Source organism: Paraburkholderia sp. BL21I4N1, from assembly GCF_002973525.1.
GTDB lineage: Bacteria > Pseudomonadota > Gammaproteobacteria > Burkholderiales > Burkholderiaceae > Paraburkholderia.
In genome coordinates, this window is the sequence record NZ_PVEN01000005.1 from 173,015 (window position 1) to 230,685 (window position 57,671).

The 57,671-nt window shown below is 64.2% G+C and carries 48 protein-coding genes and 3 tRNA genes (2 of these 51 running past the window's edge); 17 read left to right on the top strand and 34 right to left on the bottom strand.

The annotated features are described in order from the left end of the window. From B0G83_RS15360 to mltG, 12 genes are all read right to left on the bottom strand, one after another. Window positions 1-545, bottom strand: the 5' portion of a protein-coding gene (locus B0G83_RS15360) for a glycosyltransferase family 4 protein (RefSeq protein WP_105508253.1). 523 nt of this gene lie to the left of the window's left edge; only the first 545 of its 1,068 coding nucleotides appear in the window; the start codon lies at window positions 543-545; its stop codon lies off the left edge, out of view. Window positions 546-848: 303 nt separating this feature from the next. After that, window positions 849-2,015 carry an AAA family ATPase gene (locus B0G83_RS15365; protein WP_105508254.1) on the bottom strand — a complete coding sequence of 389 codons (1,167 nt, stop codon included), beginning with the start codon at window positions 2,013-2,015 and terminating at the stop codon, window positions 849-851. 79 nt (window positions 2,016-2,094) lie between these two features. After that, window positions 2,095-3,507 (bottom strand): alpha,alpha-trehalose-phosphate synthase (UDP-forming), encoded by a 1,413-nt coding sequence (gene otsA / locus B0G83_RS15370; protein WP_105508255.1) that lies wholly within the window; start codon window positions 3,505-3,507, stop codon window positions 2,095-2,097. 251 nt (window positions 3,508-3,758) lie between these two features. Beyond that, window positions 3,759-5,003 (bottom strand): mechanosensitive ion channel family protein, encoded by a 1,245-nt coding sequence (locus B0G83_RS15375; RefSeq protein WP_105508256.1) that lies wholly within the window; start codon window positions 5,001-5,003, stop codon window positions 3,759-3,761. Between the two features lie 179 nt (window positions 5,004-5,182). Beyond that, entirely contained in the window at window positions 5,183-5,539 is a 357-nt protein-coding gene (locus B0G83_RS15380; RefSeq protein ID WP_035550226.1) for a Rap1a/Tai family immunity protein, read from the bottom strand. A 24-nt stretch (window positions 5,540-5,563) separates the two neighbouring features. Next, complete coding sequence (locus B0G83_RS38190) at window positions 5,564-5,749, bottom strand: hypothetical protein (protein WP_146120242.1); 186 nt, start codon at window positions 5,747-5,749, stop codon at window positions 5,564-5,566. Between the two features lie 56 nt (window positions 5,750-5,805). Next, the gene (locus tag B0G83_RS15385) at window positions 5,806-6,564 is read right to left on the bottom strand and encodes an ankyrin repeat domain-containing protein (RefSeq protein WP_105508257.1); all 759 of its coding nucleotides are present in this window, start codon (window positions 6,562-6,564) and stop codon (window positions 5,806-5,808) included. A gap of 52 nt (window positions 6,565-6,616) precedes the next feature. Then, on the bottom strand, window positions 6,617-7,408 hold the full coding sequence (locus tag B0G83_RS15390; RefSeq protein WP_105508258.1) for a TatD family hydrolase: 792 nt from the start codon (window positions 7,406-7,408) through the stop codon (window positions 6,617-6,619). Window positions 7,409-7,463: 55 nt separating this feature from the next. Continuing rightward, window positions 7,464-7,997, bottom strand: a complete 534-nt coding sequence (locus B0G83_RS15395; RefSeq protein ID WP_105508259.1) for a GNAT family N-acetyltransferase — start codon at window positions 7,995-7,997, stop codon at window positions 7,464-7,466. Between the two features lie 236 nt (window positions 7,998-8,233). Beyond that, entirely contained in the window at window positions 8,234-9,268 is a 1,035-nt protein-coding gene (locus B0G83_RS15400; RefSeq protein ID WP_105508260.1) for a DNA polymerase III subunit delta', read from the bottom strand. Between the two features lie 94 nt (window positions 9,269-9,362). Then, window positions 9,363-9,983: a dTMP kinase gene (tmk, locus tag B0G83_RS15405; RefSeq protein ID WP_035550239.1), complete on the bottom strand. Its 621-nt coding sequence runs from the start codon at window positions 9,981-9,983 to the stop codon at window positions 9,363-9,365. After that, entirely contained in the window at window positions 9,983-10,993 is a 1,011-nt protein-coding gene (gene mltG / locus B0G83_RS15410; protein WP_105508261.1) for an endolytic transglycosylase MltG, read from the bottom strand. The genes tmk and mltG overlap by 1 nt, the downstream gene beginning before the upstream one ends. 78 nt (window positions 10,994-11,071) lie before the next feature. Between mltG and B0G83_RS15415 the strand changes: the two genes are divergently transcribed. Both B0G83_RS15415 and B0G83_RS15420 read left to right on the top strand, forming a co-directional pair. Further along, a complete protein-coding gene (locus B0G83_RS15415) occupies window positions 11,072-12,151 on the top strand; it encodes a folate-binding protein YgfZ (protein ID WP_105508262.1) in 1,080 nt (359 codons plus the stop codon). Window positions 12,152-12,165: 14 nt separating this feature from the next. Further along, window positions 12,166-13,011 carry an NRDE family protein gene (locus tag B0G83_RS15420; protein WP_105508263.1) on the top strand — a complete coding sequence of 282 codons (846 nt, stop codon included), beginning with the start codon at window positions 12,166-12,168 and terminating at the stop codon, window positions 13,009-13,011. 40 nt (window positions 13,012-13,051) lie between these two features. On the opposite strand, the gene B0G83_RS15425 is transcribed toward B0G83_RS15420, so the two are convergent. From B0G83_RS15425 to B0G83_RS15445, 5 genes are all read right to left on the bottom strand, one after another. Further along, complete coding sequence (locus B0G83_RS15425) at window positions 13,052-14,011, bottom strand: alpha/beta hydrolase (protein WP_105508264.1); 960 nt, start codon at window positions 14,009-14,011, stop codon at window positions 13,052-13,054. Between the two features lie 107 nt (window positions 14,012-14,118). Next, window positions 14,119-15,042: an SDR family oxidoreductase gene (locus tag B0G83_RS15430; protein WP_105508265.1), complete on the bottom strand. Its 924-nt coding sequence runs from the start codon at window positions 15,040-15,042 to the stop codon at window positions 14,119-14,121. A gap of 19 nt (window positions 15,043-15,061) precedes the next feature. Continuing rightward, the gene (locus tag B0G83_RS15435; protein ID WP_105508527.1) at window positions 15,062-16,060 is read right to left on the bottom strand and encodes an NADP-dependent oxidoreductase; all 999 of its coding nucleotides are present in this window, start codon (window positions 16,058-16,060) and stop codon (window positions 15,062-15,064) included. 163 nt (window positions 16,061-16,223) lie between these two features. Then, window positions 16,224-16,709, bottom strand: coding sequence for a PaaI family thioesterase (locus B0G83_RS15440; RefSeq protein WP_105508266.1), 486 nt, complete (start codon window positions 16,707-16,709; stop codon window positions 16,224-16,226). 102 nt (window positions 16,710-16,811) lie between these two features. After that, window positions 16,812-18,326 carry a PLP-dependent aminotransferase family protein gene (locus B0G83_RS15445; RefSeq protein WP_105508528.1) on the bottom strand — a complete coding sequence of 505 codons (1,515 nt, stop codon included), beginning with the start codon at window positions 18,324-18,326 and terminating at the stop codon, window positions 16,812-16,814. A 178-nt stretch (window positions 18,327-18,504) separates the two neighbouring features. Here B0G83_RS15445 and B0G83_RS15450 point away from each other — a divergent pair, with 178 nt between their 5' ends. Further along, the gene (locus B0G83_RS15450) at window positions 18,505-18,882 is read left to right on the top strand and encodes a hypothetical protein (protein WP_105508267.1); all 378 of its coding nucleotides are present in this window, start codon (window positions 18,505-18,507) and stop codon (window positions 18,880-18,882) included. Window positions 18,883-18,996: 114 nt separating this feature from the next. Here the strand turns inward: B0G83_RS15450 and B0G83_RS15455 are convergent, their stop codons facing one another. From B0G83_RS15455 to B0G83_RS15465, 3 genes are all read right to left on the bottom strand, one after another. Further along, a complete protein-coding gene (locus B0G83_RS15455) occupies window positions 18,997-20,175 on the bottom strand; it encodes an acetyl-CoA C-acyltransferase (protein WP_105508268.1) in 1,179 nt (392 codons plus the stop codon). A gap of 199 nt (window positions 20,176-20,374) precedes the next feature. Further along, window positions 20,375-22,459, bottom strand: a complete 2,085-nt coding sequence (locus B0G83_RS15460) for a 3-hydroxyacyl-CoA dehydrogenase NAD-binding domain-containing protein (protein ID WP_105508269.1) — start codon at window positions 22,457-22,459, stop codon at window positions 20,375-20,377. Between the two features lie 194 nt (window positions 22,460-22,653). Beyond that, complete coding sequence (locus B0G83_RS15465) at window positions 22,654-24,330, bottom strand: 3-(methylthio)propionyl-CoA ligase (protein WP_105508270.1); 1,677 nt, start codon at window positions 24,328-24,330, stop codon at window positions 22,654-22,656. A 98-nt stretch (window positions 24,331-24,428) separates the two neighbouring features. On the opposite strand from B0G83_RS15465, the gene B0G83_RS15470 reads away from it, so the two are divergent. The 5 genes from B0G83_RS15470 (at window position 24,429) to B0G83_RS15490 (ending at window position 28,250) form a co-directional block, all read left to right on the top strand. Then, complete coding sequence (locus tag B0G83_RS15470) at window positions 24,429-25,985, top strand: YdiU family protein (RefSeq protein ID WP_105508271.1); 1,557 nt, start codon at window positions 24,429-24,431, stop codon at window positions 25,983-25,985. Window positions 25,986-26,071: 86 nt separating this feature from the next. Further along, window positions 26,072-26,494 carry a peptide-methionine (R)-S-oxide reductase MsrB gene (msrB, locus tag B0G83_RS15475; RefSeq protein ID WP_105508272.1) on the top strand — a complete coding sequence of 141 codons (423 nt, stop codon included), beginning with the start codon at window positions 26,072-26,074 and terminating at the stop codon, window positions 26,492-26,494. Between the two features lie 113 nt (window positions 26,495-26,607). Next, a complete protein-coding gene (locus B0G83_RS15480; RefSeq protein WP_105508273.1) occupies window positions 26,608-27,138 on the top strand; it encodes a septation protein A in 531 nt (176 codons plus the stop codon). 1 nt (window position 27,139) lies between these two features. Beyond that, a complete protein-coding gene (locus tag B0G83_RS15485) occupies window positions 27,140-27,460 on the top strand; it encodes a BolA family transcriptional regulator (protein WP_105508274.1) in 321 nt (106 codons plus the stop codon). A gap of 10 nt (window positions 27,461-27,470) precedes the next feature. Then, a complete protein-coding gene (locus tag B0G83_RS15490; protein ID WP_105508275.1) occupies window positions 27,471-28,250 on the top strand; it encodes a peptidylprolyl isomerase in 780 nt (259 codons plus the stop codon). 159 nt (window positions 28,251-28,409) lie between these two features. Here B0G83_RS15490 and purL read toward each other — a convergent pair whose 3' ends face one another. After that, window positions 28,410-32,504 carry a phosphoribosylformylglycinamidine synthase gene (purL, locus tag B0G83_RS15495; protein WP_105508276.1) on the bottom strand — a complete coding sequence of 1,365 codons (4,095 nt, stop codon included), beginning with the start codon at window positions 32,502-32,504 and terminating at the stop codon, window positions 28,410-28,412. Between the two features lie 319 nt (window positions 32,505-32,823). Between purL and B0G83_RS15500 the strand changes: the two genes are divergently transcribed. The 3 genes from B0G83_RS15500 (at window position 32,824) to pgi (ending at window position 37,801) form a co-directional block, all read left to right on the top strand. Continuing rightward, entirely contained in the window at window positions 32,824-34,119 is a 1,296-nt protein-coding gene (locus B0G83_RS15500; RefSeq protein ID WP_105508277.1) for an FAD-dependent oxidoreductase, read from the top strand. A 105-nt stretch (window positions 34,120-34,224) separates the two neighbouring features. Continuing rightward, entirely contained in the window at window positions 34,225-35,814 is a 1,590-nt protein-coding gene (locus tag B0G83_RS15505; RefSeq protein ID WP_105508278.1) for an NAD(P)H-hydrate dehydratase, read from the top strand. A 364-nt stretch (window positions 35,815-36,178) separates the two neighbouring features. Next, entirely contained in the window at window positions 36,179-37,801 is a 1,623-nt protein-coding gene (pgi, locus tag B0G83_RS15510; RefSeq protein ID WP_105508279.1) for a glucose-6-phosphate isomerase, read from the top strand. Between the two features lie 132 nt (window positions 37,802-37,933). Here the strand turns inward: pgi and B0G83_RS15515 are convergent, their stop codons facing one another. Further along, window positions 37,934-38,620, bottom strand: a complete 687-nt coding sequence (locus B0G83_RS15515) for an ABC transporter ATP-binding protein (protein ID WP_051980518.1) — start codon at window positions 38,618-38,620, stop codon at window positions 37,934-37,936. Here B0G83_RS15515 and B0G83_RS15520 point away from each other — a divergent pair. Then, the gene (locus tag B0G83_RS15520; protein ID WP_105508280.1) at window positions 38,619-39,323 is read left to right on the top strand and encodes an arylesterase; all 705 of its coding nucleotides are present in this window, start codon (window positions 38,619-38,621) and stop codon (window positions 39,321-39,323) included. The two genes, B0G83_RS15515 and B0G83_RS15520, sit on opposite strands and share 2 nt — an antisense overlap. Window positions 39,324-39,442: 119 nt before the next feature. Further along, window positions 39,443-39,784, top strand: a complete 342-nt coding sequence (locus B0G83_RS15525) for a hypothetical protein (protein ID WP_105508281.1) — start codon at window positions 39,443-39,445, stop codon at window positions 39,782-39,784. Window positions 39,785-39,927: 143 nt separating this feature from the next. Here B0G83_RS15525 and B0G83_RS15530 read toward each other — a convergent pair whose 3' ends face one another. From B0G83_RS15530 to tig, 8 genes are all read right to left on the bottom strand, one after another. Next, complete coding sequence (locus tag B0G83_RS15530) at window positions 39,928-41,865, bottom strand: SurA N-terminal domain-containing protein (RefSeq protein ID WP_105508282.1); 1,938 nt, start codon at window positions 41,863-41,865, stop codon at window positions 39,928-39,930. A gap of 86 nt (window positions 41,866-41,951) precedes the next feature. Beyond that, window positions 41,952-42,028, bottom strand: a tRNA-Asp gene (locus tag B0G83_RS15535). Between the two features lie 51 nt (window positions 42,029-42,079). Further along, window positions 42,080-42,155 (bottom strand) — tRNA-Val (locus B0G83_RS15540). A 76-nt stretch (window positions 42,156-42,231) separates the two neighbouring features. Beyond that, window positions 42,232-42,504: an HU family DNA-binding protein gene (locus B0G83_RS15545; RefSeq protein ID WP_007585907.1), complete on the bottom strand. Its 273-nt coding sequence runs from the start codon at window positions 42,502-42,504 to the stop codon at window positions 42,232-42,234. Window positions 42,505-42,907: 403 nt separating this feature from the next. Beyond that, a complete protein-coding gene (gene lon, locus B0G83_RS15550; RefSeq protein WP_105508283.1) occupies window positions 42,908-45,331 on the bottom strand; it encodes an endopeptidase La in 2,424 nt (807 codons plus the stop codon). A gap of 203 nt (window positions 45,332-45,534) precedes the next feature. After that, complete coding sequence (gene clpX / locus B0G83_RS15555; protein WP_105508284.1) at window positions 45,535-46,806, bottom strand: ATP-dependent Clp protease ATP-binding subunit ClpX; 1,272 nt, start codon at window positions 46,804-46,806, stop codon at window positions 45,535-45,537. Between the two features lie 184 nt (window positions 46,807-46,990). Continuing rightward, window positions 46,991-47,644 carry an ATP-dependent Clp endopeptidase proteolytic subunit ClpP gene (gene clpP / locus B0G83_RS15560; RefSeq protein WP_007182010.1) on the bottom strand — a complete coding sequence of 218 codons (654 nt, stop codon included), beginning with the start codon at window positions 47,642-47,644 and terminating at the stop codon, window positions 46,991-46,993. Window positions 47,645-47,869: 225 nt separating this feature from the next. Then, the gene (tig, locus tag B0G83_RS15565; protein ID WP_105508285.1) at window positions 47,870-49,216 is read right to left on the bottom strand and encodes a trigger factor; all 1,347 of its coding nucleotides are present in this window, start codon (window positions 49,214-49,216) and stop codon (window positions 47,870-47,872) included. A gap of 397 nt (window positions 49,217-49,613) precedes the next feature. On the opposite strand from tig, the gene B0G83_RS15570 reads away from it, so the two are divergent. Both B0G83_RS15570 and B0G83_RS15575 read left to right on the top strand, forming a co-directional pair. Then, window positions 49,614-50,759, top strand: coding sequence for a glycerate kinase (locus B0G83_RS15570; RefSeq protein ID WP_105508286.1), 1,146 nt, complete (start codon window positions 49,614-49,616; stop codon window positions 50,757-50,759). A gap of 63 nt (window positions 50,760-50,822) precedes the next feature. Next, on the top strand, window positions 50,823-51,275 hold the full coding sequence (locus tag B0G83_RS15575; protein ID WP_105508287.1) for a MarR family winged helix-turn-helix transcriptional regulator: 453 nt from the start codon (window positions 50,823-50,825) through the stop codon (window positions 51,273-51,275). Window positions 51,276-51,385: 110 nt separating this feature from the next. Here the strand turns inward: B0G83_RS15575 and B0G83_RS15580 are convergent, their stop codons facing one another. After that, window positions 51,386-52,891, bottom strand: a complete 1,506-nt coding sequence (locus B0G83_RS15580) for a DUF3999 domain-containing protein (protein ID WP_105508288.1) — start codon at window positions 52,889-52,891, stop codon at window positions 51,386-51,388. 275 nt (window positions 52,892-53,166) lie between these two features. Between B0G83_RS15580 and B0G83_RS15585 the strand changes: the two genes are divergently transcribed. Continuing rightward, complete coding sequence (locus tag B0G83_RS15585) at window positions 53,167-53,457, top strand: hypothetical protein (protein WP_105508289.1); 291 nt, start codon at window positions 53,167-53,169, stop codon at window positions 53,455-53,457. A 106-nt stretch (window positions 53,458-53,563) separates the two neighbouring features. Here B0G83_RS15585 and B0G83_RS15590 read toward each other — a convergent pair. After that, window positions 53,564-53,650: transfer RNA gene (locus B0G83_RS15590), tRNA-Leu, on the bottom strand. Between the two features lie 219 nt (window positions 53,651-53,869). Between B0G83_RS15590 and B0G83_RS15595 the strand changes: the two genes are divergently transcribed. Then, window positions 53,870-54,703: a squalene/phytoene synthase family protein gene (locus tag B0G83_RS15595; RefSeq protein WP_105508290.1), complete on the top strand. Its 834-nt coding sequence runs from the start codon at window positions 53,870-53,872 to the stop codon at window positions 54,701-54,703. Between the two features lie 118 nt (window positions 54,704-54,821). On the opposite strand, the gene B0G83_RS15600 is transcribed toward B0G83_RS15595, so the two are convergent. Both B0G83_RS15600 and B0G83_RS15605 read right to left on the bottom strand, forming a co-directional pair. Then, window positions 54,822-56,039 carry a DUF1501 domain-containing protein gene (locus tag B0G83_RS15600; protein WP_105508291.1) on the bottom strand — a complete coding sequence of 406 codons (1,218 nt, stop codon included), beginning with the start codon at window positions 56,037-56,039 and terminating at the stop codon, window positions 54,822-54,824. Window positions 56,040-56,096: 57 nt separating this feature from the next. Further along, window positions 56,097-57,671, bottom strand: the 3' portion of a protein-coding gene (locus B0G83_RS15605; protein WP_105508292.1) for a DUF1800 family protein. The gene runs 105 nt beyond the window's last position; 1,575 of the gene's 1,680 nt are visible here — the last part of the coding sequence; its start codon lies beyond the right edge, outside the window; it ends in the stop codon at window positions 56,097-56,099.

A 57,671-nucleotide genomic window follows, 5' to 3' on the forward strand; every position in this document is an offset into this window, starting at 1 on the left:
GGCGAAATCCGGCCGAGAAACGCCAGGTATTTCTGCTCGACCGGCTGCGGCGTATAGAGCTGCTCCGGCAAGCCGTGATAGACGGTGGTCAGCCATCTGGCCTGCGGCAACGGATGACGCTGCGCGTTCGAAATCGAAATCACCGGCGCGGTGTTGAAGGTGTCGAACACCGGCTGCTGCTCGGGCAGATCGAGACGGCCGTGCATGGTCGTGACGAACGGCGTGTCCTGCCGCTTGAAGACCGAGAACGAGTAATAGTCGAGGTGAAAATGCAGGACGTCGAACTGGTCGGCCTGACGGCGCACCAGCTCCATCAGCAGCATATGCGGCGCCACGCGGTCGCGAATGCCCGGATCGAGACGTAGCGCGCGCGGCCACACCGGCTCGAGCTTCGCGCTGGTCACCGAGTCGCCGCTCGCGAACAGCGTGACGTCATGGCCGAGCTCGACCAACGCCTCCGTGATGTACGACACGACGCGCTCCGTGCCGCCGTATAGCTTGGGTGGCACCGACTCGGTCAAAGGGGCGATCTGGGCAATCTTCATGGCAGATTTGTCTCCGTAAGCTGACGGCCCGCGCGTTGCGGCGGAGCGCGTCAGGGGCGCGGCCCGCGCAAAGGGGCGCCGATGGCGCCGGCCGATGCAATACGCATCTGCATGACCGGCATCGAATCATTATTCACTACAGAACAACAAAAAGCGCCACGTCTTGCATTTGCCTGGCGCTGTTACATTCAGCTTACATTGCGCGAGGCGTCGGGCACAGTCGGGCAAACACCGCACGGGCTTCGCGGTTCAATCTCGACCTTACTTCGAGCCCGCGCCGGGCCGTCAGACAAAAAGCCGCAATTATCGCGCCGGCCATTTCCACGCCGGCAGGTCGCGATCGTCCGCATCGGCGATACGGGTGGCGCCGAAATGCTTTTCCAGCACGATGGATCGACTCTCCTCCTCGCGTTCGAGCGCCGCGATCAGGCGCGCCGCATGCGACACCACCAGCACCTGCGACTGCCGCGCCGCCCGCGCGATCAGGCGGGCCAGCGCCGGCAGCAGATCGGGATGCAGGCTCGTCTCCGGTTCGTTCAGCACCAGCAGCGCGGGCGGACGCGGCGTCAACAACGCGGCGACCAGCAGCAGATAGCGCAAGGTGCCGTCCGACAACTCCGCGCCCTTCAGCGGCCGCAGCAAGCCGTGCTGCCGCATCAACACTTCGAAGCGGCCGTCCTGCGTCGAGATGTCGAGTTGCGAGCCGGGAAAAGCATCGTCGATGGCCGCCGCGAGCGCCGTGGGGTCGCCGATCTCGCGGATGGTCTGCAAGGCCGCGGCGAGATCGGCGCCGTCGTCGGACAGCACCGGCGTATGCGTGCCGATCTGCGGCAGACGCGCGGCGGCGTCGGCATCGGTGCGGAAGTGGTCGTAGAAGCGCCACGAGCGGATCTGCTCACGCACCGTGATCATTTCGGGTGCGGTGCGTGGGTCGGAGAACTCCGTCATCATGCTGTCGAAGCTCGCGACCGGTTGCGGGATGGTCTGCCAGTCGCCCTGCTCGTCGCGCGTGCGCAGCGCCGCACCCTGCCGGTCGACCAGCAACGCCGACGGCCGCAGCACCGGCCCGCTCCAAATACATTCGCGCTTGATCGTCGGGTCCAGTGGAAACAACGTGGCTTTGTCGAGCGGCGGCAGACCGAGGTCGATCGCATAGCCGAACTGGTCGCCCGCAAAGCCCAGCCGCAGGCTCACCGGGTCCTTGCGGCGCAGCGGCTCGATCGGCAATTCGCCCGCCAGCATGCCACGCGAGAAACGCTCGGGACCGGCCCATAACGTGGACGGCAAGCCGCCTTCGCGTGCCAGCGACGTGATCACACCGCCACGCGCTGTGTCAGCGAGCAGACGCAGCGAGCGGTACACGCTCGACTTGCCGCTGCCGTTCGCGCCGGTGATCACGTTCAGCCGGCCAAGCGGCACGACCAGCTCGCGCAGCGACCGGTAACCGGCGATGGCCAAGGCCGTCAGCATACCGACGACGCCCGGTTGAATGCGAAGCGCAAAACGGCCGACAGCCCACGCGATAAAACTCTCCGTTCGACACGCCACATCACCGATGCCCGCCGCCCTTGCCCGGCTTCTGCACCGGCACACTGCGCAAATCCGCCAGAAACGTATCGCGCCAGACGCCGAGATCGTTTTTGCGCAGCGCCGCCATGTTGATCTCGTGACGCCGCTGACGCGCGTCAAGCGGCATCTGCAACGCGCGCTGCAGCGCTTCGCACATGCCGATCGCGTCATGCGGATTGACCAGCAACGCGCCGCTCAGCTCGGCCGCCGCACCCGCGAAAATCGACAGCACCAGCACGCCGGGGTCGTCCGGATTCTGCGCGGCGACATATTCCTTCGCGACCAGATTCATCCCGTCGTGCAGCGGCGTCACGAAGCCGATCTGCGACTCGCGAAACAGCGACATCAGTTTCCATCGATCGTATTGCTGGTTCAGATAACGGATCGGCGTGTAGTCGAGCCCCGAATAGCGACCGTTGATGCGCCCTGCTTCGTACTCCAGATCCTGGCGAATCTTCTGATACGTGACGACGTCCGAGCGGGTGGGCGGCGCGATCTGCACCAGCGTGACGTTGCCGCGCCATTCGGGCGAGCGCTCCAGCAATTGCTCGAAGGCCCGGAAGCGTTCGACCAACCCCTTCGAATAGTCGAGCCGGTCGACGCTCATGATCAGCTTGCGTCCTTCGAGACTCTGCTTGAGGTCGAGCACGTGCTGGCGACTTTCGTAGCGCTGCGCCTGCTCCGCGATTTCATCCGGAAACACGCCGATCCGGTAGACGCCGGTGCGTAGCTTGCGACCGAACGCCTCGACGCGGCCGTCCGCGCTCACCGAGCCGCGCGCGTGCCGCGCCGCGTAGTCGTGGAAGGCGAGTTCGTCGGTGGCGGTCTGAAAGCCCAGCAGGTCGTAGCAGGACAACGACTTCACCAGCTCTTCGTGCGGCGGAATGTTGAGCAGAATCTGCGGCGCGGGAAACGGAATGTGCAGGAAGAAACCGATGCGGTTCGTGATGCCCTCGTTGCGCAACGCTTCGGCGAACGGGATCAGATGGTAGTCGTGTACCCAGATCACGTCGTCGGGTTCGAGCAGTTTGATCAGCTTGTGCGCGAGCCATGCGTTGACGCGCCGGTAGCCCGCGTACTCTTCGCGCTCGTAGCGCGCGAGGTCGTTGCGGTAGTGGAATACCGGCCACAGCGTCGCGTTCGAAAAACCGCGGTAGTACTGGTCGTAATCCTTGCGCGTGAGGCCGACGGTCGCGAAGGTCACCGCGCCGTCCTGCTCCAGTGTCGGACCGGCATTGGCGACGGTCTCGCTGACCACGTCGCCACTCCAGCCGAACCACACGCCGCCCGCGTCTTTGAGCGCGCCGAATACGCCGACCGCGAGACCGCCGGCCGAGCCCCGGGTTTCCGTCGGCGTGGCGACGCGATTCGACACGACGATAAGTCGGCCCATGGTGTGTCCTCCTTGGTTCGTGCGACGCGGGTGGGCTAGGTGTGTGTGGCGATTGTGGTTTGTGTCGCGCTGCGTGGTCGTTGCGTATGCGCTGCGACCGATCGCCGACACACCATGAAGCGCGCCCGGCCGCGCCGGATTCGTGAGTCAGTGGACTATTCGACCGCTTTAGTGCCCGATCAGTTGCATCGATCTGCAAGCGGATCAATGCGGTTGGCGTTGTCAAGTCGCGGCCATGCCACGCCCTTCCGTCAGACTTTTTCCTGCGCTTTCGGCTGCGCAGCCTGCGCCGCACCGTCCGCATCCGCCACCGGCAACCGGCCGCCGCGGCTCGCCACCGGATCGGCCTCGGTATGCGCGACCGTGCTACCGGCCGGCGTATGCAAACCGCGCGGCACCCAGTCGAGCGGTTCGCCCTTGCCGTTCTCGAGTTCGGCCGACACATCGGCGCGCGCCCGCGGCAAGTACTGCGGATAGTGCTTCTGAATAAATTCGAGCAACCCCTCACGCACCCGGCAACGCAAATCCCAGTTGAGCCCCGAATCGAGCGAACTGACCAGCGCGCGCAATTGCATCGACCGTTCGGTGCCGTCGGTGACCTGCAGCACCTGCACGCGGCGATCCCACTCGGGCGCGGCCTCGACGATACGCGCCAGCTCCTCGCGCAGCGGCGCGAGCGGCATCCGGTAATCGACGTACAGAAACACCGTGCCGATGATTTGCGAACTGCTGCGCGTCCAGTTGGCGAACGGATTTTCGATAAACCACTGCAGCGGCACGATCAGCCGCCGCTGGTCCCACAGACGCACCGACACATACGTGCCGGTGATTTCCTCGATGCGCCCCCACTCGCCCTGAATCACGACGACGTCGTCGAGCCGGATCGGTTGCGACAGCGCGATCTGCAACCCTGCGATCAGATTGCCGAGCACCGGCCGTGCCGCGATACCGGCCACCAACCCCGCCACGCCCGCCGACGCCAGCAGGCTCGCGCCGATCTGCCGGACGTTCGGGAACGTCATCAGCGCGCCGCCCACCCCGACAATCACGATCACCAGCATCACCGAACGCGCCAGCACGCGTGCCTGCGTATGGATGCGGCGAGCTTGCAGGTTGTCGGCGGTATCGAGCGGATGGGCCTGGATGATCGCCTCGCCGATCGCGGCCGCCGAGCGCACCGACAGCCAGGTGATGGCGCCAATCATCGCGATCCCGGCGGCGTCGCGCAGGGGCGTGATGAAATTCAGCGTATCCGGCGCCTCCCACCACACGGCTTCCAGCGCAAGGATCACGAGGAACAAACGCGACGGCTTGTCGATGTAGCGCAGCACCACACTGGTCAGCGGATAAGGCCGCGCGATGCGCGTGACGATGCGCGCGCCGACGCGTTGAATGCCGAGCGCCAGCAGCGCCGCGACGACCGACACGATCAGCGCGCCGAGCCAGCTATGCAGCGGCGCTTCGGCGATACGGGCGAAGTCGTCGAGAGTGGGCATGGGGGGCATGGTCCTCCTGACTTGACGGGTGGGAATGGATGGGCCGTGCGACGGCAGGTCGAACACAAACCCGGGGCGGGTTCAGACCGGTTCAGCCCGGATCGCGCCAGGCCGAAGGAGAAAGCGCGATCGATGCCGAGTGCCCGGCGCGCACGCGCCGGGCACCGAACCGATTCAGATCAGTTACCGCTCTTGCAAGGAAACGCCTTGCCGAGGCCCAGCGAGATCGCCGTGCTGGCGTTATAGCCCGCGACGATCGGATTTTCCGCGATGTACTTGCGCACCGCGTCGGTCAACTGCGCCGAACGCGCGTCCTGCGGCAGGCAGAAATACTGGCCGACTCGCGGGCCGGTCGTGCCGCCGATTGCGTCGATGGTGTTGAAAATACCGTCGGCGGCGCCTTCGATATAAGCCGCGCATGCACTGCGCGAGGCCACGTCCGTCTTGGTGCACAGCTTGTTGAGGTCGCCCCCCGTAAACGCGGCTGCCGATAGCGGTACGGCAAGCGCGCTGGCGAAAATCAAAGCCCGCAGCATGGTGTTCCTTTCCAGGGTCGTTTATCAGGCGGTCTTTCGCCGCATCCGGACGGCGCGCTCACGCGGCGCGCCAAAGTCGTCATTCTGCACTGTTTTGCGAAGCGCAAGCGCGTCAACTGGCGCTATCTTCAGGCAAAACCGCAGGGAACGGGCGAACGGCGCGGTGCCGGTCTCGCGCTTCGGTGCCTCGGTATTTTGCCATTTCGGCATCTCGGCGCTTCTACCCGTCGGCACACTGTGTGCGCTCGCCCCCGTTCCCGCGTCGTTTACTTCTGCTGCATCTGCTGCAGCCGCGCGGTCAGCCCTTCCACCACGTCCGGCTCTTTATAAGTCTTCGCGAAATCGAGCGCCGTCAGGCCGATCTGGTTCTTCACCGTCAGATCCGCGCCGTTGTCGAGCAACAGCTTCACCGTCGACACATGGCCGCCGCGTGCCGCCATCATCAGCGGCGTGGTGCCGTTCGGCGAGCCCGCGTCGACGTAGGCCGAATGGTCGAGCAGCACCTTGACGATGTCGTCGTGGCCGTTCGCGGCCGCGTAGTGCAGCGGCGCCCAGCCCTTCTTGTTCACTTCGGCGTCTTTCGCGATCAACTGGTTGACGAAATCGAGGTCGCCATTCAGCGCGGCCATCATCATCGCGTTCTCGCCGGCTTTATCCTGGATCTCGATGTTGGTCTTCGGATTGGCGAGCAGCGCGGCACCGACCTTGTCCGACTTTTCGCGCGCGGCGATCACCAGCAGCGGAATGCCCTGGTTATCGACGCTGTTCGGGTCCATGCCCTTGGCGAGCAGCTTGTTGACGCCGTCGACGTCGTCGAACTTGACCGATTTGATCAGCGAGTCGATCGGCGCGGCTTGCGCCGGCGATGCAATCAGCGTGCTCAACGCGACGCAAGCCAGCGTCGCCGCGAACACCGAGCGCAGCGCGCGCGATGCGCGCAACACGCCGCGGCGCGCCGGAACCCGCGCGGAGCGCGCGGCGGAAGTCTTTTGAATGGCAACGATCGACATCGGAATATTTCTCATATTGTGCTTTAGGAATCTTCCCTATCCTTTTGATATTTATCGACTTATAAGATCACGCGCCAGCCGGTACGGGAATCTTGAAGAGCCGGAAAAAGTTTTGCGTCGTCGCGGCGGCCAGCGCCGTTTCCGGCATCTCGCGTTGCTGCGCGATGTAGCGTCCGACATAACTCACGTACGCAGGTTCATTGGGCTTACCGCGATACGGCACGGGCGCGAGGTACGGCGAATCGGTTTCGATCAGCAGACGCTCGAGCGGCACGCGGCGCGCGACGTCCTGCACGTCGGTCGCGCTTTTGAACGTGACGATGCCCGACAGCGAAATGTAAAAATTCTGCGCCAGCGCCTGTTCGGCGACGGCCCACGGCTCGGTGAAACAATGCATCACGCCGCCCGGTTCGCTGGCGCGCTCCTCGGCCATGATGCGCAGCGTGTCTTCCGACGACGAGCGCGTGTGGATGATCAACGGCTTACCCGTGGCATGCGCGGCGCGGATATGGGTACGAAAGCGCTCGCGCTGCCACTCCATGTCGGCGATCGTGCGGCCTTCCAGACGGTAGTAGTCGAGTCCGGTCTCGCCGATCGCCACCACCTTCGGATGCTCGGCCAACTCGATCAATTCGGCGAGGCTCGGCTCACGCATGTCCTCGTGATCCGGGTGCACGCCCACCGACGCGTAGACGTTGTCGTGCTGGCTGGCGATCTCCAGCACCGACGGCAGCGTCTCCAGATCGACCGACACACACAGCGCATGCGTGACCGAATGGCTGCGCATGTTCTCGAGCACCTGCGGCAGGCGGTCGGCGAGTCCTTCGAAGTTGATGTGGCAGTGCGAATCGACAAACATGGTGAGGTCCTGCGAAAAAATGGCGTGAGGTGGAATCGGGCGGCTTCGGTCGGCTTTATTCGACGTCGGCGGCTTCCGTCGGCGCGTCGAGGCGCTTGCCGAGAATCACCAGATCGCGCTCCACGTCGTCCAGCACGGCGACGCGCGGCAGCGAGCCCCACGTGTCGAAGCCGAAGCCGCGGAACAGCCGCAAGCTCGCATCATTGTGGCCGAAGATGAAACCCAGCACCGTGTCGATGCCGAGCGCCGGCGCGGCCGCCAGCGACGCCGCCAGCAGTTGCTTGCCTAGGCCACGCCCACGGGCGCTTTCGTCGAGATAGATGCTGACTTCGGCCGTGCGCAGATACGCTGGCCGACCGTAGAAATCCGAAAAGCTCAACCAGGCGATCACGCGGCCGGGCTGCTGCGAATCTTCGACCACCCACAGCGGACGCTTATGCGGGCCATGCGCGTGAAACCACGCCAGACGGCTTTCGACGCTGACCGGTTCGAGGTCGGCGGTGACTTGCCGCGACGGCACGGTCGAGTTGTAAATAGCGACGATGGCGGGCAGATCGTCAAGCGTGGCATCGCGGTAGGCAAGGCTCATGGTGCGTTGAAGGTGAGGTGGAAGGTCGAGCGGTTAGAACGAAGACCCAAGCGGAGCTTGGAGACGAAACGCGGAACGGTTGCAAAAACGGCGGCAAAACGGCAGCAGGAAAGGCGACGGCGGCCAGGCCTTGAGCGCGGCAGGCAGCAACGCCACGCCTTGAAACCGCAACCCGAGCGGGATGCGCGCTGCACACGCCGCCGAATCCGGCCTTGCGTCACAAGCCAACGCCCTACCTACGCGAACAACTCGCGGTAGCCGAGAAACAGCTCCTCGAACACCAGCCGCGCATTCAGCGGATGGTTCTCGACAGCGCGCTGGCGCGTCACGGTCCGCATGAAACGCGCGAACGCGCTGGCATCCGCCTGCGACGCGCAGCGCGTCAACGCCGCCGAAGCTTGCGGAAAATAACGCGGCGCGCCCGCGGTGCGCTGCGCCAGCAGATCGTACATCCAGCGTTGCAGCCAGCCGAGCACCAGCGGCACCGGCAACTTCTGCAGCGCCTCGCCGCACGCGAACGCATCGCACCCGGCACCGGCGGCCAGTTGCTTCAGGGTCCAGTCGCGCAGCGCGCGGTTTTCGTCGCTGGCCAGCGCGAGTGCCGCAAGCGGCGCGCCGCCGGCTTCAGCGAGCAACGCCGGCGCGTCGGCTACGCCCTGCGCGGCCAGCCATTGCGCGGCGAGTTCCGGCGCTGGCACGCTCATCGGCCATTGGCGACAGCGGCTGATGATGGTGGGCAGCAGACGGTCGATCCGCGCCGATACCATCAGGAACACGACGCCCGCCGGCGGTTCTTCGAGCGTCTTCAGCAGCGCGTTGGCCGCGGCGATGTTCAGCGCTTCGGCCGGATACAGCACCACCACGCGCGCGCCGCCGCGGTGCGACCCCACGCCGACGAAGTCGAGCAAGCCGCGAATCTGCTCGATCTTGATCTCCTTGCTGGGCGCACGGGTCTTTTTCCCTTCGTCGGCGTCGGCCTTCTCGGCTTTTTCGTCCGCGGCGCTGTTCAGGCCGGCTTCGGCGGCCAGCGCTTCGGGCACCACGATGCGGTAATCCGGATGATTGCCCTGGGTGAACCAGTTGCAGGCCACGCAGGTGCCGCACGGCTCGCCGTTGGCCAACTGTGCCTCGCACAGCAACCCTTGCGCGAGATGCTGCGCGAAGCGCAGCTTGCCGATGCCGCCTTGTCCATGCAGCAACAACGCATGCGGCCAGTGGCCACGCAGTTGTTGCAGGCGATTCCAGTCATCGGCTTGCCACGGATAAATCATCGTTTCTCTTTGAAATCAATCGGCTAGCGAAGTAAGGCAAGACACCACCTGAACTTTCCAAGCCGTTATAAAAAACGGTTATGTTCTTTTAAAATCAAAGAACTGCAATCAACTCTTCAAGCTGTTTCTGAATACGCGCAATGGTCTGCGAAGAGTCAATGATAGCGAACCGGTACGGCGCTTCTTCCGCGCGGCGCAGATATTCGCTGCGGGTGCGGTTGAAGAACGCCGTCGACTCGCTCTCGAAACGGTCCGGATCGCGCACCGCGCTGCGCCGTTCATCGGCGACTTCCGGGTCGAGGTCGAACAGCACCGTCATATCCGGCTGGAAACCGCCCTGCACCCAGCGCTCCAGCGTTTCCAGCTTGTCGCGCGGCAGCCCGCGGCCGCCGCCCTGGTAGGCGAAGGTCGCGTCGGTGAAACGGTCCGACAGCACCCAGTCGCCGCGCGCCAACGCCGGCTCGATCACTTCGGCCAGATGCTGGCGGCGCAGCGCGAACATCAGCAACGCCTCGGTTTCGAGGTCCATTTTCTGATGCAGCACGATCTCGCGGATCTGCTCGCCGAGCGGCGTGCCGCCCGGTTCGCGCGTCATGACCACCGCGCGGCCCGTGCTCGCCACCTTGTGCTCGAGGCGCTCGCGGAACCAGCTCAGATGCGTGGTCTTGCCGGCGCCGTCTATGCCCTCAAACGTAATGAATTTGCCCCGCGCCATCATTGCCCTCGAATGTATTTGTCCACGGCCTTGTTGTGATCGCCGAGGTTGTCGGAAAAGATGCTGCTGCCGTCGCCGCGCGAGACGAAATACAGCGCGGTGCTTTGCGCCGGGTTCATCGCCGCCTGCAGCGACGCGACACCGGGCAGCGAGATGGGCGTAGGCGGCAAACCCATCCGGGTGTAGGTATTGTAGGGAGTGTCCGTCTGCAGGTCTTTCTTGCGGATGTGCCCCGTGTAGCTGTCGCCCATGCCGTAGATCACGGTCGGGTCCGTCTGCAACGGCATGCCCACCCGCAGACGGTTGGCGAACACCGCCGCCACCATCGGCCGGTCGGACGGCTTGCCGGTCTCCTTTTCGATGATCGACGCCATGGTCAGCGCGTCGTACGGCGTCTTGTACGGCAGATCCGGCGAGCGCGCGAGCCACGCTTCGTCCAGACGCTGGCGCATCAGGTGATACGCGCGACGGTACACGTCGAGGTCGCTGGTGTTCTTGTCGAACAGATAGGTGTCGGGGAAAAACAGCCCCTCGCCGTTACCGATCGACGCCTCCGGCGCACCGATCGCCGTCATCAGGTCGGCGTCGCTCATGCCGGCCGTGTCGTGCCTGAGCGCCGGATTGGCGTCCAGCTCGGCGCGCATGCGCTTGAAGGTCCAGCCTTCGATGACGGTCGCCACGTATTCGTTGACGTCGCCGCGGGCGATTTTTTGCAGCACATCGTACGGGCTCACGCCGGTCTTGAACTCGTAGTTGCCCGATTTCAGTTCGCTTTGCAGCCCGAGCAAGCGCGTCATCATGACGAAGAGCTCCGGCTCGACCGGCACGCCGCCGCGATTCAGTTGCAAGGTAACGCTGCGCAGGCTGCTATGCGGTTTGACGGTGACGTCGAGTTGCGCGGGGTTCAGATCGAGCGGACTGGTGGCCCAGTGATAGCCGGCTGCAACGGCGGCTACGGCCAGCACAACGACGAGTGAGCCGGCGACGAAACATTTCTTCAGGAGGGACATGCCGAACGGGACAGGAGTGGACTGCATATAATACTTGTTTGCCTTAGCTAAAGTCAGAATTGACTGTTCTCCGAATCCATGAACACACCGCTCGCTACTGCTTCAGGCACTCCCTCGGTCAACCCTGCCGCTGCTGCCGCCGTCCCGGCCTCGTCCGTTGCGCTGCCCGTGCTGCCGCGTCCGTCCGCCGGTGAATTCGACGCCGTCGTCCAGCATGGTGCCTACATGCCGCTCACGCAGTTCGGCGTGATCGACACGATCGGCGACGACGCGGCGAGCTTCCTGCACGGCCAGCTCACCAACGACACCCAGCATCTCGACGCCGCCAACGCGCGGCTGGCCGGCTATTGTTCGGCCAAGGGCCGTCTGCTGGCGTCGTTCCTGACGTGGCGCAGCGGCGAGGCGATCCGCCTGCTGGTGTCGAAAGACGTGCAGGCCGCGGTGCAAAAACGGCTGTCCATGTTCGTGCTGCGCGCCAAGGCCAAACTGGTGGACGCGAGCAGCGACGTCGCGGTGATCGGCCTTGCCGGTGACGTGCGTCACGCGTTGTCGGGCGTGTTCGACGCGTTGCCGGACGGCGTGCATGTGAAGGTGGACGGCCCGCTGGGCTCGCTGATTCGCGTGCCGGACGCGTTGGACCGGCTGCGTTATCTGTGGATCGGACCGAAGGCACAGATCGAGGCGCATCTGCCGGCGTTGGAAGACAAGCTCAAACGCGTGTCGCCGGCAGTGTGGGACTGGCTCGACATTCGCGCGGGCGAGCCGCGCATCACCCAACCCGTGGTCGAGCAGTTCGTGCCGCAAATGGTCAATTTCGACGTGCTCGGCGCGGTGAACTTTCGCAAAGGCTGCTATCCGGGTCAGGAAGTGGTGGCGCGCAGCCAGTATCGCGGCACGATCAAGCGGCGCACGTCGCTGGCAAATGTGGCGGGTGAGCTGGACACGGTCAAGGCGGGCGCGGAGCTGTTTCATTCGGACGATCCCGGCCAGCCCTGCGGGATGGTGGTGAACGCGGCGTCGGCGCCGGAAGGCGGGGTCGATCTGCTGGTGGAGATCAAGCTCGCCGCGCTGGAAAACGGCTCGGTGCATCTGGGTGCGGCGGAAGGGGCGGCGTTGCGGTTTCTTGCGCTGCCGTATGGATTGCCGACCGAGGTTTAAGAGACCCTTGCCCGATGTGCCTGATCGTCTTTGACTGGCGACCCGATGCGGTCGACGGCCCGCTCTTCACGCTCGCCGCCAACCGCGACGAATTCTTTCGCCGCACCGCCGAACCGCTCAGCTGGTGGCACGACGCGCCGGCCGTGCTGGCCGGCCGCGATCTGGTGGGCGGTGGCACCTGGCTCGGCGTATCGCGCGACGGTCGCTTCGCCGCGCTGACCAATTATCGCGCGCCGCATGAAATGCGCGCCGACGCGCCGACCCGCGGCACCCTCGTCGGCGACTGGCTGAGCGGCGCCGCCCGCGACGCGCAGGGTCAGCCGCACACAACACCGCTCGCCTATCTGCAACACGTCGCGCAAACCGGCGACATCTACAACGGCTTCAATCTGCTGGTGGGCGACTGGACGCGCCGCGAACTCGGCTGGTACTGCAACCGTTCGTCGCTCGCGCCCGCGCTGCTCGCGCCGGGCACGCACGGCATTTCGAACGCGGTGCTCGATACCGCGTGGCCGAAGCTCGTCAACAAGCGCGCCGAACTGGGCGCCCTGCTCGCACGCCAGACCACGCCGCCGCTCGAACGGCTGATCGATCTGATGCGCGACCCGCGTCTCGCACGCGACGACGAATTGCCGTCCACCGGTATTCCACTGGAACGTGAACGGGCGTTGTCGGCGGCGTTTATCGAAACGCCGGAATACGGCACGCGCGGCACGACCGCGTTGCGCGTAGCGGCGCAGGGCGACGTGACCAGCGTGGCCGTGGCCGAGCGCAGCGACGATAACGGCTCGCACCGGATCGTACGGCCCGGCGATTTCGAGCGCAGCTTCGCGTTCAATATTGAGCGAGAGATCGCCTGATAGGCGGATAAGCGGATAAGCGGGGGGCGATACCCCACCGCTACTCGACGCCGAACGCCCCGCGTAACGCCGCGGCCGCATCGGCATGCGCTTGCGCCACGTCAGGCACGAAGCCGCCCATCTTGAAGAACTCGTGGATCATGCCCGGGTAGCGTAGCAACATGACCAGGTTGCCCGCGTTGCGTAACTTTTCCGCGTAAGCCGCGCCCTCGTCGCTCAACGGATCGTATTCGGCGGTCGCGATCCAGGCCGGCGCGAGGCCGCTGAAAGCAGGCGCGTCGCGTTGACCGTCGAGCGGCGCGAATCGCCAGTCGTCGCGATCGCTCGTATCGCGCACGTAGTGATCGAAGAACCACTGAATCGTCTCGCCCGACAGCAGGAACCCGTTGGCCAGACGCGCATGCGATTCCGTCTGCTGGTGTCCGGTCGTGCCGGGGTAGATCAGCATCTGCAGCGCCAGCTCGATGTCCGCGTCGCGTGCGAGCACCGCGCAGACAGTGGCCAGCGTGCCGCCCGCGCTATCGCCACCCACCGCCAGCCGGTTTTCATCGATACCGTATTCCGCCGCGTGCGTGTACAGCCAGCGCAACGCGTCGAACGCGTCGTCGACGGCCGTGGGGAATTTGTGCTCGGGCGCGAGACGATAGTCCACCGACAACACCGCGCAGCGGCCGTCGCGCGCGAACATCCGGCAGAGCGCGTCGTGCGTGTCGACGCTGCCCACCGTGAAGCCGCCGCCGTGGTAGTACACCAGCGCCGGAAGCGGTTCGGCCCAGCCCGGTTCGACTGGAAAATACAGACGTGCGCGAATCGCCGCGCCGTCGCGCGTGGGCACGCGCAGATCGTCGACGGAGAACATCGGCGCGCTGGCAATCTCCAGGATCGGCGCGCTTTTTTCGTACGACGCGCGCGCCTGTTGCGCGCTCATGTCATGAAGCTGCGGACGTTTGGCCCGCGCGATCATGTCGAGCACCTGCTCGATCTTCGGATTCAGCGGCATGGTGCGTCTGAGGGCGCAAACGCGCCGGGAAAAGTAAAAGAGAACCGGCGAACATCGCATCGCAACCCATCACGACGCAGCCGCTCGCCGGCCATGCTGGCAAACGCCTAACCCGCGTTCTTCACTTCGGGCTTCAACGACATCGGATCGCTCGGATTACGCAAATGCTCGATGTCCTCATGACGCAGCTCCACCGTCGCCATGATGCCCGGGTGCGTGATGATGTAGAAACGCCGCGCGGCGATCGCTTCGAAGGTGATGTCGGCGACGTCGGCGGCGCTCAGTTTGCCCGACTGCACCGCGCGCTGCAGTTGCTTGCCCGCGGCGATCTGTGAGCGGGTCGGGCCGCTGTCGTTGCGCAATGTTGCGGGGCGCGCGCGTTCGGCGTTGGCGATACCGGTCGGCACGAAGGCCGGGCACAACAACGAACAGCTCACGTGCGAGCCGGCACCCTGCGTCGCTTGCCCCGCTTCCGCTGCCTGCGTCATCTGAGCCGCCTGCGCCAGTTGCAGGTCGTGATACAGCGTCTCGGTGAGCGACACCACAGCATGCTTCGAGGCGTTGTAGATGCCCATGGCGGGCGGCGACAGCAAGCCCGCCACCGACGCCGTATTGACGATATGCGCCGGCTCGTTCTGCGCCAGCATGATCGGCGTGAAGACGCGCACACCGTGCGCGACGCCCATCACGTTGACGCCGAACACCCACGACCAGTCGTTCACCGAGCTTTCCCACAGGAAGCCGCCCGACCCCACGCCCGCGTTGTTGAACAGCAGATGCACCTTGCCGAACGCGTCGAGCGCCGCCTGCGCGAGCGCTTCGACCTGGGCCGCGCTGGCGACGTCGGTCGGCACGCCGATCGCGTCGGCGCCGCCGGCGCGCAAGGCGTCGACGGTTTGCGCGAGCGCCTCGGGATTCACGTCGGCCAGCACCAGTTTCATGCCGAGCGCCGCGCCCTTGTCCGCGAACGCACGGCCGAAGCCGCTCGCCGCGCCGGTGATCACCGCCACCTTGCCTGTGAATTCGAACATCGTGCGCCCCCTGGTTGGTTCAGATCAGCTTGACGAGCTGTTTACCGAAATTCTTGCCTTTGAGCAGCCCCATGAATGCCTCGGGCGCCGCGTCCAGACCTTGCGCGACGGTCTCGCGATATTGCAGCTTGTTTTGCGCGACCAGCGTGCCGAGCTGCTTCAGCGCTTCCGGCCACACGTCCATATGCTCGCTGACGATAAAACCCTGCACCCGCAAACGCTGCGTGAGCATCAGCGAAGGATGCTTGAGCGGCAGCGGCTGGCCGTCGTAGCCCGCGATAAACCCGCACAGCGCGATCCGGCCGAACGCGTTCATGCGCGCCAGCGTCACGTCGAGCACTTCACCGCCGACGTTCTCGAAGTAGCCGTCGACGCCATCCGGCGTCACCGCCTTGAGGTCCTTGTACAGATTGCCGGCCTTGTAGTCGACGCAAGCGTCGAAGCCGAGCGTCTCGACCACATAGCGGCACTTGTCCGCGCCGCCCGCAATGCCGACCGCGCGTGCGCCGGCCAGCTTCGCCAGTTGCCCCACCACGCTGCCCACCGCGCCGCTCGCCGCGCTGACCACCACGGTCTCGCCGGCCTTCGGCGCGATGATGCGGTTCAGGCCGTACCACGCGGTAACGCCGGGCATGCCGACCGGTCCGAGATAGGCCGACAACGGCACGTGCGTATCGTCCACTTTCTGCACGCCCGCGCCGTTCGAGACGCCGTACTCCTGCCAGCCGAACATCGCGACGACCTTGTCGCCGACGCTGAATTTCGGGTTCCTCGACTCCACCACTTCACCGACCGTGCCCCCGATCATCACTTCGTCGAGCGGCTGCGGCGCCGCGTACGACTTGCTGTCGTTCATGCGGCCGCGCATGTACGGATCGAGCGACAGGAAGTGATTGCGCACGCGCAATTCGCCGTCGGCGAGCGGCGCGAGCGGCGTCTCGACGAGCCTGAAATTGTCCGGCGTGACGGCGCCTTGCGGACGCGAAGCCAGCACGAGTTGACGGTTGATCTGGGGCATGTCGTTCGTCTCCATGAGTTGCCGGTTTGAGCGGCGAGTAATTTGAAACGGATGCTAGTGGCGAGAAGCAAAAGCGACGCGGCGCACACGGTGTTCCAACAGCGTGCAGACACGTAGACACGTCGACGCACACGCACGCTCGCGCGTCGCACGCCGCCGATGTTCAACCGTCGCTCGGACCGGGTTTCGCCGACGGATCGCTGCGCAAGCGCTGCTGCGTCACATCGCGGCCCACCGCGAGGCGTCGCATGTATTTGAACGTGCCGAGCGCCTTGGCGACGAAGTGGCCCTCGCTGTCGCGAATCTCGCCTTCGCAATAAGCCATGGTGGTCGAGCGGTGCAACACGCGGCCGGTCGCGCGCAACTCGCCGCGGCCCGGCTGCATGAAATTGACCTTCATTTCGACGGTGACCACGCCGACACCGTCGCCGGCGAGACTGCGCGCGGCCATGGCCAGCGCGACGTCGGCGAGCGTCATCGTGACGCCGCCATGCGCGACGTCCCAGGTGTTCATATGGTCGGGCTGCAGCGGCAGCACGACTTCGCTGGCGCCGTCCGCCGCGGCCACGAGCTGCGCGCCGAGCCGGTCGACGAACGGGCTCTCGGGCAAGCTCGCGCGGTTGGCGTGGGATGAAGTTGAATCGGTCATTGCGGATATCTGAATGCGTGTTCGACGCGTGATGAATAACGGCGCGATATGGGTTGAGCCGGTTGCGCGGATTCGGCTAATAGCAGCGGGAAATGATACCCGCTATGGCGTTTTCGCATGCGCGGTCATCCGCGTGGCGAGTCGGCCGAGCTTGCGCACCGCCTCGTCGGCCTGCTCGATATCCGTGCTCGGACAACTCAGGCGAATGAAATGATCGAAACGTCCCGCGTTCGAATACACCGTGCCGGGCATCACGCGAATACCTTCGCGCAAAGCGGCCTCAAAGAACGCCGCCGACGACACCCCCCGCGGCAACTCGATCCAGAAAAACATTCCGCCGCCCGGCGGCGTGAAACGCGTGCCGTCCGGAAACGACGCGGCGATCGCCGCGGCCATCCGCTCGCGCTGAAGCCGCAGACGGTCGCGCAAGCGCCGCAAATGTCGGTCATACGCGCTGGTTTCCAGAAACTCGGCGAGCACGACCTGCGCCAACGGCTCGTTATGGCGAGACTGCGCGAACTTCAGCATGCCGACGCGCGGATGCCAGCGGCCGCCGTTGATCCAGCCGACCCGCAGACCGGGCGCCAGGGTCTTGTTGAACGACGTGCAGTGGATCACGGTGCCGTCGGTGTCCCAGGCCTTGAGCGAGCGCGGTGACGCCGCCGCGTCGACGAGCTCGCGATACGGATCGTCCTCGATCAGCGCAATACCGGCTTGCGAGCACAGTTCCACGAGCCTCGCCTTGTGCGCATCGGGCATCACGCTGCCAAGCGGGTTCTGCAAATGAGGCACAACCACCACGGCCTTGATGTCGGGATGCGTTTGCAGCGCGAACGCCAGCGCTTCGACGGCGAGGCCGGTGCTCGGACTGGCGGGAATTTCCAGCGCGCGCAAACCGAGACTTTCCAGTGCCTGCAGCAAGCCGAAAAAACACGGCGACTCGACCGCGACGGTGTCGCCCGGCTGAGTCACGGCGCGCAACGCGAGATTCATGGCTTCGATACCGCCATGGGTCATGATGACCTCGTCCGCGCCGATCTGGATGCCGGCCTCGAGCACACGCCGCGCAATGACCGCGCGCAACGCCGGATCGCCGTGATCGTGACCGGCTGCGGTCAGCAAGGTGGGCTGCCGGCGCAACGCGCGCAGCGCGGTTTTCTGCAACGCCGCAGTCGGATAGAGATCGGGCGACGCGGTCGAGCCGCCCAGATTGAGCGCGTCCGGGTAGCGCCGGTAGGTCGACACGAGCGCCGAAATCGTCGAGTGAATCCCGACGAATTGCGCGGCGCCCGGCTGTAGGGCGAGATCCGCCGCGTCCGGTTCAGTAGCGGCCGGTAGCGCGGCAGCCGGCGGCACCCGCACGAAATAACCGGCGCGCGGCCGCGCGTCGATCAGCGCGGCGCGTTCGAGCACGCGGTAGCTTTCGGTCGCCGTCGCGAGACTCACGCTGTGGCGTTGCATGAATGCGCGCATCGACGGCATGCGGTCGCCCGGGCGCAGCACGCCGTTGCCGATCGCGCGGCGGTACTGGTCGGCCAGTTGCCGGTAAAGCGGCTGGCTATCGGCGGCGCGATCCGCCTGCGGCGGGCTGTCCTGCAGGGAAGTGGACTGTGTCATGCGACGATGGTGCGGACTGTTCGCGTGCTGCAACAGATACACATCGGCACCATTCGGACCGATACAGCACGCTGAAAGCCTCCACTGTACCGGTTCAGATAGTCGGGCGTTGCGGCTGTTTTCACGTCGACGGACTCCCTAAGCTGTGTGGCATGAAAACGGTTTAAAGGAATCGGCCATGTCGCTGCGTCAACCCCGCGCCTTTCTCTCCCGCGACGCCGCTCCGTCGCGACTTCCCGCTGGTCAACTCGCGATGCACGACCTCGGCGCACACACCGCGATCGTGGCGGTGGAAGGCTCGCTGCGGCTGCAGTTGCGCGACCGCTCGCTGGCCTGGCTCGGCGACGCCGTACCTGTCACGACGATCACGTTGCAGGAAGGCGAGTGTTTCGTGACGCCGCAACGCGGCGTCGTGTCGATCAACGCGGGTCAGACGCAAGCGGCGGTGTTCGTGCTGCAGCGGCTGCGCTCGCAAAACAGCCTGTACGACCTGATTCGCCACGCTCGGCAGTCGCTGGCCGGGCTCGTCAAAACCTGGTGGCGGCGCACCGCCTGACACGCGCGAAAAAAAGCGGGTGTCATGGATTCATCGCTATTACGCCGAACCGCCCGACACCCGCTCTTTTACCGAACTCAATCACGTGGGATCGCGTGAAATCACGCGGCGCCCTCACACCACTTCGAACAACCCCGCCGCGCCCTGCCCGCCGCCGATACACATCGTCACGACCACCAGCTTCGCGCCGCGCCGCTTGCCTTCGATCAATGCATGACCGGTCAGCCGCGCGCCCGACACGCCGTACGGATGGCCGACCGCGATCGCGCCGCCGTTCACGTTCAGGCGGTCGTGCGGAATGCCGAGCTTGTCGGCGCAATACAGCACCTGCACCGCGAACGCTTCGTTCAGTTCCCACAGGTCGATGTCCTCGACCTTCAACCCGGCTTGCCTGAGCAGCTTCGGCACCGCGAACACCGGTCCGATGCCCATCTCGTCCGGCTCGCAACCGGCCACCGCGAAGCCGCGGAAAATCCCCAGCGGCTGCAGGCCCTCACGCTCCGCCACTTTCGCATTCATCACCACGCACGCCGACGCGCCGTCCGAAAACTGGCTGGCATTGCCCGCCGTCACGACACCACCCGGCAGCGCGGTACGAATCTTCGACACACCTTCGAGCGTGGTGTCGGCGCGAATGCCTTCGTCGCTGCCGACGGTGACTTCCTTCGTGAACAGCCGGCCGCTCGCTTTATCGGCGACGCCGGCCAGTACCGTCAACGGTACGATCTCGTCCTTGAACTTGCCGGCTTCGAGCGCGGCCGCGGCGCGTTGCTGCGAGCGCACGCCGTATTCGTCCTGACGCTCCTTCGAAATCGAATAGCGTTTGGCGACGTTTTCCGCGGTCTGCAGCATCGACCAGTAGATTTCCGGCTTGTGCTGGCTGAGCCAGCCTTCGGTCATCATGTGGCGGTTCATCTCGTTCTGCACGCACGAGATCGACTCCACCCCGCCCGCGACGAACACGTCGCCTTCACCGGCGATCACGCGTTGCGCGGCAAGCGCGATGGTCTGCAAACCCGACGAGCAGAAGCGGTTCACCGTCATGCCCGGCACGCTGACCGGCAGGCCGCCGCGCAGCGCGATCTGCCGCGCGATGTTCATGCCCGTCGCGCCTTCCGGATTGGCGCAGCCCATGATCACGTCCTCGACGCGCGCCGGATCGAGCCCGGCGCGCTCGACCGCGGCCTGCGTCACGTGGCCGCCGAGCGTCGCGCCGTGAGTCATGTTGAAACCGCCGCGCCAGGATTTGGCGAGGCCCGTGCGAGCAGTCGATACGATTACGGCGTCAGTCATGCAAATCTCCTGTGTCGAGGACGGTGAGCGTGTCGATCGGAGCGAGCGCCTTGGCGCCGACTCTCGTCCCCTACAAGTTGGTCGGTATATCCCGATGTCGAGGGTGGCGCACCGGCGCTTCGCCGTACGGCGGTTGGCGGGCACACGCCACCTCGGTCATTTCACTCGAACGGCCTGGGGTCTACGGCCTTCCCGGGCCTCAGCCGTTGAACCCACGACCTTGCGCCGCCAGTTTCGCGATGCTGGGCGCGAGTTGCCACGCATCGCCGTTCGGCCGCGCCGCATAGCGGCCAATCGCGCGCTCGACGTTGTAGAGCCCGACGGTATCCGCGTACAGCATCGGACCGCCGCGATACAGCGGAAAACCGTAGCCGGTCAGATAGACCATGTCGATATCCGACGCCTTCGACGCGATGCCTTCCTCGAGAATCTTCGCGCCTTCATTGACGAGCGCGAACACGAGACGTTCGACGATTTCCTCGTCGCTGATCTTGCGGCGCTCGGCGTTGGCTTCCTTCGAGAACGCGCCGATCATCTCGTCGACGACCTTCGACGGATACGCCGTGCGGTCGCCCGCCTTGTAGTCGTACCAGCCGCCGCCGGTCTTCTGGCCGAAGCGCCCGGTCTCGCACAGACGGTCGGCGATCTTCGAATAGTGCATGTCGGGATGTTCCTGATAGCGGCGCTTGCGGATCGCCCAGCCGATGTCGTTGCCGGCCAGATCGCTCATGCGGAACGGGCCCATCGCGAAACCGAATTTCTCGATCGCCTTGTCGACCTGCGCGGGCAACGCGCCTTCCTCGAGCATGAAGAGCGCCTGACGGATGTACTGCTCGATCATCCGGTTGCCGATAAAGCCGTCGCACACGCCCGAGACCACCGCGGTCTTTCTGATCTTCTTCGCGAGCTTCATGACGGTGGCGAGCACGTCTTTCGCCGTGTCCTTGCCGCGCACCACTTCGAGCAGCTTCATCACGTTGGCCGGGCTGAAGAAGTGCATGCCGACCACGTCCTGCGGACGTTTCGTGAACGCGGCGATCCTGTCGACGTCCAGCGTCGACGTGTTCGACGCGAGGATCGCGCCGGGCTTGGCCACTTCGTCGAGCCGCCTGAATACCTGTTCCTTCACGCCGAGTTCCTCGAACACCGCTTCGACGATCAGGTCGGCGTGCTTGAGGTCGTCGTAGGACAGCGTGGGCGTGATCAACGCCATGCGCTGGTCGAGCGCCTCGGGCTTCAGCTTGCCCTTCTTCACGCTGGCTTCGTAGTTCTTGCGGATCGTCGCGAGGCCGCGATCGAGCGCGTCCTGTTTCGTTTCCAGCAGCGTGACCGGAATGCCCGCGTTGATGAAGTTCATCGCGATGCCGCCGCCCATCGTGCCCGCGCCGATCACCGCCACCTGGGCGATGTCGCGCACGGGTGTGTCGGCCGGCACGTCGGGAATCTTGCTGGCCGCGCGCTCACCGAAGAACGCGTGACGTAACGCGTGACTCTCGGGCGTCTGCACCAGCGCGATGAAGCATTCGCGTTCGAATGCGAGGCCCTTGTCGAAGCCGTTCTGCACGCCCGCTTCGACCGCATCAATACATTTCAGAGGCGCGGGGAAATTCTTCGCCATCGCCGAGACGGTATTGCGCGCGAACTGGATGAAACCCGCGGCGTTCGGATGCTCGATCTGGCGATCGCGCACGCGCGGATGCGGGCCTTCTTTCGCGCCGACCTTGCGGGCAAACGCGAGTGCCGCTTCGGCCAGATCGCCCGGCGCGACCTCGTCGAACAGACCCGAGTCGGCGAGCTTCTCGGACAGCACCGGCGCACCCGACACGATCATATTGAGCGACGCTTCGAGGCCGATGGCGCGCGGCAAACGCTGCGTGCCGCCCGCGCCCGGCAAAATGCCGAGCTTCACTTCCGGCAGCGCGATCTGCGCGCCGGGCGCCGCGATCCGGTAATGCGCGCCGAGCGCCAATTCCAAACCGCCGCCCATCGCCACGCTGTGAATTGCCGCGATCACCGGCTTCGCGCTGCTTTCGACCACCTTGATGACGGTGGCGAGCGTCGGTTCCTGAGTCGCTTTCGGCGTGTTGAATTCGGTGATGTCGGCGCCGCCTGAAAACGCTTTGCCCGCGCCGGTCAGCACGATGGCCTTAATGGACGGATCGTTCTGCGCGCGCTCGATACCGTCGACGATGCCGGCTCGCGTCGACAGGCCGAGGCCATTCACGGGAGGATTGTTCAGCGTGATGACGGCCACGCCGTCATGAGTTGTGTAGTCCACTGCCATCTCTGCCTGCCTCCATGCGATTCATGCCATGTTGCGGTTGAGGCGGCGCATGACGCGCCGCCCGTCCGGTTCACCGAGTCGGATCATTGTCCGCTTGTTGCCAGCGCATGGGCGACACACTCACCGACTCGCTGCTCGATTAACCGGGGTCAGCAGGCAGAATACACAAAAAAGCACGCTCGTTCAATTTACTGTTAGGCGGGGTTTCCCCTAACCAGCGGACAATCCTTCTGGTCTTCCAAGGCCGACGGCAGCACGTGATCGCGGAACAGATCGCGCAGCTTCAGCTTCTGCAATTTGCCGGTGGCCGTGTGCGGCAGTTCGTCGACGAAGACGACGTCGTCGGGAATCCACCATCTGGCGACCTTGCCGTCGTAGAACGCGAGCAGTTCCTCGCGCGTCACGTCGAACCCCGCGCGCCTGACGACTACCAGCAGCGGCCGTTCGGTCCATTTCGGATGCGCGCAGGCGATACAGGCCGCTTCCGCGACCGCCGGATGCGCGATCGCGACGTTCTCGACGTCGATCGAACTGATCCATTCGCCGCCGGACTTGATCACGTCTTTCGAGCGATCGGTGATGTTCAGAAAACTGTCGCGGTCGATCGTCGCGACGTCGCCGGTCGGAAACCAGCCGTCCACCAGCGGCGAATCGTCCTTGCGGAAATACCGGTCGATCACCCACGGTCCGCGCACATGCAGATCGCCGAACGCGACGCCGTCCCAGGGCAACTCGTGGCCGTCTTCGCCGACGATCTTCATATCGACGCCGTACAGCACATGGCCCTGCTTTTCGAGCAATTTGCGGCGCTCGGCGAGCGGACGTTGCGATTGCTCCCACGTCAATTTCGACAGCGTGCCGAGCGGCGACATTTCGGTCATGCCCCACGCGTGAATCACCTGCACGCCGTAGTCGTCCTCGAACGTGCGCAGCATGGCCGGCGGGCACGCCGAGCCGCCGATCACCGTGCGATCGAGCGACGAAAACCGCACGCCCGCCTCGCGCAGATAATTCAGCAAACCGAGCCACACGGTCGGCACCCCGGCGGAATACGTCACGCGTTCGCTTTCCATCAACTCGTACAGCGACTTGCCGTCAAGGTCCTTGCCGGGGAACACCAGCTTCGCGCCCGTCAACGGCGCGCAGTGCGGAATGCCCCATGCGTTCACATGGAACATCGGCACGACCGGCAGCACGGCATCGCGCGCGGACAGGCTCATGGCGTCGGGCAAGGCCGCGCCGAACGCATGCAGCACCGTCGAGCGATGCGAGTACAGCGCGCCCTTCGGATTGCCCGTGGTGCCGGACGTATAGCAAAGGTACGAAGCCTGGCGCTCGTCGAGCTCGGGCCACGCGAAGTTGCCGTCCTGCGCGCTCACCAGCGTTTCGTAGCTGAGCACCGGCGTTTGCATGACCGGCCGATGCGCTTCGTCGGCGAGCGCGATCCAGCCGCGCACTTTCGGGCACTGCGGCGCGAGCGCGTCGACCAGCGGTGCGAACGTGGTGTCGAACATCACGTAGGCGTCGTCGGCGTGATTGACGATGTAGGCGATCTGATCGGGAAAGAGACGCGGATTGATCGTGTGGCACACGGCGCCGAAGCCGGTCGTGCCGTAATACGCTTCGAGATGCCGGTAGCCGTTCCAGGCCAGCGTCGCCACCCGTTCGCCGGGCTCGACGCCCAGCGCGATCAGCGCCTGCGCGAGTTGCTTCGCGCGTTTTTCGCAATCGCGGTAGGTATAGCGATGCAGATCGCCCTCGATACGCCGCGACACGATTTCGGTGCCGCCGAAATGCCGCGCGGCATGCGCGAGCAACGAGGATACGGTGAGCGGCACGTCCATCATCTGTCCCAGCAGCGGCGTCGTCATAAAGGGAGCTCTCCTCGTCCTGGTTGCTTCAATGGGAAGCCAGCCTGCAGCGCCGCTGGCGCGGACTTACAATATCGGTTAATCCAGAGGCGCTCAACATGTCGTTTTCCCCAAGCTTTGCAGGGTTATCCGGGCCGCTAGCGGCTCTTTCCAACGCACTCGTCACCTCGCCGGAAAGCGCGTTCGCGCGGCTCGGCAGCGTCTTTATGACGCGTCTGCCGGCGGCCCCACTCAATGCGCCTTACATGGTCGGCTTCTCCGCGGAGACCGCCGTGCTGCTCGGTTTAGAACCGGGCCTCCAGAACGATCCCGGCTTCGCCGAACTGTTCTCCGGTAACGCCACGCGTGAATGGCCCGCCGAGGCGCTGCCTTATGCGTCGGTGTATTCGGGGCATCAGTTCGGCGTGTGGGCCGGCCAGCTCGGCGACGGCCGCGCCCTCGGTCTCGGCGAGCTCGCGCATCACGGCCAGTGTTTCGAGCTGCAACTCAAGGGCGCCGGGCGCACGCCCTATTCGCGCATGGGCGACGGCCGCGCGGTACTGCGCTCGTCGATCCGCGAATTTCTGTGTTCGGAGGCCATGCATCACCTCGGCATTCCGACCACGCGCGCGCTGTGCGTGATCGGTTCCGATCAGCCGGTGCGGCGCGAAGAGATCGAAACCGCCGCGGTCGTCACGCGGGTCGCGCCGAGTTTCGTCCGCTTCGGTCACTTCGAGCATTTCTATTCGAACGATCGCACCGACGCGCTGCGCGCGCTCGCCGATCACGTGATCGCGCGCTTCTATCCGCATTGCCGCGACGCTGACGACCCCTATCTCGCGCTGCTCGACGAAGCCGTGAAATCCACCGCCGACCTGATGGTCGAATGGCAGGCGGTCGGCTTCTGCCACGGCGTGATGAACACCGACAACATGTCGATTCTCGGCCTGACCATCGACTACGGTCCGTTCGGTTTCATGGACGGTTTCGACGCCGGCTACATCTGCAATCACTCCGACTCGCAAGGCCGTTACGCGTACAAGATGCAGCCGCAGATCGCGTACTGGAATCTCTTCTGTCTCGCGCAAGGCTTGTTGCCGCTGCTCGGCGAACAGCACGACGAAAGCGTGCGCGGCGACCGGGCGATCGAAGACGCGCAACGCGTGCTCGGCGGTTTCAAGGCGCGTTTCGCGCCGGCGCTGGAACGGCGTATGCGCGCGAAGCTCGGCCTCGAGACCGAACGCGACGGCGACGACGCGCTGGTGAATCGTCTGTTCGAAGTGATGCACGCGAACCGCGCCGATTTCACGCTGACGTTCCGCCATCTCGCGCGCGTATCGAAACACGACGCGAGCGGCGACACCACCGTGCGCGACCTGTTCCTCGACCGCGCCGGGTTCGACGCGTGGGCGAACGACTACCGCGCGCGCCTGTCCCACGAAACACGCGACGATGCCGCGCGCGCCATTGCAATGAACCGGGTCAACCCCAAATTCATTCTTCGCAATCATCTGGCGGAAACGGCGATCCGCCGCGCGAAAGAGAAGGATTTTTCCGAAGTGGAGCGTCTGGCGGCGGTGCTGCGCCGACCGTTCGACGAACAGCCCGAGCATGAAGCATATGCGGGCCTGCCACCCGACTGGGCGAGTTCACTGGAAGTGAGCTGTTCGTCGTGACGCGCCGAAGCCAGTCGCCATTCGCGTGAACGCAACCTGACCGTAGTGCAGTCCCCAAAACAAGCCCCGAGACAGGAACCCCGACCATGAACAAACCCGACGACCTCAACCCCGACGTCCCCGCCGTGCGGAAAGACGACGCCGAGTGGCGCAAGCAGCTCTCCGACGTCGAATACCAGGTGACGCGCCACGCGGCCACCGAGCGCCCGTTCACGGGCCGCTATCACGACCACTGGGACCGCGGCATTTACGACTGCGTGTGCTGCGGCACGCCGCTCTTCGAATCCGACACCAAGTTCGACGCCGGCTGCGGCTGGCCGAGCTACTTCAAGCCGATCAACGGCGAGGTGATCGCCGAGAAAACCGACCGCACGCACGGCATGCTGCGCATCGAGGTGCAATGCAAGAACTGCGGCGCGCATCTGGGCCACGTGTTCGAAGACGGCCCCGCACCGACGGGGCTGCGTTACTGCATCAATTCGGCTGCGTTACAATTCGAGCCCAAGTAACGCAGCGCGGAGTCCGGCGCATTGCCGGCGGAGCCTGCGTGGCAGGCACCCGCCGGCCGTTTCGCGCCGCGTCCCTCATTCCTCGAGTCCTTCTGCGAATTCCCGACCAGATAATGAAATTCCTGTTCGATCTGTTCCCGATCATCCTGTTCTTCGTCGCCTTCAAGATCTGGGGCATTTTCACGGCGACGGCAGTGGCGATCGTCGCCACGCTGGTGCAGATCGCGTGGGTGGCGTTCCGCCACCGCAAAGTCGACCCGATGCTGTGGGTGAGCCTCGGCGTCGTCACCGTGTTCGGCGGCGCGACGCTCGTGCTGCACAACGACACCTTCATCAAATGGAAGCCGACCGTGCTGTACTGGGCGTTTTCCGTGGCGCTGATCGTCTCGCAACTGGCCTTCAACAAGAACCTGATCGAAGCGATGATGGGCAAGCAGATCACGCTGCCGCACGCAATCTGGGGCAAGCTGAGCGTGGTGTGGGCGATCTTTTTCGTGCTGCTCGGGCTCGTCAATCTGTTCGTCGCGTACCACTACACCACCGACCAGTGGGTCAATTTCAAGCTGTTCGGCGCGACCGGTTGCCTCGTGGTGTTTATCGTCGGACAGAGCTTGTGGCTGTCGAAGTACATGAAGGAAGAATGACATGACCGCCGACACCAACGTTTTCATGCACGCCACTACCGCCGAGCGCGCCGCGCTGATCGAAGCACGCCTCACCGCCGCGCTCGCGCCGGTCGCGTCGATCCAGATCAGCGACGACAGCGCGCAGCACGCGGGCCACGCCGGCGCCTCGGCCGGCGGTCATTTCAGTGTCACGATCGTGGCTGCCGCATTCGCCGGCAAGGCCCGCGTGGCGCGGCATCGCATGGTGTATGATGCGCTGGCCGATGCCATGCAGCGCGGCATTCATGCCCTTGCAATCACGGCGTATACGCCCGAAGAATTCGCTTTGTTGCCCCGCTAGGAACCTTCCGATGACCTTGAAGAAAACCCACCTTTGGGTAGTGCTGGCTGCGTTCGCGGCCGCTCCTGCATTTGCACAGAACATCGCTGTCGTGAACGGCACGCCGATTCCGAAAGCACGCGCCGACGCGCTGATCGAACAACTGGTGCATCAAGGCCAGCAAAACACGCCGCAACTGCAAACGGCCGTGCGCGAAGAGCTGGTGAACCGCGAAATCCTGATGCAGGAAGCCCTGCGTCGCGGCCTGCCGAATCGTCCGGACATCAAGGCGCAAATCGCCGTCGCACAACAAACCGTCGTGCTGCGCGCGCTGATCGAAGACTTCGTGAAGAACAACACGCCGAGCGACGCCGAAGTCACCGCGCGCTACAACGCGCTGATCAAAGATGCAGGCGGCAAGGAATATCACCTGCACCACATTCTGGTGGACAACGAACAGCAGGCAAAAGACCTGATCGCGAAGATCAAGGCCGGCGCAAGCTTCGAAGATCTGGCCAAGCAATACTCGAAGGATCCGGGATCGGGCAAGAACGGCGGCGACCTGGACTGGTCGGACCCGAAGGCTTATGTGCCTGAATTCGCGGACGCGGCCACGCATCTGCAGAAAGGCCAGATGACGGACACGCCGGTGCATACGCAATTCGGCTGGCACATCATCCGCCTCGACGATACGCGCGCCATCACGCCGCCGCCGCTGGAGCAGGTGCGTCCGCAGATCGTGCAGCAGATCCAGCAGGAAAAGCTGCAAGCGTTCGAAGAAGGTCTGCGTAAGAACGCGAAGATTCAATAAGCGGGTTGTTTGCCCACTGATTGAAACGAACAAGCCGCCCTCGGGCGGCTTGTTTGCTTTCGTGGATCCGTTTTGCCTTGTGCGTTTTATGTTTTACGCACGGTGAAAACGAAAAAACCGCCACGAAGGCGGTTTTTTCGTTGCGGCCCAACCCCAGCCTCAACCCAACCAGCGGCGTGCGTTCTGGAACACGCGCATCCACGGGCTTGCGTCCGTGCTGCCCTCGCCCCAGCCTTCCGGATGCCAGCTCATCTGCACCGCGCGATGCACGCGCTCGGTGTGCGGCATCAGCACCGTGAAGCGACCGTCGGGCGTGGTAACCGACGTGATACCGTCCGGCGAGCCATTCGGGTTCAACGGATACTGCTCGGTCGCCAGACCACGATGATCGACGAAGCGCATGGCCACCGCCACCTTCGACGCGTCGCCCTGCTGCGAGAAGTCCGCATAGCCTTCGCCGTGAGCGATCGCCACCGGAATGCGCGAGCCTTCCATGCCGTTGAAGAAGATCGACGGCGAAGCCTGCACTTCGACCAGCGAGAAACGCGCTTCGAATTTCTCCGACTTGTTGCGCGTGAACTTCGGCCAGGCTTCCGCGCCCGGAATCATCGACGCGAGGCTGCTCATCATCTGGCAACCATTGCAGATGCCCAGCGCGAACGTGTCTTCGCGACCGAAGAACGCGGCGAACATGTCAGCCAGTTGCGCATTGAAGCGGATCGCCTTCGCCCAGCCTTCGCCGGCGCCCAGCGTATCGCCGTACGAGAAGCCGCCGCACGCCACCGCGCCGGCGAAATCCGCCAGATTGGCGCGGCCTGCCAGCAGATCGCTCATGTGCACGTCGTGCGCGTCGAAGCCGGCGCGGTCGAATGCGTACGCGGTTTCGAGGTGCGAGTTCACGCCCTGCTCACGCAGGATCGCGACACGCGGACGCGCGCCCTTGCCGACGAACGGTGCCGCGACATCTTCCGACGGATCGAAGCTCAACACCGGCGTGATGCCCGGATCGGCCGCATCCGACAGCAGGTCGTATTCGGCGTCGGCGCACGCCGGGTTATCGCGCAGCCGCGAGATACGCCAGCTCACTTCGCTCCACGTACGATGCAGATCTGTGCGCGGCGCTTCGTAGATCTTCTTCGCGTCGCGATAGATTTCGATCGTGTCGCGCTCGTTGATCTTGCCGATCACATGCGAGCACGCCGACAGGCCGTGTTCGCGCAATGCGGCGAGCACCGCGTCGCGGTCCGCGGCACGCACCTGGATCACCGCACCGAGTTCTTCGTTGAACAGCGCGCGGATCGTGCGGTCTTCGCGGCGGCCGCTGGTCTGCTTGGCCCAGTCTTTCGCGTCGCCGTAATCGGATTCGTGGTTCGGATCGAGCACCAGCATGTCGACGTTCAGCGACACGCCCACGTGCCCCGCGAACGCCATCTCGCACACCGTCGCCCACAGGCCGCCGTCCGAGCGGTCGTGGTAAGCGAGCAGTTTGCCTTGTTGATTCAGCGCTTGGATCGCGGCGAAGAAACGCTTCAGATCTTCCGGATCGTCGACGTCCGGCACCGTGTCGCCGACCTGCTGCGTAACCTGCGCGAGAATACTGCCGCCCAGACGATGCTGGCCGCGGCCGAGGTCGATCGCGATCAGCACCGAGTCGCCCACGCCGTCCGTACCGTTGGCACGGCGCAGTTGCGGCGTGAGGTGGCGGCGCACGTCTTCAACCGGCGCGAACGCCGAGATGATCAGCGAAACCGGCGCGACCACTTCCTTCGCGACGCCACGGTCTTCCCATTTGGTACGCATGGACAGCGAATCTTTACCGACCGGAATGCTGATGCCGAGCGCCGGGCACAGCTCCATGCCGATTGCCTTGACCGTGTCGTACAGCGCGGCATCTTCGCCAGGCGCGCCGCACGCGGCCATCCAGTTCGCCGACAGCTTGAGCTTGTCGAGCGATGCAATCGGCGCGGCCGCGATGTTCGTGACCGCCTCGCCGACCGCCATGCGGCCCGACGCCGGCGCGTTGATCACGGCGAGCGGCGTGCGCTCGGCCATGGTCATTGCTTCGCCGCGGAAGCCCGCGTAGTCCATGGTGGTGATCGCGACGTCGGCCACCGGCACTTGCCACGGGCCGACCATCTGGTCACGCGCGGTCGTGCCGCCCACCGAACGATCGCCGATGGTAATCAGGAACGACTTGCTCGCCACCGTGGGGTGACGCAGCACGCTCACCGCGACCTCCGGCAATGCAATACCCGTGACGTCCACCGGTTCGAGCTTCTGCTCGACCCGCTTGACGTCGCGATGCATGCGCGGTGCTTTACCGAGCAGCACTTCCATCGGCATATCGACCGGCTGGTGCGCGCTGTCCACGTTCTGCGCGGAGTCGATCACCTTCAGTTGACGCTCGGCGGTTGCCGTGCCGATCACCGCGAACGGGCAGCGCTCGCGCAGGCACATGGCTTCGAACGCCGGCAGGTCGGCCGGCGCGATGGCCAGCACATAACGTTCTTGCGCTTCGTTCGACCAGATTTCGCGCGGCGACAAGCCGCTCTCTTCGAGCTGGATCTTGCGCAGATCGAACAGCGCGCCCTTGCTCGCGCCGTCGACCACTTCCGGGAACGCGTTCGACAAACCACCCGCGCCGACGTCGTGAATGCTCAGAATCGGATTCTTGTCGCCGAGTTGCCAGCACGCGTTGATGACTTCCTGCGCACGGCGTTCGATTTCGGGGTTGCCGCGCTGCACCGAGTCGAAGTCGAGTTCGGCGGTATTGGTGCCGGTCGCCATGGAACTCGCCGCGCCGCCGCCCATGCCGATCCGCATGCCCGGGCCGCCGATCTGGATCAGCAGCGAGCCTTCCGGCAGATCGTGCTTATGCGTGTGCTGGTCCGAAATATTGCCGATGCCGCCGGCGATCATGATCGGCTTGTGATAACCGCGCACCAGACCCGCGACGTTCTGTTCGTAAGCGCGGAAATAGCCGCCCAGATTCGGCCGGCCGAATTCGTTGTTGAACGCGGCGCCGCCGAGCGGGCCGTCGATCATGATTTGCAGCGGCGACGCGATGCGATCCGGACGGCCGTAAGCTTCGTGCGGCTCGGCCGGGTTGCGGTGCGCGAGAGGCTGCGCGACGTCGCGCGCGTTTTCCCAGGCCTCGACGCCGTCCGGCAAAACCAGGTTCGACACCGTGAAGCCCGCCAGACCCGCCTTGGGACGCGCGCCGCGCCCGGTCGCGCCTTCGTCGCGGATTTCACCGCCCGAACCGGTGGAGGCGCCCGGGAACGGCGAGATCGCGGTCGGGTGGTTATGCGTTTCCACCTTCATCAGCGTGTGCGTGAGTTCGACGCCACGGCGATAGTGTTCCGGCAATTCGCTGGCGCCGAGTTCCGCCGGGGTGCGCGGGAACCAGCGCTCGGCCATGCCGCCCGCCATGATCGCCGAGTTGTCCGAATACGCGACGATCGTGCCCTGCGGATTGAGCTTCTCGGTATTGCGGATCATGTTGAACAGCGAGATGTCCTGCTTCTCGCCGTCGATGGTCCAGTCCGCGTTGAAAATCTTGTGACGGCAGTGTTCGCTGTTGGCCTGCGCGAACATCATCAGTTCGACGTCGGTCGGGTTGCGGCCGAGCTTCGTGAACGCGTCGACCAAATAGTCGATTTCGTCGTCGGCCAGCGCGAGGCCCAGTTCCGTGTTCGCCGCTTCCAGCGCGCCGCGGCCGTGGCCGAGCACGTCGACGGTTTGCAGCGGCTTGGCCGGCAGTTCGTCGAACAGATGCAACGCGTGCTCGCGCGAGCTCGACACGCTTTCGGTCATGCGGTCGTGCAACGCCGCGACGACGGCCGCGCGGGCTTCGTCGGAAAGCGCCTTCTTGCCGCCCAGCAGACCGCTCTTCAGCGTGACCGTGTACTCGACGCCGCGCTCGATTCGCCGCACCTGCGTGAGACCGCACAGATGCGCGATGTCGGTGGCCTTGCTGGCCCACGGCGACACCGTGCCGAAGCGCGGCACCACGAGGAAGGTTTCGGCCGTGCCGCGCTCTTTGCTTTCTTCGAGCGGATCGCCGTAGTGCATCAGCGCCTCGATCTTCGCCGTGTCTTCAGCGGACAGCTCGCTCTGGGCGTTGATGAAGTGCAGATACTGCCCGCGCACCCCGGTGATGTTCGGGTCGATGCGCGTGAGCGTGTCGAGCAGGCGGGTTTGACGGAAATCGGAAAGGGCCGAAGCGCCGGGGAAACACGAGAAGTGGGCCATGGACTTGACTTTGCGTCGCTCAGTGATGCCGAGAAGTCGCGCGTGCAGGCGACGTGAGGCGGAAAGGAAGTCCGAGATTATACCCGGGAAAGGGCTTCCGGCGGCCTTGCCGGTGCGCTTTCGGGCCGCCCGCGCCGCGTTGCGCGACGCCTTCCGGCGTGCCGCCCGCGTGGCCGCGCGAGCGCTTTGACTGCTATCATTCGGCCTTTCACCAGATCGGCGCGAGCGGCCCGAGTCAAGCCGGGCACCGCGCGCCGCATGTCACGCTCAACGGGATCGCGCCGCTTCGGCGTCCCGTCGGCCATTCGAATCAGAAAGCATGGATGTCATCGTCATCGGCGGCGGGATTGCGGGCGTCGCCACCGCTTATCAATTGCGCGCGGCCGGTCACCGGGTCTGCGTCGTCGAGCGTCACGCCACGGTGGCGCAAGGCGCGACCTATGGCCATGGCGGCACCGTGCTGCCCACGCCGCTCGACGTCTGGTTCGGCCCGACCTTCATGGCCAGCCGGCAAAATGCCAGAAACGGCGTCATCAGCAAGACGGGCTTCACCGGGCCGGCGCGCCAGTTCGTCAAACAACTCGCCGCGTTGCAGGACCCCGAGGCATTCAGCCGTCAATATGGCCGGCTGCGTCCGCTGATCGAGCTGTCGCGCGAAGCCATGGCCGACGTCGAAGCGCGCTTCGGCCTCGAATTCGAACAAACCAGCGGCTTGCTGTATCTGGTTCGCTCCGCGCAGGAGTGGGAGCAGACCCAGCCGGCGCTCGACCTGCTGCGGCTGAACGAAGTACCGCATCACGTGCTGACGCCCGCTGAATGCAGCGCGTTCGAGCATTCGGTGCGCGCCGAGCCGGAGTTCGCGGGCGGCGTACTGTTCGATCAGGAACGCACGGCCAACTCGCCGCTGTTCGCCAAGCTCATCAAGCAGACGCTCGATACCCAGGGCGGCGTGCAATTCATGCTCGGCTGCGAAGTCTCGGCGATCCGTCTCGAAGGTCAGCGCGCGTCGGTGGAACTGGCGCCGCGGCCGGGCGCGTCGTCGCGTTCGCGTGAGGTCGACGTGATCCACGCGGACGCAGTCGTCGTAGCCGCCGGTCACGGCAGCCTCGCGCTACTCGACCCGCTCGGCTTGCGCTTACCGCTGCATCCGCTGCGACTGCATACGCTGGTCGCGCCGATCGCGCATGAGGAATGCGCGCCGCATGTGGCGATCGTCGACGCGGTCAAACGGATTGCGATCAGCCGTATGAATCATCGGCTGCGCATTGCGGGCGGCGCGGTGCTGCAGAGCGCCGCGCAGATCGACAAGCCGCTCGGCAAAGCGTTGACCAAAGAAGCGCTGGCGCTGCTCGGCCAGGCCACGCACGACTGGATTCCGGGCGCGGCGCGAATCTCGGCGGCGCTGCCGTGGGAAGGCGTCAAACTGCTGTCGCCCGATGGCTTGCCGGTGATCGGCAACGCGCTGCATCCGCGCCTGTTCGTCAACGTCGGGCATGGCCCGGCGGGCTGGGGGCTGGCTTGCGGCGCGGGCAAACTGATCGCCGACCTGATGTCCGGTCAGACGCCGGACGTGCCTGCGGATACGCTGGCGGCGCTGCGCGCGGACCGCTTCTAGCCGCAGCCGGCCGGTGGGTTCGCGCGGCGCGCCCATCGGCACTACCATAGCGGTTTCTCCCGCTTCCTCGCCCGGGCCTTGCGCCGGGGCGAATCGCCCGCCGCCATGACCGAAGCCGACCTCAGCCCGCCTATCCTCATCCGCCCTCACAACAAGGCGCTACCGTTACTGACGCTGACCGATCTGCGGCTCGCCGAATCGCGAGCCGCGGCCGGCTTGCCCGGGCACACGCTGATGGCGCGCGCCGGCAAGTCCGCGGCGAGCTTCCTGCAGGAACTGATCACACGCGACACGTCGATCGAACGCGCGAAGCAGAAGGTGTGGCTGATCGCCGGGCCCGGCAATAACGGCGGCGACGCGCTGATCCTCGCGACGGAGCTGCACCAGGACGGCATTGCCGTGGAACTGTGCATGCCGGTCGACGTAAAACCGGCCGACGCCCGCTGGGCTCTCGAACTGGCGCGCGCCGCCGGCGTCGCGATCAGCACGGCGCCGCCCGCGTCGCTGGACGGCTACACGTGGTTCGTGGACGGCATGTTCGGCATCGGCCTGACACGCGCCCTCGACGGCGTCTTCGCGACGGTCGCGCGGCAGCTTTCTCAACGCGCCCAAGCCCGGCCACGCAGAGGCGGCGTGCTGGCGCTCGACGTCCCCAGCGGCCTCGACAGCGACACCGGCACGGTGGTCGGCGAAAGCGACGGCGTGGCCGTCCATGCCACGCACACGATCAGCTTCATTGCCGCCAAACCGGGGCTCTTCACCGCGCAAGGCCGCGACCTCGCCGGTTCGGTCACCGTCGCGCCGATCGGCATCGACTCCAGCAAACGCACGGCCGTGCAACTCAACGCGCCCGACCTGTTCGCTGGCTTCCTGCCGCCGCGCGATTTCGCGACCCACAAGGGCACCTTCGGTAGCCTCGCCGTGGTCGGCGGCGACACCGGCATGTGCGGCGCGCCGATCCTCGCGTCGCGCGCGGCGTTGTACACCGGCGCGGGCAAAGTCCACGTCGCGCTGCTGGGCGACGGCGCTCCGCCCTACGATCCGCCGCATCCGGAACTGATGCTGCACGCGATCGACACGCTACCGCTCGACAAGATGGACGCTCTAGCGATCGGCTGCGGCATGGGCGAACGCGAGCGCGCGACGCAGGTGCTGCATGACGTGCTGCGTCTGGACATGCCGAAGCTGTTCGACGCGGACGCGCTGAATCTGATCGCGAAAGACCCGTCGCTCGCGGCGGAACTGACCGCACGCGGCGTGCAAGGCGACCCGTGCCTTCTCACGCCGCATCCGCTCGAAGCCGCGCGCCTGCTCGGCACCGACGCGGCCGGCATACAGCGCGACCGGCTCGGCGCGGCACGCGCGCTGGCCGCGCGCTTTGCCAGCGTTGTGGTGCTAAAAGGCACCGGCACGATCGTCGCCGCGCCCGACGGCCGCCTCGCGATCAACCCGACCGGCAACGCCGCGCTCGCGACGGGCGGCACCGGCGACGTGCTCGGCGGCATCATCGGCGCGTTGCTCGCGCAGCATCTGCCGCGCTACGAAGCGGCGTTGGCGGGCGTCTATCTGCACGGTCTCGCCGCCGATACGCTGACGGCGCAAGGGCATGGGCCAGCGGGATTGACGGCGGGCGAACTGGCGCCGATGGTGCGTAGTTTGCTGAACCGGTTGTTTTATCCGGCGACCGAAGGGTGAGTCGTGGCTTCTTCCGCGACCACATGCGCTCAGCCCGAGCGCAATGCCGCGCCTAACCGCGGCCGCCTCAGCCTGCACCGAAGCTCGCCCCCTTCCATCCCAAACTCTGCACCCCACGCTGCCCAAGCGCGCCTGCCTGTCACCCTTCACGCAAGGCCGCTATACTGAACGACTGCGCCGCGCGTCGGATTCAACGCGGGTGGCGGCGAAGCTTCAGCGCGCACTCGCGCGGCGAACGCCCGAAGCCTCCCCACCGCCCCGTGCATCGCCGGCCGCGCGGCATCGCTCTAACAGCATCGTTGCATCATCCTCGGCAGCGCTTCACGCGCTCGCCTTCCCTCGTGCCCTTGGTTAGACGGACGCTATGACGCAGAACTCGCTCCCCTCCTGGTCCTCGCTGCAAACGCATTACGAGAAGATTCGCGATGCGCACCTGCGCGACTGGTTCGCCCCCGAGAACGACCCCGCCCCCACCCGCGCCGAGCGCTTCGCGTTCGCCGGCGGCGGTCTCGCGGCCGATTTTTCGAAGAACCGCATCACCGACGAAACCCTCAAGCTGCTCGTGCAACTCGCACGTGAAGCCGGCGTCGAAAAGCGCCGCGACGCGATGTTCGCGGGCGAGGTCGTCAACCCGACCGAAGGCCGCGCCGCCTTGCACACCGCCTTGCGCGCCACCGACCCGAAAGCGCCGTTCTTCGACCAGGTGCAGGCCGAGCGCGCGAAGATGACCGCGTTCGCCGACCAGGTGCGCAGCGGCGCATGGACCGGCTACACCGGCAAGCGGATCCGCTACGTGGTGAACATCGGCATCGGCGGTTCGGACCTCGGGCCGAAAATGGTCGTGCACGCCTTGCATCATCTGGCCACGCCCGAGATCACCACGCATTTCGTGTCGAATGTAGACGGCGCTGATCTGTACAACGTGATGCAGCAGATCGATCCCGAGGAAACGCTCGCGATCATCGTCTCGAAGACGTTCACCACGCTCGAAACCATGACCAACGCGCGCTCGCTGCGCGACTGGTTCACCGAGAAGGGTTGCCCGGAAAGCGCACTGGCGAAGCACTTCGTCGGCGTGTCGGCGAATCCGTCGGAAGTGATCAGGTTCGGCATCGCGAAAGAGAACGTATTCGAGATGTGGGACTGGGTCGGCGGCCGCTATTCGCTGTGGTCGGCGGTGGGCTTGTCGATCATGATCGCGATCGGTCCGCAGCAGTTCGGCGAACTGCTCGCCGGCGCCAACGAGATGGACCAGCATTTCCGCGACGCACCGCTCGAGAAGAATCTGCCGGTACTGCTCGGCATGATCGGCATCTGGTATCGCAACTTCTTCGGCTCGCAAAGCTATCTGGTCGCGCCGTATTCGAATGCGCTGCATTTCCTGCCGTCGTATCTGCAACAGCTCGAAATGGAAAGCAACGGCAAGTCCGCGCGGCTCGACGGCGCGATGGTCGATTACCCGACCGCCGCCGTGACGTGGGGCGAACCGGGCACGAACGGCCAGCACGCGTTCTTCCAGATGCTGCATCAGGGTCCGACTATCGTGCCGATCGACTTCATCGCCGTGATGACGCCGGAGCATCCGCTCGTCAGCCATCATCCGAAGCTGCTGGCCAATTGCTTTGCTCAAAGTGAAGCGCTGATGCTCGGCCGCACGCTGGAAGAGGCCAGGAAAGTGGCCGGCCCGGACAAGCCGGAACTCGCGCCGCACCTGGTGTTCCCCGGCAACCGGCCGACCAGCACGCTGCTGGTCGACGCGCTGACCGCGCGCTCGCTCGGCGCCTTGATCGCGTTGTACGAACACAAGGTGCTGGTGCAGGCGTCGGTGTGGAACATCAATCCGTTCGATCAGTGGGGCGTCGAGCTCGGCAAGATTCTCGGCAAGGTGGTCGAGGCCGATCTGACCGCCGCGAGCGTGGATGAGAAGAAGCATGACTCGTCGACGTCGGCGTTGATCGCGCGGGCGCGGGCGGCGTTGAAGAAGTGAGTCGAGTCGCGCGGCAAACCGCGCCGATCGAGCAATAAAAAAGCGGGCCATTCGTGGCCCGCTTTGCTTTTGGTGCGACGGTTTGTGTGACGCTGGTTCGGCTGGCGTCGGGCTAGCGACAATGTTGTCGCCTCAAGCCAGCCGACCCGCCTCGATCGTCACGGTCGTGTCGCAGCGACGCGCCAGCTCGATATCGTGCGTGACCAGAATCAGCGTGGCGCCGTTCGCGCGATTCATCTCGAACATCAGGTCGATCACGGCATGGCCGGTGGCGGCGTCGAGACTGCCGGTCGGCTCGTCCGCGAACAGGATCGCCGGATGCGTGACGAACGCTCGCGCCAGGGCCACACGCTGCTGCTCGCCGCCCGACAGCAGCTTCGGATAATGCCCCGTGCGCTGGCCCAGGCCCACCTGCTCCAGCAAACCGCGCGCACGCGTCGCGGCTTCGCGCGTGCCCACACCGCCCTGCAACTCGAGCGGCAACGTGACGTTTTCGAGCGCCGTCAGATGCGGCATCAGTTGAAACGACTGGAACACGAAACCGACCGAGCCGCTGCGCAATGCGGCGCGCTCGTCTTCACTCAATTCGGTAAGCTCGCGCCCAAGCAATCGAACCGAGCCCGAACTCGCGCTGTCCAATCCCGCGAGCAGGCCGAGCAGCGTAGACTTGCCCGACCCGGATGCGCCGACGATCGCCACACTGCTGCCGGCATCGATAGCAAGATCGATGTTGTCGAGAATCGTCAGTTCGCCCGTCGCATCCTTAACCTTCTTGCACAAACCCCGCACTTCAATGACCGGATCAGTTTTGTTTAGCATGGTGAAGCGTAGGTTGAAAGTGCTTGCCATTGCGCCGCGCGCGGTAGCGCCGACTTCGGCATTCGGCTTGGGCCTCGTGGCCGCCACCCTGTTTGCGCTACCCTTCGCGGCGCGCGCCGCCAACGCGCCGGAACCGGCCAGGCCGGTCATTGTCGTGCTTGGCGACAGCATCTCCGCCGAATACGGCCTGCCTCGCGACACAGGCTGGGTCGCCCTGATGCGCCAGCGCCTGACGGCCGAGCGAATCGATTATAGCGTCGCCAATGCGAGCATTAGCGGCGACACCACCAGCGGCGGACGCGCCCGTTTGCCGGCGTTGCTGGAGCGCTTGAAGCCAAGCATCGTGATCGTCGAACTCGGCGCTAACGACGCCTTGCGCGGCGTGCCGCTCTCCACCACCGACGACAACCTGCGCACGATCGTCGAACAGGCTCAACAGAGTCACGCGAAGGTCGTGCTGGTCGGCATGTACGTGCCGCCTAATTACGGCCCGGACTACACCCAAAAGTTCCACGCCATGTACGGCCAACTGTCGCAGCAATTGCATGTGCCGCTGGTGCCGTTCCTGCTCGCCGGCATCGCGGACAAACCGGACATGTTCCAGGCCGATCAGATGCATCCGACCCAGCAGGCACAGCCAGTGCTACTCAACAACGTGTGGCCTGTGGTTAAGCCGCTCCTTCGACCAAGTTCGCCGCGCTGAATAGCGTGCCGAGAACTTGTTTTCAGAACTTTGGGAACACGGATCGGCAAGGTCTATCCGACACTTTCGTAATCCCGTGTTACCCGGCTCGATTTTTGAGCGACTCTTGAGGAGATAACGTGAAATATCTACCGTTAATCGCTTTGACCGTGGCAATTTCTGCCTGCGCCGCTCAACCACCTGCAGGCGTCCAATCTGTCGGTGAAAGCCAGCAACCGGTGAAGGCCGTTGCCACCTGCATCGCGCAGAAATGGGCAGACGGCTCGCAACAGCAGGTCGTGTCGCAGGACACGATGGCTAACGATCAGGCCATGGACGTCTACGTTCCGGGCCAGCAACCGCCTAACGGCGCGGCTGCGGTGGTCCGTCCGTCGTATTCCGGCAAGGGTACGTGGGTGGGTTTCCGCGCGAACGGCGGCGCGGGTAGCGACGCTACCGGCGCCATCAGCGGCTGCCTGTGATCCTGTCTTCGAAGCACTGCAGCAAACCATTTGGCGATATCGGTCGATAACGCGTCTGGAACTCCGGAACGCTCGCCAAATGAAAAGCCCCGCAATTTGCGGGGCTTTTTGTTTCTTGCAACGATCAGCGTTTGCGCTAAGGCTTATTCGCCGCTCGCCTGCGCGTTGCTGCTGTCCAACGCACCGAAGAACTTCACCTTCGAACGGGCACGTACGGCCTGCAGATATGCTTCCGATTCGGATTGCGCGTCGACTTGCGCAATCTGTTGCTGCGCTGCAGCCAGACGCTGCGGATCGATCGGTGCGCCCGCAACCACCGCGTTCACACGATAGATCGCGTAACCGTCGTCACCGAGGTCCACACCGACGTAAGCCGGCAATTTTTGCGCGTCCGCTTTGTAGATTGCACTCAGTGCTGCCGGCGGGACGCCTTGCGCGTCGTTGCGCGACACCTTCAGCGGCGACGAGAAACCCGCGGTCGACTTGGACTTTTCAAGGTCGGCCAGCTTCGCGATACCGTCCTTGTGCGCGGCCTCGTCCGACTGAACCGCGATCACCTTCTGACGCACCGCGTCTTTGACGGCGTCGAGCGCCGGCACGGCGGCCGCTTTGTAGTCCGTGACGTGTGCCGCGATCAGCGTGTTGCCGCCCACGTCGATGGCCTGCGTGTTGTTGCGCGCAGTCACGGCGTCGTTCGCGAACACGGCGGCCAGAAACTTCGGATTGCCAAGCGGGCTGCCAGGCGGCAGCTTCGGATCCGGCTGCGGCGTCACTGTAGCCGTTTGCAGCTGCAGCTTGTACTTGTCCGCGGCCGGTTGCAGGCTCTTCGCTTTTTCGTAGACGATCGACGTGAAGCCTTCCGAATCGTCGCTGAATGCCTTGGTCGCCAGTTGCGTCTTCAGGTCTTTCGAGATCTGGTCTTTCACTTCGTCGAACGGCTTGGTCACGGCCGGCTTCACGTCCGTCACCTTGACGATGTGATAGCCGAAATCGGTTTGCACGATGCCGCTGACTTCGTCTTTCTTCAACGCGAACACGGCGTCGTCGAACGCCTTGCCGCCGGCGATCATGCCGGGACCGAAGTAACCCAGATCGCCGCCCTTCGACGCCGAACCCGGATCCTGCGAATTCTGTTGTGCGATCTGCGCGAACTGATCCGGATGCGCCTTGACCTGCGCGAGCAACTCTTCCGCCTTCTGTTTGGCCTTGGCTTTTTCCGCCGCGCTTGCGTCTTTCGGCGCCGCGATCAGGATGTGGCTGGCTCGCACCTGGCCGTCCGTGCGGAAGTGCGCGATGTTGTCGTCGTAGTACTTTTTCAGGTCCGCGTCGCTCGGCTGCGCCGACGCCGCCAACGTGGCCGGCGACATCACCAGATACTGGATCGTGGCGGTGGCGGGCGTGGCGAAGTCGTTCTTGTGCGCGTCGTAATACGCCTGCAGTTGCGCGTCGGTGGGCTGCACTTTCGCCGCGTAGTCGCGCGGATGGAATGCGATGCCCTGCACTTCACGCTGCTGTTCGGCGAGCTCGGTCAGATGCTGCGCGAGCGTTTTCGACGTGAATGCGCTGCTCTGGATCGCGACAGGCAACTGCTGCGTGGCGATGCTGTAGCGCACGCGCTCGTCGTATTGATCCGGCGTCATGCCTTGCATGGCGAGCAACTGCTTGTAACGCTCGACGTCGATCGAACCGTCGGGATTCTTCAGCGACGAGATCACCGGGTCGTTCAGCAGCACACGGCGCACCGCGTCGTCCGAAGCAGTCAGATGCAGGCGCTGTGTTTCGTCGGCCAGCACGCGTTGCTCGATCAGACCATCGAGCATTTCGCTGCGGCGCTCGGGCGTGTCGAACGACTTCATGTCGAACTGCGCGCCGAGCATCTGACGGGCACGGTCGAGTTGCTGACGCATCGCGTCGTCGTATTCGGCGCGCGTGATCTTGTGACCGTTGACGCTCGCGACGTTCGCACTTTCGTCGAAGAAGCCGCGGAAGCCTTGAATACCCACAAAACCCAACCCCGGCACAATGACGAGGATGAGCATGACCATCATCAGGCGTTTGTGATTACGGAAAAAATCGAGCATGCGTGAGGGGTGCCAAAAACAGAACGCCCGATCTTACAACAGCGGGCAATAAAAAAGGCGAACCGTAGTTCGCCTTTCGAGGATACTGGCGGAGTGGACGGGACTCGAACCCGCGACCCCCGGCGTGACAGGCCGGTATTCTAACCGACTGAACTACCACTCCTTGTACTGCACTGATACTGCGCTGACCGAGACACTCGACTAAACCGGAAACTGGTGGGTGCTGAGAGGCTCGAACTCCCGACCTACGCCTTGTAAGGGCGCCGCTCTACCAACTGAGCTAAGCACCCGTTTCACGATCTAATACCACTGCAGTGAATCAGCTTGCTTATTTTCTGCTGCCCGATTTCTCAAGCAGCAAGCCCATTAGTTTAGCGCATCCTTCAGAGCTTTGCCAGGCCTAAATTTGGGCACCTTGGCGGCCTTGATTTTGATCGCCGCGCCGGTGCGCGGATTGCGGCCCGTGCGTGCGGTGCGCTTGCCGACCGCGAACGTACCGAAACCGACGAGCGTCACCGAACCGCCCTTCTTCAAGGTTCCCTTGACACCGCCGATCACGGCGTCGAGCGCGCGGCCCGCCGCAGCCTTCGAAATGTCGGCTTGCTGTGCAATGTGATCGATCAATTCCGTCTTGTTCATTCCAACCCCCGAGAATGTATATGGCAATCGTGATGGCGCTCTGCAGCGCCTAATTTCACGTGACCGGCGGGCTACGCCGAGCCGAGTCATTAGAATTGGCCGAAACCCTTGTGTCAAGCGGGGTTGAGCCTGATTCGACGGGTTTTGCGAGGGCCTGCTTATCACCAGATATTGCCGCGAATCGGTGTCCGCGCAACCAGTCGGCGCGTAGGTCGCGCGATTGCTCAAAGGTTGGGAAATGAGGCGGTGATGCGCCACGCTGAAGCGCACTGCAGAACACGTCGCGAGGTGTTCACGCGATCACCGGGCGCGAACCAAACGGCCAATAAAAAACCCGCGGCATAACCGCGGGTTTTTTGTCCGGCAAGCAGCTCTCGCCGCACGCCACTTTAGTACCTGAAGATTAGTGCTTCACGACTTCCGTCGCGCCGACGTCCTTGCCTGACTCAGCCGCGACCGGCGTGGCAGGTTTCGGCTCTTCTTCCGGCAATGCCTGCGGCACACGTTCGAGCGCCAGTTCGAGCACCTTGTCGATCCAACGGACCGGCACGATTTCGATGGCGTTCTTCACGTTGTCCGGAATCTCCGTCAAATCCTTGACGTTTTCTTCCGGAACCAGCACCAGCTTGATGCCGCCGCGATGCGCCGCCAGCAGTTTCTCTTTCAGGCCGCCGATCGGCAGGACTTCGCCACGCAACGTGATTTCGCCCGTCATGGCGACATCGGCACGCACCGGAATACCGGTCAATACCGACACCAGCGCGGTCGTCATCGCGATACCGGCCGAAGGACCGTCCTTCGGCGTCGCGCCTTCCGGCACGTGGATGTGAATGTCCTGCTTCTCGAACGCTTCGTCCTTAATACCGAGACGACGCGAGCGCGAACGAACCACCGAACGTGCTGCCTCGACGGATTCCTTCATCACGTCGCCGAGCGAACCCGTACGGATCACGTTGCCCTTACCCGGCATCACCGCGGCTTCGATGGTCAGCAGATCGCCGCCCACTTCCGTCCACGCGAGACCCGTGACCTGGCCCACCTGATTTTCCTTCGCCGCCAGACCGAAGTCGTACTTGCGCACACCGAGGAACGTGTCGAGATTGCTGCCGTCGACCTTCACCGCGCCTTCCGCCTTCTTCAGCAGAAGCATCTTCACGACCTTGCGGCAAATCTTCGAAATTTCACGCTCGAGCGAACGCACGCCCGCTTCACGTGTGTAGTAGCGAATGATGTCGCGGATCGCCGTTTCCGTCACATCGACCTCACCTTCCTTGAGGCCGTTGTTCTTCTTCTGCTTCGGCAAAAGATAACGTTGCGCGATGCTGACTTTCTCGTCTTCCGTGTAACCCGACAGACGGATCACTTCCATCCGGTCGAGCAGCGGCGGCGGAATGTTCAGCGAGTTCGACGTTGCCACGAACATCACGTCCGACAGATCGAAGTCGACTTCGACGTAGTGATCGGCGAACGTATGGTTCTGTTCCGGATCGAGCACTTCCAACAATGCCGACGACGGATCGCCGCGAAAATCCTGCCCCATCTTGTCGACTTCGTCGAGCAGGAAGAGCGGATTGCGCACGCCGACCTTGGTCAGGCTTTGCAGAATCTTGCCGGGCATCGAACCGATGTACGTACGACGGTGACCACGAATCTCCGCTTCGTCCCGCACACCACCGAGCGCCATACGCACGAACTTGCGATTCGTAGCGCGAGCGATCGACTGACCCAGCGACGTCTTACCGACACCCGGAGGCCCAACGAGGCACAGGATCGGCGCTTTCACCTTGTCGACACGTTGCTGGACCGCGAGATACTCGAGAATGCGTTCCTTCACTTTCTCGAGACCGAAGTGGTCTTCGTCGAGCACGCGTTCCGCATTCGAGAGGTCGTTGTTGACCTTGCTCTTCTTGCGCCACGGCAGCCCGATCAGCGTGTCGATATAGTTACGCACGACCGTCGCTTCAGCTGACATGGGCGACATCAGCTTGAGCTTCTTCAGCTCGCCGTCGGCCTTCTTCTTGGCTTCCTTCGGCATGCGGGCAGCCGTGATGCGCTTCTCGAGTTCCTCGAGATCCGCACCTTCTTCGCCTTCGCCGAGTTCCTTCTGGATCGCCTTGACCTGTTCGTTCAGGTAGTACTCGCGCTGACTCTTCTCCATCTGGCGTTTGACACGCCCACGGATGCGCTTTTCGACCTGCAAAATGTCGATCTCGGCTTCGAGTTGCGCGAGCAGATGCTCGAGGCGCTCGATCACCGGGAACATTTCGAGAATGTGCTGCTTCTGGTCGAGCTTCAACGGCAGATGCGCCGCGATCGTGTCGGCCAGACGACCAGCCTCGTCGATACCCGACAGCGACGTCAGGATCTCCGGCGGGATCTTCTTGTTCAGCTTCACATACTGGTCGAACTGCGACACGATCGCGCGGCGCAGCGCTTCAGTTTCAGCGCTGTCGGCGTGGTCGGGTTCGAGCGGCATGACTTCGCACGAGAACTGCGTTTCCTGTTCTTCGATGGAAAGCGTCTTGGCGCGCTGCAAGCCTTCGACGAGCACCTTCACGGTACCGTCGGGCAGCTTCAGCATTTGCAGGATGTTGGCAATACACCCTACTTCGTACATGTCCTTTTCGGTCGGCTCATCTTTCGCAGCCGTCTTCTGGGCGACGAGCATGATGTGCTTGCCGCCTTCCATCGCTGCTTCGAGAGCCTTGATCGACTTCGGGCGGCCTACGAAGAGCGGAATCACCATGTGCGGGAAGACGACTACGTCACGCAGCGGGAGCAGCGGGAGCGTAATGCGTTCCGGCGGGAGGAGTTGGGTTCCTGACATTTCATTTCCCCATGAGTGGAATCAGTTCGTTCGATAGGTGAGGCCAGCAGAAAATATTGCAAGCCTCCGCGTGTGGGAAAAGTTCAGTGACTCCGAAGATTCAGTGACTCCATAGTGAAAACAAGCATCCTGAACCACACGATAAACGAAAAAAGCCGTTCACGTTGCCATGAACGGCTTTTTTTGCAGAACCCGAAAGCCGATCAGTTCGAACCCGCCACTTTTGGCGCGTCTTCATAGATCAGCAGCGGTTTGCCGTCGCCATCAATCACGTTGTCGTCGATGATGACCTTGCTAACGCCTTTCATTGCCGGCAGATCGTACATCACGTCAAGCAACGCCTGTTCCAGGATGGAACGCAGACCCCGTGCGCCCGTCTTGCGACGAATCGCCTTTCGCGCGACGGCCTGCAACGCAGCCGGGCGAATCTCGAGCTCGACGCGTTCCATGTTGAACAGCTTGTGATATTGCTTCACCAACGCGTTCTTCGGTTCGACGAGAATCTTCATCAACGCCGTTTCGTCGAGCTTGCCGAGCGTGGCTACCACCGGCAGGCGACCGATCAGCTCTGGAATCAAACCGAACTTGATCAGATCTTCCGGCTCCACTTCGCGCAGCACTTCGCCTGCGTCGCGGTCCTGCTTGCTCTTGACACTCGCACCGAAGCCAATACCGGTCTTTTCGGTACGGTCGACAATAACCTTTTCGAGGCCGTCGAACGCGCCGCCGCAAATGAACAGGATGTTCGTCGTGTCGACCTGGATGAAATCCTGGTTCGGATGCTTACGACCACCCTGCGGCGGCACCGAGGCCATCGTGCCTTCGACCAGCTTCAGCAAGGCCTGCTGCACGCCTTCACCCGACACGTCGCGGGTGATCGACGGATTGTCGGACTTGCGGCTGATCTTGTCGATTTCGTCGATGTACACAATGCCGCGCTGGGCCTTGTCGACTTCGTAATTGCAGTTTTGCAGCAGCTTCTGAATGATGTTCTCGACGTCTTCACCGACGTAGCCGGCTTCCGTCAACGTGGTTGCATCGGCAATCACGAACGGGACATTCAGAAGACGCGCCAGCGTTTGCGCGAGCAAGGTCTTGCCGGAACCCGTCGGGCCGATCAGCAGGATGTTGCTCTTGGACAGCTCGATCTCGTCTTTCTTGTCGAGGTGCTTGAGGCGCTTGTAGTGGTTGTACACCGCCACCGCGAGAATCTTCTTCGCGCGTTCCTGACCGATCACATACTGGTCGAGGATTTCACGGATTTCCTGCGGGCTCGGCAGATCGGACTTGGACAAGCCGGCTTCGATGCCCGCGCCCGCCGCTTCGTCACGGATGATTTCGTTGCACAGGTCGATGCATTCATCGCAGATGAACACCGACGGGCCAGCAATCAGTTTTTTGACTTCATGCTGGCTCTTGCCGCAAAACGAGCAATACAACAGCTTTTCGCTGTTAGAACTTTTCTTGTCCGCCATAGATGTGTGAGCCTCCGGACACTCGATTACATGATACGCCGTTTGCCCCGGCCTCACAGTTGGGGCGCGGCAGGGGCTGAGCCAAGGTGACGGCGTTTGCCGCAGGCGCTCGGACGAGTTTTGATTATTTCACAAACCGATCGGACGACGGCTTTGCCTCGTTTCGGGGCAAAGCCGCAGCAGATCAAGGACGCTTATGCGCGACCTGGTCGACCAGACCGTAAGCTTGCGCGTCATCGCCGGACATGAAATTGTCGCGGTCGGTGTCGCGCGCAATACGCTCGACCGGTTGGCCGGTATGGTGCGCCAGCAGGTGATTCAGCCGCTCCTTCAAATACAGGATTTCACGCGCCTGAATTTCGATGTCCGACGCTTGACCACGTGCGCCACCCAGCGGCTGGTGAATCATCACGCGCGAGTTCGGCAACGCGAAACGCTTGCCCTTCGCACCGGCCGCCAGCAGGAATGCGCCCATGCTGGCCGCGAGTCCCATGCACAGCGTGGAAACGTCGGGCTTGATGAACTGCATCGTGTCGTAAATCGCCATGCCAGCCGACACCGAGCCACCCGGGCTATTGATGTAGAAGCTGATGTCCTTGTCCGGATTTTCGCTTTCAAGGAACAGCATCTGCGCGACGACCAGATTGGCCGTTTGATCGTTCACCTCGCCAACCAGGAACACAATGCGTTCCTTCAGCAGACGCGAGTAAATGTCATACGAGCGCTCGCCCCGGCCGCTCGTTTCCACCACGATCGGCACCAGTCCGAGCGCCTGCGCTTCGAGATCCCGGGACGACTGGGAGGTCAACGTGTCCAGCATTTGGGCGCGAAAGGTCATGCAATGGATCCTTGTCTGGAAATATTCTAAATATTAGATGCTAGACAGGTGTGGTCGACGAGCCCGTATTCAAGTGCGCGATCAGAGCAAGCGACGGATGCAACGTGGCACAACCGTGGCACAACACGCCAAGCCGTTGCAACGCCTGCTCACTACCCATTCGGCGCACAAAAAAACGGCGTGCGGGCCGTCACTCCGACAGCCGGCACGCCGTTGCAGCGACGCTTATGCTTGCGCCGTTGCGCTTGCCAGTTCTTCGAAGCTTACTTCCTTGTCCGTCACCTTGGCCTTGCTGAGGACGAAATCGACGACGTTGGCTTCAACGACGTACGCTTCCATTTCAGCAAGACGTTGCTGGTTCGAATAATACCAGCGGACGACTTCCTTCGGGTCTTCGTAGCTTTTCGCGAACTCGTCGACCTCGGCACGAATCTGTTCCGGCTTGGCCTGCAGTTCGTTGGCCTTGACCAGCTCGGCCAGCACGAGGCCCAGCTTGACGCGGCGCTCGGCCTGGTCCTTGAACATGGCAGCCGGGATCGGTGCGTCTTTGGCGTTCGGCACGCCACGTTGTTCCAGATCCTGACGCGCCATCGCGACGAGACGTTCCTGATCCTGTTCGATCAGCGCGTTCGGCACGTCCAATTCCGAAATCTTCAGCAGCGCGTCCATCACCTGGTTCTTGACGATGGCTTGCGTGCGGCGCTTCGCTTCGCGTTCGAGATTGTCTTTGATCTCGGCGCGCATCTTGGTCAGATCACCGTCTTCGATACCGAGCGATTTCGCGAATTCAGCATCGATTTCCGGCAAATGCGGCCACTCGATCTTCTTCATCGTGATCGTGAATTGCGCTGTCTTACCGGCCACTTCCTTGCCGTGGTAGTCCTCAGGGAACGCCAGGTCGAATTCCTTCGACTCGCCGACCTTCAGGCCCGTTGCCGCCTTTTCGAACTCCGGCAGCATGCGGCCTTCGCCCAGCACAAACGCGAAGTCGTCGGCGCTACCGCCCTGGAACACTTCACCGTCGATCTTGCCGACGAAGTCGACCGACACGCGATCGCCTTCTTTTGCCGCCGTGTCCGCGCCGCCGTCACCATGGTCGCCGGCTTCGCCGCGAGCGTGGAAATGCACGCGCTGCTTGCGCAGGATTTCCAGCGTGCGATCGATTTCCGCTTCGCTGATGGTGGTCGTGGTGCGTTCGATTTCAGCCGTGGCGACGTCGCCCAGCTTCACTTCCGGATACACCTCGAACGTCGCGTCGAACGCGTAGTCGCCTTCAACGGCGTCGGACTTCGGCGCGAAGCTCGGCTGACCGGCAACGCGCAGGTTTTCGGCGCGGCTGATGTCGAAGAATTCCTTGCCGACCTTGTCGCTCAGGACTTCGGCTTCCACCTGACCCGAATACTGTTGCGTCACCATCTTGAGCGGCACCTTGCCCGGGCGGAAACCCGGCATGCGCACGTTCTTCGCGAGTTGACGGATACGCGAGTCCACTTCCTTCTGCACGGTGTCCTTCGGCAGGGAAATCGTGACGCGGCGTTCGAGCTTGCCGAGGTTCTCAACAACGTTAGCCATGGCTTCAATCGTCCTAAAATTATTCGAGCGAATCAGTTATCTTCTCCGTGCCGCTTTTCGACGTCGCTTCATAGCGTGGCGTTGCGTCGATTACGCGCCTGCGCCGCGGGCTTGCAGGCCGCCGGCAGCACGGTTGGGTCCAAAGAGCCGAATATTTTAGCAAACTATTTGCGCGCCCAAGCGGGATTCCTCGATTCACTGCTTTTTTCTCGCGATTCGGGCCGCTTTCCATGCCGTTTCGGCGCGGTTTCCGCCAGGTTCAGACGATCCCGGCTATGCCGTTCGACATATTCAGTCGGCGCGCCCATGCTGCTAAAGTGACGCACGCGCTCGGGGCTGCGCCCGCACTTCGTCGTTTTACTCGCCCTCGCCACGATTCCAAACTATCAGAGACACCATGCCGAATTCGCCGTCCTCGCCCGTCGTCGTCATTGCTCCCGACTCTTTTAAAGGCTCGCTTAGCGCTGAACAGGTCGCGCAGTCGATCGCGTCCGGCATCCGCCGCGCCCGTCCCGACGCCGAAGTGCGTATCTGCCCGATGGCCGATGGCGGCGAAGGCACGCTCGACGCCATGCTGACGAGCGGCGGCGAACGCCGCACGCTCAGCGTGCGGGGCGCGGCCGGTCCGGTGCGCGACGCGCTCACGGGTCTGCTCGCCGACGGCAGCGCGATCGTCGAAACGGCGGAAGTGGTCGGCATTACGGACCCGGTGGGCATGGGCGTGCCGGTCGAGGCGCGCGGCACGCGCGGCATGGGCGAAGCGATCCGCGCGCTGCTCGACGCGGGCGTGCGGCGTTTTTACGTGGCGCTGGGTGGCAGCAGCACCAATGACGGCGGCGCCGGCCTGCTGGTCGGCCTCGGTCTGAAACTGTTCGACGCGCAAGATCAGGAACTCGACGCCACGCCCGAGCAGCTCGCGCGCGTCGCGCGGCTCGACGTGTCGCAACTCGACGCGCGGCTGGCCGGGACGCAGTTCGTCGGCATGTCGGACGTCGACAACCCGTTGACCGGTGAGCACGGCGCCACCGCGGTGTTCGGGCCGCAAAAAGGCGTGAAGCCGGAACAGATCGCGTCGATCGACGCGGCGCTCTCCCACTTCGCCGATCTGCTCGAAGCGGCGCTCGGGCGCAGCGCGCGCGAGCTGCCGGGCGCGGGTGCGGCCGGCGGCCTCGGCTTCGCGCTGCATATGCTCGGCGCGCAATTCGAGCCGGGCGCCGAAACCGTCGCACGGCAAATCGGGCTCGACGCCGCGCTTGCCGGCGCGAACTGGCTGATCACGGGCGAAGGCCGCTCGGACGTGCAAACGCTGCACGGCAAGGCGCCCTTCATCGCCTGCCGCCACGCTCAGGCCGCGGGCGTACCGGCCACACTGCTGTCCGGCGCGGTGGACTCCACGGCCTTGCCGCGGCTCGCCGAATACTTCAGCGGCTGCTTCTCGCCGGCGCCCGGCCCGATCACGCTCGACGTCGCGATTCGCGACGCGGCGCGACTGCTGGCCGACTCGGCCGAACAATTGACGCGTCTGAAATTCGGCGCGCGTTGACCGACGGGACGGTTGCGGCAACAATCACAGCGCCGCGACCGCATCACTCACTACGGGAAGACCATGAAGGACTCCGCCAAAGCCGGGCTCGAGCAGTTCCTCACGTACCGCCTGCATGTGCTGAACAAGCTTGCCGAGCGTGGCATCAGCGAGCGCTATCAGGACAAGCTCGGCGTGACCTTGCCGGAGGCGCGCGTGATTGCCTCGGTGGGCTCGTTTGGACCGTTCTCGATCATGGAACTGGCACGGCACGCGAACCTCGACAAGAGTCAGGCGAGTCGCGCGGCAGAGGCGTTGATCAAACAAGGGCTCGTGAAGCGCGAGCCGAGCGCCGAAGACGGCCGCGTCGTGCTGGTGTCACTCACTCCGGAGGGTCGTGCGCTGTACCGTAAGGTGATGCCGATCGCGCGCAAGTGGAACGGCGATCTGTTCGATTGCCTCGACGAGCAGGAGAAAGTCGCGTTCGGCCATGCCCTCGACAAAATCATCGAAACGATGATGGCGCGCGAGGAGTGAGACGCAAAAGCGGCGGCGGATCGGCATGCGCTGAGCGCGGGCCTGGCCGTCACCGTTAGCCTTGGTGCCGAGCTCAGGATTTGCCGGCACCTCTGGCGCTGGCACTACGCTCAGGTTTTGCCGTTACCTTTGGCATTGGCATTGGCATTGACATTGACATTGACATTGACATTGGTGTCGGGCCGCGTGGCATCAGCATCGTCGGCCGGAGCGCTCACCACTGCGGATTCGACTGGCAAACCATTCGCCATCGCCCCATTCGCCCCACGCGCCTGCGCGCGAGCACCGCGTGCGAGCCGCCACCCAAGCGCCGCGAGCGAACCCACCGCCAGCAGCAACGCCGCCCAGATCAGATAACGACGCCGCGCATCCGGTGGCGCGGGCTGGGCATCGGCGTCCAGCGCAAACGACAGCGCGTCGCCCACGCGCGCCGTCGCCGCAACCGATGACGCACCCGTCAGCAACTCATCCCGACTCACCGCCGCCGATACAGCCGCCGCACTCCCCACCGACAGCGTAAACGGCGCCGCCCCGCGCGCGGCGAAAAGCAGCGTCGCCGGACGCCAGCCCGCCGCCACCGTCAAGACACCGTTACCCAATCCGCCATTGTGCGTATCGACCACCACCCGCCATTGACGATCGGTATCGGGCGCGAACGAGAGCGACGGATTGCTTTGCTCGACCGTGCCGTTGTGCAAGCGGAACAGCGTCGCACTCGACACTTCGCGCCATGGCGCCTCCAGCCCCGCGCGCGAATAAACGACCGCTGGCGCCACCGTATCGGGCTGCGGCAAATTCAGACGCAGACGGTCGACCGGATACGGCCCGCCCGTCGCGAAGAAATACTCGCCCGGCTTCGGCCCGGCATGAGCGACGATGCCTTCGCCCCACGTGCGCTGTGCGTCGGCGCGTGGCGCGTGGACGGCGACGGCCTGCACTTCCATGTCGATCGACTCGACATAAGGCGTGCCGTCGAGCCAATGCAGGCGCAGATAGCGCGCCGGCGCGCCATCCAGTTCGATACGGTCCTGGCTCAGCGCGCTGCCGTTGGCGTTGACCTTGAGCAGCTGCGCATCGCCAGCCGGTTGCCAATGGCGCAGGTCGTCGCTGGCTTCGACCGTGACGCGCCCCTGGTAATTGTCATCGCGCAGGTGCACGAGCAACGCGCTCACCCGACCCGCGCGCGACACACGCCCCGCGTCGATCAGATCCGTGTCGTGCTGTCCGCGTGCCGGCGGGGCCGCGGTGGCGCGCAGCGAACCGTCGGCGGCCATCGCCACGCCGAATGGCGCGCTGGACGCGCCAGGCACGGCCGGCGGCAACGGAAACCAGTTCACCGGACGCAACGTGGGCGCGCCGCGCGCGGCGTCGCGCGGTATCTCGAGTGAATACGGCATGGCTTCGCCGGCGCTGTCGAAGACGCGCAGGTCGCCCAGGTCGCTGCGTTGGCTCGCCGCGTAGACGGCGGCGGGCAACGTTACGCTGTAGTACGCCGCGCCGTTGTCGAGTTGCAGCGCAAAACGCTCGGCGAAATGGTCGGCGGCCGACGACGGCGCCGATGCCCACGCGAACACGAACGCACAAGACCAGCCGATCACTTTCAGGACACGCTTCATTGCTCGGTTTCCACGACCATAGCCTTGGGCAGCAACGGCTCGATGCAACCGACGAACGGCCACATCGAATCGATGCCGATGAACCACAGAATCCGCTCCCGGACGCTTCCATGCAACCGGTTGAACAGAGCACACGCGCCGCGAGCGCAGCGCATTGAACCACACGAACGACACAGCCACCATCTCTCCGCCACGCGGCGCCCCTTCAACCATGTCAAAATTCGGCAGCGGCCACCGGGCCTTCAATCTCCCACATTTCATCCAAGGAAGTTGCAGTGGACATCAACAAGCAAGTCGCGGCTCTCACCGCTTCAGAACTCCAGACCGCCGGCGCCAGCCAGGCGACGGCGATTGCCGTCAGCGTGCTGCTGCGTCATCTGCGCTCGCCGGAACTGGCGAAACTGTTGTCGTCGGCATTCGACAACCATCAGGCCGTGATGTTGAAAACGCCGTGGCCCGAGCCGATGCTGCAGGCGTTCGACTCGACCCGTCGTTTCCTCGAAGGTGCGGCGCAAGCCGAACTGCCGGGTATGCAGGCGCAGCCCGACGACGCGCCGCAAGCTTGAGCGCAGCCGGGCAGGCAAAACCCGCCCGGCGTGCGGAAAAAAGCAGACTAAAAACAAAAAACCCCGTCAGTCCAAAGACTTAACGGGGTTCTTCGCTACAGATTAATGGTGCGAGGGAGGGGACTCGAACCCCTACACCCTTGCGGGCGTCAGGACCTAAACCTGGTGCGTCTACCAATTTCGCCACCCTCGCAGCCGGATCGACGCGATGCGCCGATCCGATGTCCTGCAGGCTTGCGGCCGCGTTCAAAACTTGCGCCCGAAACCGTAAGCGCGAGATTCTAACCGATAGATTCGCGCTTGTCTGCATCTGCCGGGCATCTGTCCGGACGGCGCCGATGCTACAATTTTTGGCTCGATGCACGAAGCCCGTGCCCTTTCTTTGCCGCCTGTTCCCCACACGCCCAATCCAGTGAATTTCGACGACTATTGCCAGCAGAAAGCGGCGCCACCCGGATCGGGCACCTACTACGCGCTGCGTCAGGCGTCCGCGAAAAGCCAGCCGTTACTCACGGCGCTGTTCGCGCTGCGCCGCGAGTTCGAGGAAACGGTCAAGGAGACCAGCGACCCGACCATCGGCCGCACGAAACTCGCGTGGTGGCAAAACGAATTGGCCGCGCTGGCGTCGGGCTCGCCGTCGCATCCGGTGTCGAAGGCGCTGGCCGCGTATCTGCCCGACGTGAAAGCGGAGTATCCGGCGCTGCAGGGCATGCTTGCCGGCTTCGAGATGGATCTCGATCAGGCGCGCTATCTCGACTATCCGAATCTGCGGCGCTATGTGCAAGGCGTCGGCGGCACCTTCGCGAGCCTGGTGGCGCGCGCGGCGACGAAGAGCGGTGCCGGCAGCGGACAGATTTCGAGCTGGTCCGCGCCGCTCGGCGACGCGCTATTGCTCGCGCAGCTCGTGGTCGAGACCGGCAACGACGCTCGCCACGGTCGCATCTATATTCCAATCGACGAGATGCAGCGTTTCAACGTGACCGCGGCCGATCTGATCAACCGGAAATATACCGACGCGTTCACGGAGCTGATGCGCTTCCAGACGACTCGCGCGCGCGACACGTTGCGTGCCGCGCTCGCGGCCGTGCCTGCTGCCGAGCGCCGCGCGCAGCGCACGCTGCTCGCGCTCGCGGCGCTCGCGCTGGCACTGCTGGATGAGATTGAACGCGACGGTTATCACGTGCTGCACCAGCGCATTGCGTTGACGCCGATTCGTAAGCTGTGGATCGCCTGGCGCGCGAAATAGGCGAGCGGCGTTTGAGCGGGTCCTGGTGAAGCACCGCGCTGAGATGCGTCTCGTTGAGCGCCTTTCGTGAGGCATCTTTCGTCCAGCACGCTCCGTCAAGCGCCCCCCGCTCCCCACCTCACGCGCGCAACAACGGCAACGGCTCGAACCTCTGCTGCAAAATCGCGGACGCGTCGAGCCCCCACCACGGCCCCAGCACCGTTGCATAAAGCTGCCGGAAATCCACGCCGACCGGTAGATTGCCATTACCGTCGAGCCGTGCGAGAACCGGCGGCACGCCGTACAAACCGCCGCGCACACGCCCGCCCATCACGAAGTGCGGCGCCACGGTCCCATGATCCGTGCCGTTGCTCTGGTTCTCACGCGGGCGACGCCCGAACTCGGCATAGGTCATCACCAGCGTGTCGTCCCAACGGCCAAGCTCGGTTAGCGCCGACTTCATCGACGCGAAACCTTCCGCCAATTGCTTGAGCAACGCCGCCTGCTGACCCGGCTGGTTCTGGTGTGTATCGAACCCGTTCAGCGTCAGACGGATCACGGCAACGCCCTGCCCGCTCTTCGGTTTTTCCTGCGACGTGTCGCCGGCGGCTAAAACCTGCATTGCCGTTTTGATCGAGCCGCCGAACGCGCCGCCGGGAAACACCGTCTTCAATTGCGCCTGACCCTGGGTGGGCCGCAGCCGGTCCGCCGCTTTCACGATGTCGTTTTCAACGTCGAGAATATGCGCGAGTTCCGGGTTGCGTTCGTGCAGCGAGACCGGCGTCGCGAGCCGCGAAGCCTTGACGAACTGCGCTGGATTGACCAGCGCGATCGCGCGTGCGCCATTCGCGAGCGGCCCCATTTCGGCGCTGCCGATCACCACGCCGTCGGCGGCAAAACCGGGTGGCACCGGCGACTGCGCAAACGCCCGCGTGAGCCAGCCTTCGCGCAGATACTGATCGGAGCGCGACGCGGTGTCCCAGATCTCGATCGAGCGGAAATGCGAGAGGTTCGGTTGCGCGTAGCTCACGCCTTGCACGATCGCCAGTTGCTGGCTGTGCCAGAGCGGCATCAAGGGCTGCAGTGACGGATGCAGCGCGGTGCGCTCGTCGAGCTGAATGCCCTGCTCGCGTTTGATGCCGATGCTCTTGCGCAACTGGTAGTAAGCAGGATCCGTGAACGGGATCACGGTATTCAAGCCGTCGTTGCCGCCCTTCAGTTCGACGAGGATCAGCAGATTGTCGTAGCCACGCGCCCGCGACGCGCCGAGTCCGTCGAGTTGCGCGCCGAACGCGCGAGGCAGCCAGAGCGTCGCGCTCGCGGCGGCGCCCATCGAGAGAAAGCTGCGTCGTTTCATCCTGCACCTCGTTCGATCGTCATGGCGTGGGTGGCTTCAATGGCGTGGCTGAACAGATCACTTCAACTGGTAAGCCGGGTCCATCAACAACGCTTCCAGATAGGCGCTCGCGGTCGAATCGGTTTCGATCGCGTCCACCGGCGTCAGCGGCAAGACCGCGTGCTGCAACTGCAACTCCGCCGACAACCCCGGTTTCGCCGTCGGCGCGGTGTTGTAATGCGCGAGCCACGTGTCGATATCGAAGCGTACGCCGCCTTGCGCGTTTTGACCCGTTCGCGCGATCACACGTTGTAACGGCGAATTACCTGCCATGCCGCTAGCCGGCGCGCCACCTGCCGCGACCTTGCCGTTCAGGGCGCCGTTCATGGCATTGTTCACCGGCTTGCCCATCGGACGCGGCCTGGCGGCCTCGGTCGCGCGGAACAACTGCTCGACGAACTGCTTACGGGCCAGCAGCGTCGAACTGTTGATCCAGGTCGTGCCGCCCGGCCAGCCTTTCACGTTCGGCGGATAAAACAGGTTTTCGCCGAGGTTGCGAATCTCCGCGGCGAACGGCGCGGTGTTGTCGTAGCCGATGTCGAAGGCGCGCAGCGTGCCCACCACGAATTCCGCCGGCGACTTCACAAGCACGCCGCGATCGTCGTCGTCCCAGAACGCGTCGCTCATGAAGAGACCGCGCAACGCGACCTTGATGTCGTAGTGACTCGCGCGGAACTGCGCCGCGATCGGCGCGACGCGCGCCGGGTCCGGCGTATCGGAGACGAATTCGCGCCACAGCTTGCTCGTGACGAAAGTCGCCGTGTCCGGCCGCGCGAGCAGAATGTCGAGCACCTGATCGCCATCGAACGGACCGGCCTCCCCGAGCACCGTCTTCACGCCGTCGTCGTGCTGGTTCGCGCGCCACACGTAGGCCTGCGTATCGGGATCGAGACTCCAGCCCGTGTAAGCACGCGCGGCCTCCGACACATCGCGCTGCGTGTAGTGACCTTCGCCCAGCGTGAACAGCTCCATCACTTCACGGGCGAAATTTTCATTGGGCTTGCCCTTGCGATTACTCGCGCCGTCGAGGTATTGCAGCATCGCCGGATCTTTCGCGACGTCGTGCAGCATCTCGCCGAAGTTGCCGAGCGCGTCGCGACGTAGCAGCATGTTCTGCTGCGCCATTTGCTGCGGGTACCCGACCTTGTCCTGCCCGGACGTGAAGTGATTGGCCCAGAACAGCGTCATGCGTTCGGTCAGCGGCGACGGCGTGCTGAGCATCTCGCGCACCCACCATGCGCGCAATGCGTCGTAACGCTGCCCCCGCAGACGCTGCTCGTCGCGGCGCTGATCGTCGCTCCACGTTTTGCGCACGTCGCGCGTCGGGATCGGTTCGAGCACCCACTCGGGCAGCGGCGTCAACGCTTCGGTTCGGGTGCCCGCCAGCACTTTATCGACGGCCTGAGCGCGCGTGAGTCCCACGTATTGGGCGACCTCGGCGTTGTCCGGCGCGAAGCCGACGCGTGTCAGGAAGAAGCGCGCGTCGTCGGCGTCGAGCAGGCCTTGCTCGCTGTCGGCAGCCTCGGCCGAAGCGGATGCCGCGGCCCGATGCTTCGCGTGCGGAACACGAGGCGCGCCCTGCTGCTGCACGGC

What these genes read in the sequence shown, in the direction of transcription:
- B0G83_RS15570 (WP_105508286.1), top strand. Translation starts at nt 49,614, where the DNA reads ATGCCGAATTCGCCGTCCTCGCCCGTCGTCGTCATTGCTCCCGACTCT.
- otsA (WP_105508255.1), bottom strand. Translation starts at nt 3,507, where the DNA reads ATGGGCCGACTTATCGTCGTGTCGAATCGCGTCGCCACGCCGACGGAA.
- B0G83_RS15445 (WP_105508528.1), bottom strand. Translation starts at nt 18,326, where the DNA reads ATGACACAGTCCACTTCCCTGCAGGACAGCCCGCCGCAGGCGGATCGC.
- B0G83_RS15395 (WP_105508259.1), bottom strand. Translation starts at nt 7,997, where the DNA reads ATGAGCCTTGCCTACCGCGATGCCACGCTTGACGATCTGCCCGCCATC.
- B0G83_RS15430 (WP_105508265.1), bottom strand. Translation starts at nt 15,042, where the DNA reads ATGTTCGAATTCACAGGCAAGGTGGCGGTGATCACCGGCGCGGCGAGC.
- msrB (WP_105508272.1), top strand. Translation starts at nt 26,072, where the DNA reads ATGAACAAACCCGACGACCTCAACCCCGACGTCCCCGCCGTGCGGAAA.
- B0G83_RS15420 (WP_105508263.1), top strand. Translation starts at nt 12,166, where the DNA reads ATGTGCCTGATCGTCTTTGACTGGCGACCCGATGCGGTCGACGGCCCG.
- tig (WP_105508285.1), bottom strand. Translation starts at nt 49,216, where the DNA reads ATGGCTAACGTTGTTGAGAACCTCGGCAAGCTCGAACGCCGCGTCACG.
- B0G83_RS15385 (WP_105508257.1), bottom strand. Translation starts at nt 6,564, where the DNA reads ATGAGAAATATTCCGATGTCGATCGTTGCCATTCAAAAGACTTCCGCC.
- clpX (WP_105508284.1), bottom strand. Translation starts at nt 46,806, where the DNA reads ATGGCGGACAAGAAAAGTTCTAACAGCGAAAAGCTGTTGTATTGCTCG.
- B0G83_RS15425 (WP_105508264.1), bottom strand. Translation starts at nt 14,011, where the DNA reads ATGCCGCTGAATCCGAAGATCGAGCAGGTGCTCGACATGATCGCGCGG.
- B0G83_RS38190 (WP_146120242.1), bottom strand. Translation starts at nt 5,749, where the DNA reads ATGCCGAAATGGCAAAATACCGAGGCACCGAAGCGCGAGACCGGCACC.
- B0G83_RS15530 (WP_105508282.1), bottom strand. Translation starts at nt 41,865, where the DNA reads ATGCTCGATTTTTTCCGTAATCACAAACGCCTGATGATGGTCATGCTC.
- B0G83_RS15505 (WP_105508278.1), top strand. Translation starts at nt 34,225, where the DNA reads ATGACCGAAGCCGACCTCAGCCCGCCTATCCTCATCCGCCCTCACAAC.
- B0G83_RS15455 (WP_105508268.1), bottom strand. Translation starts at nt 20,175, where the DNA reads ATGACTGACGCCGTAATCGTATCGACTGCTCGCACGGGCCTCGCCAAA.
- B0G83_RS15365 (WP_105508254.1), bottom strand. Translation starts at nt 2,015, where the DNA reads ATGCTGACGGCCTTGGCCATCGCCGGTTACCGGTCGCTGCGCGAGCTG.
- B0G83_RS15470 (WP_105508271.1), top strand. Translation starts at nt 24,429, where the DNA reads ATGTCGTTTTCCCCAAGCTTTGCAGGGTTATCCGGGCCGCTAGCGGCT.
- tmk (WP_035550239.1), bottom strand. Translation starts at nt 9,983, where the DNA reads ATGGCGCGGGGCAAATTCATTACGTTTGAGGGCATAGACGGCGCCGGC.
- B0G83_RS15435 (WP_105508527.1), bottom strand. Translation starts at nt 16,060, where the DNA reads ATGCCCCAGATCAACCGTCAACTCGTGCTGGCTTCGCGTCCGCAAGGC.
- B0G83_RS15465 (WP_105508270.1), bottom strand. Translation starts at nt 24,330, where the DNA reads ATGACGACGCCGCTGCTGGGACAGATGATGGACGTGCCGCTCACCGTA.
- purL (WP_105508276.1), bottom strand. Translation starts at nt 32,504, where the DNA reads ATGGCCCACTTCTCGTGTTTCCCCGGCGCTTCGGCCCTTTCCGATTTC.
- B0G83_RS15520 (WP_105508280.1), top strand. Translation starts at nt 38,619, where the DNA reads ATGGTGAAGCGTAGGTTGAAAGTGCTTGCCATTGCGCCGCGCGCGGTA.
- B0G83_RS15375 (WP_105508256.1), bottom strand. Translation starts at nt 5,003, where the DNA reads ATGCCCACTCTCGACGACTTCGCCCGTATCGCCGAAGCGCCGCTGCAT.
- B0G83_RS15460 (WP_105508269.1), bottom strand. Translation starts at nt 22,459, where the DNA reads ATGGCAGTGGACTACACAACTCATGACGGCGTGGCCGTCATCACGCTG.
- B0G83_RS15515 (WP_051980518.1), bottom strand. Translation starts at nt 38,620, where the DNA reads ATGCTAAACAAAACTGATCCGGTCATTGAAGTGCGGGGTTTGTGCAAG.
- B0G83_RS15575 (WP_105508287.1), top strand. Translation starts at nt 50,823, where the DNA reads ATGAAGGACTCCGCCAAAGCCGGGCTCGAGCAGTTCCTCACGTACCGC.
- B0G83_RS15545 (WP_007585907.1), bottom strand. Translation starts at nt 42,504, where the DNA reads ATGAACAAGACGGAATTGATCGATCACATTGCACAGCAAGCCGACATT.
- B0G83_RS15500 (WP_105508277.1), top strand. Translation starts at nt 32,824, where the DNA reads ATGGATGTCATCGTCATCGGCGGCGGGATTGCGGGCGTCGCCACCGCT.
- B0G83_RS15390 (WP_105508258.1), bottom strand. Translation starts at nt 7,408, where the DNA reads ATGTTTGTCGATTCGCACTGCCACATCAACTTCGAAGGACTCGCCGAC.
- clpP (WP_007182010.1), bottom strand. Translation starts at nt 47,644, where the DNA reads ATGACCTTTCGCGCCCAAATGCTGGACACGTTGACCTCCCAGTCGTCC.
- B0G83_RS15400 (WP_105508260.1), bottom strand. Translation starts at nt 9,268, where the DNA reads ATGATTTATCCGTGGCAAGCCGATGACTGGAATCGCCTGCAACAACTG.
- pgi (WP_105508279.1), top strand. Translation starts at nt 36,179, where the DNA reads ATGACGCAGAACTCGCTCCCCTCCTGGTCCTCGCTGCAAACGCATTAC.
- B0G83_RS15600 (WP_105508291.1), bottom strand. Translation starts at nt 56,039, where the DNA reads ATGAAACGACGCAGCTTTCTCTCGATGGGCGCCGCCGCGAGCGCGACG.
- B0G83_RS15485 (WP_105508274.1), top strand. Translation starts at nt 27,140, where the DNA reads ATGACCGCCGACACCAACGTTTTCATGCACGCCACTACCGCCGAGCGC.
- B0G83_RS15450 (WP_105508267.1), top strand. Translation starts at nt 18,505, where the DNA reads ATGTCGCTGCGTCAACCCCGCGCCTTTCTCTCCCGCGACGCCGCTCCG.
- B0G83_RS15440 (WP_105508266.1), bottom strand. Translation starts at nt 16,709, where the DNA reads ATGACCGATTCAACTTCATCCCACGCCAACCGCGCGAGCTTGCCCGAG.
- B0G83_RS15480 (WP_105508273.1), top strand. Translation starts at nt 26,608, where the DNA reads ATGAAATTCCTGTTCGATCTGTTCCCGATCATCCTGTTCTTCGTCGCC.
- B0G83_RS15415 (WP_105508262.1), top strand. Translation starts at nt 11,072, where the DNA reads ATGAACACACCGCTCGCTACTGCTTCAGGCACTCCCTCGGTCAACCCT.
- B0G83_RS15580 (WP_105508288.1), bottom strand. Translation starts at nt 52,891, where the DNA reads ATGAAGCGTGTCCTGAAAGTGATCGGCTGGTCTTGTGCGTTCGTGTTC.
- B0G83_RS15380 (WP_035550226.1), bottom strand. Translation starts at nt 5,539, where the DNA reads ATGCTGCGGGCTTTGATTTTCGCCAGCGCGCTTGCCGTACCGCTATCG.
- mltG (WP_105508261.1), bottom strand. Translation starts at nt 10,993, where the DNA reads ATGTCCCTCCTGAAGAAATGTTTCGTCGCCGGCTCACTCGTCGTTGTG.
- B0G83_RS15490 (WP_105508275.1), top strand. Translation starts at nt 27,471, where the DNA reads ATGACCTTGAAGAAAACCCACCTTTGGGTAGTGCTGGCTGCGTTCGCG.
- lon (WP_105508283.1), bottom strand. Translation starts at nt 45,331, where the DNA reads ATGTCAGGAACCCAACTCCTCCCGCCGGAACGCATTACGCTCCCGCTG.